General features: G+C 70.0%; 55 protein-coding genes (2 of these 55 running past the window's edge). 31 read left to right on the top strand and 24 right to left on the bottom strand.

What is annotated here, in order from left to right; translation table 11 throughout:
• From AC07VM_RS13095 to AC07VM_RS13080, 4 genes are all read right to left on the bottom strand, one after another.
• A protein-coding gene (locus tag AC07VM_RS13095) for a GTP-binding protein (RefSeq protein ID WP_494911611.1) crosses the window boundary here: on the bottom strand, positions 1–374 show its 5' portion. Its footprint begins 277 nt before the window's first position; the window shows 374 of its 651 coding nt (coding positions 1–374); it begins with the start codon at positions 372–374; its stop codon lies off the left edge, out of view.
• Positions 371–742, bottom strand: a complete 372-nt coding sequence (locus AC07VM_RS13090; RefSeq protein WP_267416944.1) for a roadblock/LC7 domain-containing protein — start codon at positions 740–742, stop codon at positions 371–373. Before AC07VM_RS13090 ends, AC07VM_RS13095 begins: the two co-directional genes overlap by 4 nt.
• A gap of 141 nt (positions 743–883) precedes the next feature.
• The gene (locus AC07VM_RS13085) at positions 884–1,417 is read right to left on the bottom strand and encodes a sigma factor-like helix-turn-helix DNA-binding protein (protein ID WP_494911610.1); all 534 of its coding nucleotides are present in this window, start codon (positions 1,415–1,417) and stop codon (positions 884–886) included.
• Positions 1,418–1,478: 61 nt separating this feature from the next.
• On the bottom strand, positions 1,479–1,739 hold the full coding sequence (locus tag AC07VM_RS13080; protein ID WP_494911609.1) for a sigma factor: 261 nt from the start codon (positions 1,737–1,739) through the stop codon (positions 1,479–1,481).
• Positions 1,740–1,833: 94 nt separating this feature from the next.
• Here AC07VM_RS13080 and AC07VM_RS13075 point away from each other — a divergent pair, with 94 nt between their 5' ends.
• Positions 1,834–2,619, top strand: a complete 786-nt coding sequence (locus tag AC07VM_RS13075) for an SDR family oxidoreductase (RefSeq protein ID WP_494911607.1) — start codon at positions 1,834–1,836, stop codon at positions 2,617–2,619.
• Between the two features lie 22 nt (positions 2,620–2,641).
• On the opposite strand, the gene AC07VM_RS13070 is transcribed toward AC07VM_RS13075, so the two are convergent.
• On the bottom strand, positions 2,642–3,310 hold the full coding sequence (locus tag AC07VM_RS13070) for a DNA alkylation repair protein (RefSeq protein WP_494911606.1): 669 nt from the start codon (positions 3,308–3,310) through the stop codon (positions 2,642–2,644).
• Positions 3,311–3,339: 29 nt separating this feature from the next.
• Positions 3,340–4,377 (bottom strand): FUSC family protein, encoded by a 1,038-nt coding sequence (locus AC07VM_RS13065; RefSeq protein WP_267416959.1) that lies wholly within the window; start codon positions 4,375–4,377, stop codon positions 3,340–3,342.
• Positions 4,378–4,492: 115 nt separating this feature from the next.
• Here AC07VM_RS13065 and AC07VM_RS13060 point away from each other — a divergent pair, with 115 nt between their 5' ends.
• The 9 genes from AC07VM_RS13060 (at position 4,493) to AC07VM_RS13020 (ending at position 14,272) form a co-directional block, all read left to right on the top strand.
• Positions 4,493–5,551 carry a hypothetical protein gene (locus AC07VM_RS13060; RefSeq protein WP_494911604.1) on the top strand — a complete coding sequence of 353 codons (1,059 nt, stop codon included), beginning with the start codon at positions 4,493–4,495 and terminating at the stop codon, positions 5,549–5,551.
• Between the two features lie 94 nt (positions 5,552–5,645).
• Positions 5,646–5,882: a hypothetical protein gene (locus AC07VM_RS13055; protein WP_267416961.1), complete on the top strand. Its 237-nt coding sequence runs from the start codon at positions 5,646–5,648 to the stop codon at positions 5,880–5,882.
• 56 nt (positions 5,883–5,938) lie between these two features.
• Complete coding sequence (locus AC07VM_RS13050; RefSeq protein WP_494911601.1) at positions 5,939–8,827, top strand: helix-turn-helix transcriptional regulator; 2,889 nt, start codon at positions 5,939–5,941, stop codon at positions 8,825–8,827.
• A 74-nt stretch (positions 8,828–8,901) separates the two neighbouring features.
• Positions 8,902–9,105: a cold-shock protein gene (locus AC07VM_RS13045; protein WP_017831237.1), complete on the top strand. Its 204-nt coding sequence runs from the start codon at positions 8,902–8,904 to the stop codon at positions 9,103–9,105.
• Between the two features lie 245 nt (positions 9,106–9,350).
• A complete protein-coding gene (locus AC07VM_RS13040) occupies positions 9,351–10,376 on the top strand; it encodes an iron-siderophore ABC transporter substrate-binding protein (RefSeq protein ID WP_494911598.1) in 1,026 nt (341 codons plus the stop codon).
• A 33-nt stretch (positions 10,377–10,409) separates the two neighbouring features.
• Positions 10,410–11,453, top strand: a complete 1,044-nt coding sequence (locus AC07VM_RS13035) for a FecCD family ABC transporter permease (RefSeq protein ID WP_494911596.1) — start codon at positions 10,410–10,412, stop codon at positions 11,451–11,453.
• On the top strand, positions 11,450–12,523 hold the full coding sequence (locus AC07VM_RS13030) for a FecCD family ABC transporter permease (RefSeq protein WP_494911594.1): 1,074 nt from the start codon (positions 11,450–11,452) through the stop codon (positions 12,521–12,523). The genes AC07VM_RS13035 and AC07VM_RS13030 overlap by 4 nt, the downstream gene beginning before the upstream one ends.
• Positions 12,520–13,320 carry an ABC transporter ATP-binding protein gene (locus AC07VM_RS13025; RefSeq protein ID WP_494911592.1) on the top strand — a complete coding sequence of 267 codons (801 nt, stop codon included), beginning with the start codon at positions 12,520–12,522 and terminating at the stop codon, positions 13,318–13,320. Before AC07VM_RS13030 ends, AC07VM_RS13025 begins: the two co-directional genes overlap by 4 nt.
• Positions 13,310–14,272 carry a siderophore-interacting protein gene (locus tag AC07VM_RS13020; protein ID WP_494911591.1) on the top strand — a complete coding sequence of 321 codons (963 nt, stop codon included), beginning with the start codon at positions 13,310–13,312 and terminating at the stop codon, positions 14,270–14,272. Before AC07VM_RS13025 ends, AC07VM_RS13020 begins: the two co-directional genes overlap by 11 nt.
• Here the strand turns inward: AC07VM_RS13020 and AC07VM_RS13015 are convergent.
• Complete coding sequence (locus AC07VM_RS13015; protein WP_494911589.1) at positions 14,239–15,213, bottom strand: aldo/keto reductase; 975 nt, start codon at positions 15,211–15,213, stop codon at positions 14,239–14,241. The two genes, AC07VM_RS13020 and AC07VM_RS13015, sit on opposite strands and share 34 nt — an antisense overlap.
• 116 nt (positions 15,214–15,329) lie before the next feature.
• Here AC07VM_RS13015 and AC07VM_RS13010 point away from each other — a divergent pair, with 116 nt between their 5' ends.
• The 4 genes from AC07VM_RS13010 to AC07VM_RS12995 all read left to right on the top strand — a co-directional run bounded on the left by AC07VM_RS13010 (position 15,330) and on the right by AC07VM_RS12995 (position 19,617).
• Positions 15,330–16,349 carry a hydroxyacid dehydrogenase gene (locus AC07VM_RS13010; RefSeq protein WP_494911588.1) on the top strand — a complete coding sequence of 340 codons (1,020 nt, stop codon included), beginning with the start codon at positions 15,330–15,332 and terminating at the stop codon, positions 16,347–16,349.
• 112 nt (positions 16,350–16,461) lie between these two features.
• The gene (locus tag AC07VM_RS13005) at positions 16,462–17,757 is read left to right on the top strand and encodes an ABC transporter substrate-binding protein (RefSeq protein WP_494911587.1); all 1,296 of its coding nucleotides are present in this window, start codon (positions 16,462–16,464) and stop codon (positions 17,755–17,757) included.
• 58 nt (positions 17,758–17,815) lie between these two features.
• Positions 17,816–18,754, top strand: coding sequence for a carbohydrate ABC transporter permease (locus tag AC07VM_RS13000; RefSeq protein ID WP_267416971.1), 939 nt, complete (start codon positions 17,816–17,818; stop codon positions 18,752–18,754).
• Positions 18,751–19,617 (top strand): carbohydrate ABC transporter permease, encoded by an 867-nt coding sequence (locus tag AC07VM_RS12995; protein WP_267416972.1) that lies wholly within the window; start codon positions 18,751–18,753, stop codon positions 19,615–19,617. The genes AC07VM_RS13000 and AC07VM_RS12995 overlap by 4 nt, the downstream gene beginning before the upstream one ends.
• A gap of 29 nt (positions 19,618–19,646) precedes the next feature.
• Here AC07VM_RS12995 and AC07VM_RS12990 read toward each other — a convergent pair whose 3' ends face one another.
• The gene (locus tag AC07VM_RS12990) at positions 19,647–20,684 is read right to left on the bottom strand and encodes a LacI family DNA-binding transcriptional regulator (protein WP_267416973.1); all 1,038 of its coding nucleotides are present in this window, start codon (positions 20,682–20,684) and stop codon (positions 19,647–19,649) included.
• Positions 20,685–20,806: 122 nt separating this feature from the next.
• Here AC07VM_RS12990 and AC07VM_RS12985 point away from each other — a divergent pair, with 122 nt between their 5' ends.
• Positions 20,807–22,252: an NAD-dependent succinate-semialdehyde dehydrogenase gene (locus AC07VM_RS12985; RefSeq protein ID WP_494911585.1), complete on the top strand. Its 1,446-nt coding sequence runs from the start codon at positions 20,807–20,809 to the stop codon at positions 22,250–22,252.
• A gap of 3 nt (positions 22,253–22,255) precedes the next feature.
• A complete protein-coding gene (locus AC07VM_RS12980) occupies positions 22,256–22,960 on the top strand; it encodes a ThuA domain-containing protein (RefSeq protein ID WP_494911584.1) in 705 nt (234 codons plus the stop codon).
• Between the two features lie 106 nt (positions 22,961–23,066).
• Here AC07VM_RS12980 and AC07VM_RS12975 read toward each other — a convergent pair whose 3' ends face one another.
• Complete coding sequence (locus AC07VM_RS12975; protein ID WP_494911582.1) at positions 23,067–23,909, bottom strand: alpha/beta fold hydrolase; 843 nt, start codon at positions 23,907–23,909, stop codon at positions 23,067–23,069.
• Positions 23,910–24,005: 96 nt separating this feature from the next.
• On the opposite strand from AC07VM_RS12975, the gene AC07VM_RS12970 reads away from it, so the two are divergent.
• On the top strand, positions 24,006–24,572 hold the full coding sequence (locus AC07VM_RS12970) for a TetR/AcrR family transcriptional regulator (protein WP_494911580.1): 567 nt from the start codon (positions 24,006–24,008) through the stop codon (positions 24,570–24,572).
• 101 nt (positions 24,573–24,673) lie between these two features.
• A complete protein-coding gene (locus tag AC07VM_RS12965; RefSeq protein ID WP_494911578.1) occupies positions 24,674–25,465 on the top strand; it encodes a TspO-related membrane protein in 792 nt (263 codons plus the stop codon).
• Between the two features lie 63 nt (positions 25,466–25,528).
• Here AC07VM_RS12965 and AC07VM_RS12960 read toward each other — a convergent pair whose 3' ends face one another.
• The 6 genes from AC07VM_RS12960 to AC07VM_RS12935 all read right to left on the bottom strand — a co-directional run bounded on the left by AC07VM_RS12960 (position 25,529) and on the right by AC07VM_RS12935 (position 33,486).
• Positions 25,529–26,200 carry a response regulator gene (locus AC07VM_RS12960; protein ID WP_267416981.1) on the bottom strand — a complete coding sequence of 224 codons (672 nt, stop codon included), beginning with the start codon at positions 26,198–26,200 and terminating at the stop codon, positions 25,529–25,531.
• On the bottom strand, positions 26,197–28,758 hold the full coding sequence (locus AC07VM_RS12955) for an ATP-binding protein (RefSeq protein ID WP_267416982.1): 2,562 nt from the start codon (positions 28,756–28,758) through the stop codon (positions 26,197–26,199). Before AC07VM_RS12955 ends, AC07VM_RS12960 begins: the two co-directional genes overlap by 4 nt.
• The gene (gene kdpC, locus AC07VM_RS12950) at positions 28,755–29,357 is read right to left on the bottom strand and encodes a potassium-transporting ATPase subunit KdpC (RefSeq protein WP_267416983.1); all 603 of its coding nucleotides are present in this window, start codon (positions 29,355–29,357) and stop codon (positions 28,755–28,757) included. Before kdpC ends, AC07VM_RS12955 begins: the two co-directional genes overlap by 4 nt.
• Positions 29,358–29,432: 75 nt before the next feature.
• Positions 29,433–31,715, bottom strand: coding sequence for a potassium-transporting ATPase subunit KdpB (gene kdpB / locus AC07VM_RS12945; RefSeq protein ID WP_267416984.1), 2,283 nt, complete (start codon positions 31,713–31,715; stop codon positions 29,433–29,435).
• 2 nt (positions 31,716–31,717) lie between these two features.
• Positions 31,718–33,397, bottom strand: a complete 1,680-nt coding sequence (gene kdpA, locus AC07VM_RS12940; RefSeq protein ID WP_494911575.1) for a potassium-transporting ATPase subunit KdpA — start codon at positions 33,395–33,397, stop codon at positions 31,718–31,720.
• Positions 33,397–33,486, bottom strand: coding sequence for a potassium-transporting ATPase subunit F (locus tag AC07VM_RS12935; protein ID WP_017201862.1), 90 nt, complete (start codon positions 33,484–33,486; stop codon positions 33,397–33,399). Before AC07VM_RS12935 ends, kdpA begins: the two co-directional genes overlap by 1 nt.
• A gap of 292 nt (positions 33,487–33,778) precedes the next feature.
• On the opposite strand from AC07VM_RS12935, the gene AC07VM_RS12930 reads away from it, so the two are divergent.
• From AC07VM_RS12930 to AC07VM_RS12915, 4 genes are all read left to right on the top strand, one after another.
• Positions 33,779–34,072: a hypothetical protein gene (locus AC07VM_RS12930; RefSeq protein ID WP_494911573.1), complete on the top strand. Its 294-nt coding sequence runs from the start codon at positions 33,779–33,781 to the stop codon at positions 34,070–34,072.
• Positions 34,072–35,718 (top strand): hypothetical protein, encoded by a 1,647-nt coding sequence (locus AC07VM_RS12925; protein WP_494911571.1) that lies wholly within the window; start codon positions 34,072–34,074, stop codon positions 35,716–35,718. Before AC07VM_RS12930 ends, AC07VM_RS12925 begins: the two co-directional genes overlap by 1 nt.
• 41 nt (positions 35,719–35,759) lie before the next feature.
• Positions 35,760–36,239 carry a hypothetical protein gene (locus AC07VM_RS12920; protein ID WP_494911570.1) on the top strand — a complete coding sequence of 160 codons (480 nt, stop codon included), beginning with the start codon at positions 35,760–35,762 and terminating at the stop codon, positions 36,237–36,239.
• Positions 36,240–36,339: 100 nt separating this feature from the next.
• Complete coding sequence (locus AC07VM_RS12915) at positions 36,340–37,485, top strand: SLC13 family permease (protein ID WP_494911719.1); 1,146 nt, start codon at positions 36,340–36,342, stop codon at positions 37,483–37,485.
• Positions 37,486–37,515: 30 nt separating this feature from the next.
• Here the strand turns inward: AC07VM_RS12915 and AC07VM_RS12910 are convergent, their stop codons facing one another.
• Positions 37,516–38,460 carry an alpha/beta fold hydrolase gene (locus AC07VM_RS12910; RefSeq protein ID WP_494911568.1) on the bottom strand — a complete coding sequence of 315 codons (945 nt, stop codon included), beginning with the start codon at positions 38,458–38,460 and terminating at the stop codon, positions 37,516–37,518.
• 149 nt (positions 38,461–38,609) lie between these two features.
• Between AC07VM_RS12910 and AC07VM_RS12905 the strand changes: the two genes are divergently transcribed.
• Positions 38,610–39,062 carry a hypothetical protein gene (locus AC07VM_RS12905; RefSeq protein ID WP_494911567.1) on the top strand — a complete coding sequence of 151 codons (453 nt, stop codon included), beginning with the start codon at positions 38,610–38,612 and terminating at the stop codon, positions 39,060–39,062.
• Positions 39,063–39,069: 7 nt separating this feature from the next.
• Here the strand turns inward: AC07VM_RS12905 and AC07VM_RS12900 are convergent, their stop codons facing one another.
• On the bottom strand, positions 39,070–39,675 hold the full coding sequence (locus tag AC07VM_RS12900) for an FMN-binding negative transcriptional regulator (protein ID WP_494911566.1): 606 nt from the start codon (positions 39,673–39,675) through the stop codon (positions 39,070–39,072).
• Positions 39,675–40,631, bottom strand: coding sequence for a DMT family transporter (locus tag AC07VM_RS12895; protein ID WP_494911564.1), 957 nt, complete (start codon positions 40,629–40,631; stop codon positions 39,675–39,677). The genes AC07VM_RS12900 and AC07VM_RS12895 overlap by 1 nt, the downstream gene beginning before the upstream one ends.
• Between AC07VM_RS12895 and AC07VM_RS12890 the strand changes: the two genes are divergently transcribed.
• Positions 40,630–42,036 carry an aminotransferase-like domain-containing protein gene (locus AC07VM_RS12890; protein WP_494911563.1) on the top strand — a complete coding sequence of 469 codons (1,407 nt, stop codon included), beginning with the start codon at positions 40,630–40,632 and terminating at the stop codon, positions 42,034–42,036. The two genes, AC07VM_RS12895 and AC07VM_RS12890, sit on opposite strands and share 2 nt — an antisense overlap.
• Positions 42,037–42,051: 15 nt before the next feature.
• On the opposite strand, the gene AC07VM_RS12885 is transcribed toward AC07VM_RS12890, so the two are convergent.
• Both AC07VM_RS12885 and AC07VM_RS12880 read right to left on the bottom strand, forming a co-directional pair.
• Positions 42,052–42,441 (bottom strand): hypothetical protein, encoded by a 390-nt coding sequence (locus tag AC07VM_RS12885; protein WP_494911562.1) that lies wholly within the window; start codon positions 42,439–42,441, stop codon positions 42,052–42,054.
• Between the two features lie 35 nt (positions 42,442–42,476).
• Complete coding sequence (locus tag AC07VM_RS12880) at positions 42,477–44,582, bottom strand: APC family permease (RefSeq protein ID WP_267416997.1); 2,106 nt, start codon at positions 44,580–44,582, stop codon at positions 42,477–42,479.
• A gap of 83 nt (positions 44,583–44,665) precedes the next feature.
• On the opposite strand from AC07VM_RS12880, the gene AC07VM_RS12875 reads away from it, so the two are divergent.
• Positions 44,666–45,763 (top strand): VanZ family protein, encoded by a 1,098-nt coding sequence (locus AC07VM_RS12875; protein WP_494911561.1) that lies wholly within the window; start codon positions 44,666–44,668, stop codon positions 45,761–45,763.
• On the opposite strand, the gene AC07VM_RS12870 is transcribed toward AC07VM_RS12875, so the two are convergent.
• The gene (locus AC07VM_RS12870; RefSeq protein WP_267416999.1) at positions 45,726–46,085 is read right to left on the bottom strand and encodes a nuclear transport factor 2 family protein; all 360 of its coding nucleotides are present in this window, start codon (positions 46,083–46,085) and stop codon (positions 45,726–45,728) included. The genes AC07VM_RS12875 and AC07VM_RS12870 overlap by 38 nt on opposite strands.
• 107 nt (positions 46,086–46,192) lie before the next feature.
• Between AC07VM_RS12870 and AC07VM_RS12865 the strand changes: the two genes are divergently transcribed.
• A complete protein-coding gene (locus AC07VM_RS12865; RefSeq protein ID WP_267417000.1) occupies positions 46,193–46,927 on the top strand; it encodes a GTP pyrophosphokinase in 735 nt (244 codons plus the stop codon).
• Between the two features lie 135 nt (positions 46,928–47,062).
• On the opposite strand, the gene AC07VM_RS12860 is transcribed toward AC07VM_RS12865, so the two are convergent.
• The 3 genes from AC07VM_RS12860 to AC07VM_RS12850 form a co-directional block, all read right to left on the bottom strand.
• Positions 47,063–48,436 (bottom strand): D-alanyl-D-alanine carboxypeptidase family protein, encoded by a 1,374-nt coding sequence (locus AC07VM_RS12860; protein WP_494911559.1) that lies wholly within the window; start codon positions 48,434–48,436, stop codon positions 47,063–47,065.
• 172 nt (positions 48,437–48,608) lie between these two features.
• The gene (locus AC07VM_RS12855; RefSeq protein ID WP_267417003.1) at positions 48,609–49,838 is read right to left on the bottom strand and encodes an amidohydrolase; all 1,230 of its coding nucleotides are present in this window, start codon (positions 49,836–49,838) and stop codon (positions 48,609–48,611) included.
• A gap of 53 nt (positions 49,839–49,891) precedes the next feature.
• Positions 49,892–50,539: a TetR/AcrR family transcriptional regulator gene (locus tag AC07VM_RS12850; protein WP_267417004.1), complete on the bottom strand. Its 648-nt coding sequence runs from the start codon at positions 50,537–50,539 to the stop codon at positions 49,892–49,894.
• A 157-nt stretch (positions 50,540–50,696) separates the two neighbouring features.
• Here AC07VM_RS12850 and AC07VM_RS12845 point away from each other — a divergent pair, with 157 nt between their 5' ends.
• From AC07VM_RS12845 to AC07VM_RS12825, 5 genes are all read left to right on the top strand, one after another.
• Positions 50,697–52,370: an ABC transporter substrate-binding protein gene (locus AC07VM_RS12845; protein ID WP_494911556.1), complete on the top strand. Its 1,674-nt coding sequence runs from the start codon at positions 50,697–50,699 to the stop codon at positions 52,368–52,370.
• 133 nt (positions 52,371–52,503) lie between these two features.
• Complete coding sequence (locus tag AC07VM_RS12840) at positions 52,504–53,328, top strand: ABC transporter ATP-binding protein (RefSeq protein WP_267417006.1); 825 nt, start codon at positions 52,504–52,506, stop codon at positions 53,326–53,328.
• The gene (locus AC07VM_RS12835; protein WP_494911554.1) at positions 53,325–54,131 is read left to right on the top strand and encodes an ABC transporter ATP-binding protein; all 807 of its coding nucleotides are present in this window, start codon (positions 53,325–53,327) and stop codon (positions 54,129–54,131) included. The genes AC07VM_RS12840 and AC07VM_RS12835 overlap by 4 nt, the downstream gene beginning before the upstream one ends.
• A complete protein-coding gene (locus AC07VM_RS12830) occupies positions 54,128–55,216 on the top strand; it encodes an ABC transporter permease (RefSeq protein WP_267417011.1) in 1,089 nt (362 codons plus the stop codon). The genes AC07VM_RS12835 and AC07VM_RS12830 overlap by 4 nt, the downstream gene beginning before the upstream one ends.
• Position 55,217: 1 nt before the next feature.
• On the top strand, positions 55,218–55,410 hold the 5' portion of the coding sequence (locus tag AC07VM_RS12825) for an ABC transporter permease (RefSeq protein ID WP_494911553.1). Its footprint extends 923 nt past the window's final position; 193 of the gene's 1,116 nt are visible here — the first part of the coding sequence; the start codon lies at positions 55,218–55,220; its stop codon lies beyond the right edge, outside the window.

The following is a 55,410-nucleotide window of genomic DNA, read 5'->3' as shown; positions in this document are numbered from 1 at the left end:
TCGGACGAGGACAGGGTTCGCCGCGCGTGCGCGAAGCGGTCCTGCCCCGGCACGCCGATGAGCGCCACCGAGATCTCGGGCGTGGGCTTCCACGCGCCGTAGTCGAGTCCGACCGTGGTGGTCGTCTTCTCTCCGTCGCCGTACTCCGCGGAGCCGGCCGAGATCGGGACGTCGGTGTCGACCGGCGGGACGTCGCTCAGTGCGCGGACCGCGGTGGTCTTCCCTGCGCCGACGGGCCCCGCGAAGACGAGACGGTAGCGGTTCGGCAGGTTCACGCGTCGCCAGCGCGCACGCCGCATCGTGCTCTCCGGCGAGGCGGCGTGCGCCCACGAGCGGCCCCCGAGGCCGACACTCGTGAGGGCCTCGTCCGTCAAGCGTTCAAGGCCGCCACATGGCGGTTCACGGCGGACCGGAGAAGAGCGAGGTTCGTCGCCTGACGGTCGGCCGCCAGGTAGAGGAACATCTCGTCGGTCACCATCTTGAGCAGGTGCAGCTGCGTGTCGAGCGTGAGAAGCATGTCCTCGAGACTCGCCTCGAGACCGAGCGCCTCGATCGTCCGCTTCTTGTTCTTCACGATCTCGCTGTTGTAGGCGCTCGCGACGTCGAGGTCGAAGTTCGGTCGCGTCGAGCTCGACGCGAGCGGCAGCCCGGATTCGAGATCGACGACGGACGCGCCGATGAACCCGTTGATGTCGTGCGCGATGTCGGCGATGAGAGCGTTCAGTTCGTCTTGCGTGGCCATGGTGGTGTCCCCCAGTTTCGAGTGCGGATGCCAGAGACCGCCCCTTGCGGTCACCCCCGGTGCATCGGCAACACATAAAGTGTATAACGTTACCGACTCGGGACGCGAGTCAGGATCCGGACACGCCGCGGCGCACGCGCCTCAGGAGATCGAGATCTCAGCCATCCGTGTCGGGTCGGCGAGGACGTGGAGAGAGAGGATCCGCCCGTCCTCGATCTCGAACGACATGAGCGAGACGAGTCTGCCCCCGAACATCGCGGCGACACCGGGCCGTCCGTCGATGAGCACGGGCGTCGAGTGCGCTGCGAGCCGCGCGGCGAGCACCGCCTGGGCGCCGATCTCCGCGGCGCCGGTGAGTGTCTGGGTGCTCGCGCCGTAGTCCGCGTGCAGGGTCGCATCCTCGTGCAGCAGCCCGAGGAGCGTGGTGAGATCCCCCTCCTGCGCGGCGTCGAGCCAGGCGTCGACAAGAGCGCGTCCACGGCGACGGTCGGCACTGTCGGGCACGGCGGCGTGACGCAGTCGGCGGCGTGCGCGCGAGGCCAGCTGTCGGGCGGCGTCGGACGACTTGCCGAGGGCATCGGCGACCTCGTCGAACGGCTGCCCGAAGACGTCGTGCAGCACGAACGCGATCCGCTCGGTCGGGGACAGGGTGTCCAGCACGACGAGCAGCGCCACGTTGACCCGATCCGACCGGTCGACGAGGTCGGCGAGGTCGGGCGCCGGGTCGATCGGCTCGTCACGCCAGGGTTCGATGTTCCAGGAGCGTTCGCGCAGGGAGCGGGGTGCCCGGAGGGATGTCGAGGCTGATCCGGGAGACGACCGTCGTGCACCAGGCGTCGAGATTCTCGATCCCGGCGGCATCGGCGCGCGCCAGTCGCAACCACGTCTCCTGCACCGCGTCGTCGGCCTCGGCGTTCGAACCGAGCATCCTCACCGCGATCGCGTGCAGTCGTGGGCGGGCCTGTTCGAACCGCTGCGCCAGTACGTCGTCGTTCATGTCACATCTCCTCATCGTCGCTCGTCATGATCTCGACGGACATGGCGGCCGATATGTGACAGGCCGCCGCGACACCACGAAAGGCAGACCCATCATGAGCACTCCCATTCTCGTCACGGGCGGCACCGGCAACATCGGTCGCCACACCGTTCCGCTCCTCCGAGCAGCAGGTGAGGAGGTCCGCATCCTGAGCCGGCATCCTCGGGTCCCGGCACCGGGCGTCGAGTACGTCACGGGCGACACGGTGGGGGCGATCGGGTTGGCGAGCGCGTTGGCCGGCGTCGAGACCGTGCTGCACCTCGCCGGCGGAGCGAAGGGGGACGACGTCGCGGCGCGGAATCTGGTCGCCGCCGCACGGGATGCGGGTGTGCGACACATCGTCCTCATCTCGGTCATCGGGGCGGACCGCATGCCGATCGGCTACTTCCGCATGAAGGCGGACGCGGAGCGCGTGCTCGAGGAGTCCGGCATCCCGTGGACGACTCTCCGGGTCGCGCAGCTGCATGACTTCGCGGCACCGATGGTGAAAGCGCTGTCGGCGATGCGCATCGCCCCGCGCGGCCTGCGATTCGAGACGGTCGGCGCGGAGGCCGTCGCCGCGCGTCTGGCGCAGCTGACGCTGGGTGCGCCGTCGGGCCGGGTGTCGGACCTCGCCGGTCCCGAGGTGCAGGAGATCGGCGACATGGTGAGGGCCTTCGATGCGGCGCGCGTCCGGAAGCGTCGGCAGCTGCCGATCCGCGTCCCCGGCGCGGTCGGCCGCGCCTATCGTGCGGGCGACAACCTCGCCGGTGATGCGGCCGTACGCGTGGGATCGACCTGGGCGGAATACCTTGCGGCCGCGCGCACGTCTCCGGCGGCGTCCTCCGTCGCGGCCGGCTGATCCGCGCGCCGGCACGAGCGGCTCAGCCCTCGCGTCGCCGCACGATCTCACCGATCCAGAGCGGGGCGAAGGGCGAGGTGCATCCGGGCGCCGTCGGATAGTCGGCGAGCACCTGCAGCCGTTCGCCGATCTCCAGCGCCCTCGTGCGGTACTCGGGATGATAGATGCCGATGTTGGCGAGGGTCTCGTTCATGGCCCACTGCAGGCGCGACGGTGCATCCTTCATGTCCCGCTCGATCAGATCGAGCAGGTGTCGCAGGTCCAAACCCTCGGGATCCTTCATCACCCGCACCGTCGTGAGCGACCAGGCGGCCGCCGCCACGGTCGGGTCGGCGTCGTCGAACCAGCGCACCCGCAGCTCTTCGCCGAGCGGGGTCTTCTTGGCGACGTAGTTGACGAACCAGTCGTTCACCTTCGGCGGGCGCGTCTCGCGCAGCATGGCGTCGAGCTCGTCGGCGGTGAAGTCCCGCGGACGGCAGATCAGCAGCGCGAGCAGTCGCGCGGAGGTCTCGCCGGTCGCCCACAGCTCCTGTGCGAGGGGCTGGTCGGTCTTGATCCGCTTGGCGAGCGCACGCATCCGGCTGAGGTTGATGCCGTGGTCGTCGCCGCGCTTCTCGTTGGCGGCGCGCATCTTCGGGTCTTCGAGCGCCGCGAGCTCGCCCAGCGCCTCCGGGACGGTCATGTCGGACATGCCTCCAGCGTAGGCCGGAAGGACGGCCATCACTCCTCGTCGAGCAGTTCGCCGCGGATGCGACGGAGGTCCTCCATGAGCGAGCCGATCAGGATCCAGTGCTGCGACGACGGCGGGCGGATGACGAGCGGCGCCGTGAGGGCGGGGATCGCCGAGGTCAGGGTGTCGGGTTCCGGCGATGCGGCCGCCTCCTGCACGGCCAGCCGCACATCGTGACCGGCTCGGCGCAGCTGCTCGGCGATCGCGGTGACCGCCGGTTCCTCCCCGAGGGTGTCGTCGTAGTGGTCGAAGTAGGCGCGGGTCATGCCGATCGTCTGCGTCACGATGGGGGAGAGCCGTTCGAGCAGCTCCCGCATCTCGCGCAGATCCTCACGATGGGTCGAGCGCCGCGGGTTCAGGGTCAGCGACTCCTCCCCGGCGGCGATGGCGGCGTCCGCGGCATCCTTCATCGGACGCAGCAGCCGCACCTCGAGCATCAGCTCCTGCAGCGCGGCCGGCGTCTGCGGTTCGGGGAGCGCGGCGGCGAGTCGTTCGAGGCTCGCCGCGAGCTCGCGCCCGAGCAGGCCCACATCCCGCCGGGCCGGCTCGACCAGCACCGGTGGCACGATGAGCGCGTTCACGACGATGCCGATCACGACGCCGATCAGCGTCTCGACGATGCGCGCGAACGCGTACTCGGGGCTGGAGGAACCCAGGGCCAGCACGAGCATCGCGGAGATCGCGACCTGGTTGCCGGTCCCGGGCGAGGCGCGGAAGATCCAGGCGACGAGCATCGCGACCACGATCGCCAGCAGCACGATCCAGCTCGGGGAGCCCAGCAGCAGCCCCAGGGCGACGGCGATCACGACGCCGGCGATCACCCCGATGCTGCGCTCGAGAGCCTTCGACAGCGACTGGTTGACGCTGGGCTGCACGACCAGGAGCGCGGCGATCGCGGCGAAGACGGGCAGCTGGGCGGGGAACACCCATCCGGCGATCAGCCACGCGGCGATCGTCGCCGCGGCCGACTTCACGACCTGCAGCAGCGGGGAGCGCTTGGTGGCGCGGATCGCGGCGGGGATGCGCATGGGGTCAACGCTAGTCGTGCGGATGGCGTCGCCGCGGACCGGTGTCCGTGCGCCGGACGGCCCCGAGCGCGCCAGGGGGTTCCCGCGCGTCCGGGGTGCGTGCTTGCATGAGCACATGGAGCGGGACGCGATGCTGCGCGACGAGACGAGGGCGGTCTGGGCGACCGTGATCTGCCTCGTGGTCGGCACGGTCGCCGGTGTGCTCCTCCTGGGCGGTGACCCGCGACCGCTCACCGGCGACGGCTCGCTCGCGATGCCGGCGGCGGTGGTCGCGGGAGTGATCGCGGCCGGCGCCTTCCTCACGAGCACGCTCCTGCACCGCCGCGGCGAGACGGCGCCGATGCCGCGCTGGCAGGCGGTGGTGTCCGACCTCTCGGCGTTCGCGCTGACCGTCGCCTTCGGAGCCGTCACCGTGATGGGCGTCCTCCTCGCCTCCGAGATCCTCGCCGTGGGGCTCCAGGGGCTGCGGCTCGCGGCGATCGGGGGCGGGCTGCTCACCGGGGTCGCCTCTGCCGTCGGCGGGCGGTTCGCGTTCGGCGCCGGCATCGGGCTGCGCACGGCCGACCTCGCCGCGCTCCTGTTCGGATTCCTCGTGATCGGCACGCTGTTCGCCATGGTCACCGCGGCCGACCCGCGCTGGTGGGAGGCCAACTTCTCGCAGCTCGGCTCCGGATGGGCCTTCAACGGCACGCTCGTCGTGGCCGGGCTGCTCGTGGCGACGGTCGGCTCCTACATCGGCCGGGACCTGCACCGGATGCGCGGCGACTCCGCTCTCGGACGCATCGCCGTCGTCGTCGCGCTGTGGGCGGCCACGGGCCTCGCGCTCGCGGCCGTCGGCCTGCTGCCGCTGCATCGCGTGCCGCTCCCGCACGACATCGCGGCGTTCGCGACCCTCGTGCTGTTCGTCGCCGCTGCGGGAGCGACCGTGGCGGCGATCCCGGGTGCTCCGCGGGCGCTGCTGATCACCTCGGTCGGCGTCGGCCTGCTCGTGGTCGTGGCCATCGTGCTGTGGCTGCCGTTCGGCCTCTACCCGGCGACGGCGCTGGAGGCGATCATCGTCGGACTCGGGCTGCTGTGGATGGCCACCCTGGTCCGCGTGCTCGCGATCCTCGCGCCGGAGCAGTCCCGCCCGTCGGCTCGTCGGACCCTGCGGCGCTCCCCGCGGCATCCCTAGTCGCCTCGGCCCGAAAGATAGGGCATCCGTCCGATGTCGTCCGGGGGCCTCAGAGCGGACTGTAGGGATACAGCGAACCGTCGAGGAGAACCCCATGTTCGAGCACCCGTACTTCACCCAGCAGATCGCCGCCCACGAGCAGCAGCAGATCGAGCGCGCCGCCGAGCGGCGCCGCTTCCTCGCCGAGCACGCCGATCGGATCGTGCCGCGTTCCGAGGGAGCGGTGCGGCGGATGCTGCGCCGGGTCCTCCGCGGATCGGGTCGGACGCGCGGCGCGGCGTCCGGCCGCGAGAGCTCCGGATGCGAGCCGATCGCGGCTCCCGCACGGTGAGCGACGCCCCCGCGGGGACCGCCCCGAATGTCGGTCGGGAGTGGGACGATGAATCCATGCCCCCATCCGCTCCGAGCGCCGCGATGGTCGGTCGCGAGGCCGAGCTCGTCGAGGTGCGCCGACTGTTCGCCGGGGTCCGCGACGGCGTCCCCGCGGCGCTGCTCGTCGAGGGCGAGGCCGGTATCGGCAAGTCGCGCCTGGTGCGGGAGTTCGCCGCCGAGATCGCGCAGACCGCCGACGTGCACACGGGCTGGTGCCTCGACCTCGGGGCTTCGCGCACGCCGTACGGTCCGCTCACCGGCATCCTCCGCTCGATCGTCACGCACATGGGCGTCGATCGGGTGCGCGAGTCGGTCGGGGTCGGGGCCGAGGCGCTCGGCATGCTGCTCCCCGAACTCGTCGACGCCCCGACCGATCGCGAGCGCACCAGCCCCGAGCGTCTCCGCGATGCCATCGCGTCCCTGATCGAGGCGGCCGCCGAACGCGCCCCGCAGGTGCTCGTGGTCGAAGACCTGCACTGGGCCGACGAGTCGACGCTCGCGATCCTCTCCTTCCTCCTCCGTGCCCTCGGGCGCGGCCGCGTGCTGCTCCTCATCACCTGTCGCACCGACGACGTGCGCCGCGGCGATGCCGTGAGCCGCTTCATCGGCGAGGCCACGCGGGCCCGCCTGCTCGAGCGCCTCACGCTCGCCCGCCTCGACGAAGACGCCGTGCGCGAGCTGGCCGAGCAGATCACCGGGCATCCGCTCTCGGAGACGGCCCTCGACCGTATGCAGGTGCGAGCCGAAGGCGTCCCCTTCTTCGTCGAGGAGATCGCGGGCTGCGCGAACGGGCCGCTCCCCGGCGGGCTCCGCGACCTGCTGCTGGCCCGCTTCGACCGGCTCGGCGACGACGCGCAGCACGTCGTGCAGGTCGTCTCCGGTGCGGAGCGCCCGCTGTCGCATCCGCTGATCACGCGCCTCACCGACCTGCCGGAGCAGCGCCTCGACGAGGCGATCCGCGAGGCGACCCGCAGCGGCATCCTCGTCGTGGTCGACGACGACTACCGCTTCCGGCACGCCCTCCTGCGCGAAGCCGTGCACGACGATCTGCTCCCCGGCGAACGGGCGCGCCTGCATCGCTCCTACGCCGAGACGCTCGAGGCGCAGTGCGCCGGACCGGACAGCGGCGATGCCGCCGCACTCGCCTACCACTGGCAGCTCGCGCAAGACGATCGGAAGGCCCTCATCGCCGCCGCCGATGCGATGCGCCACGCGAAGGCCAGATACGCGTTCGCCAGCGCGGCGCGCTTCGGGGAGCTGGTGCTGGAACTGTGGCCGCAGGTGCCCGACGCCGCGGAGGCGGCGGGCGTCGAGCGCCTCGATCTGCTCCTCGTGCTCGGCTCGATCCTGCGCAACGCGGGCGACGGTGAGCGTGCGCTCGCCGTGGCGAACGTCGCGCTCGCCGAGGTCGACCCGGAGACCGTCGATCCGCGACTGCACGCCCGGCTCCTGCGCAACAAGGCGCTGTACCTCGTCAACCTCGGGCGGCTGGGGGCGATACCGCTGCTGCAGCAGGCGCTGGCCATCGCCGAGGAGCGTGTCGGCGACGAGGTGTTCCGCGCCGAGCTGCTGAACCAGCTCGCGAGCCGCCGCATGATCGCGGGAGACCGGGAGGAGGCGATCCGCCTCGCCGACGAGGCCGAACGCGGTGCCGCGGGGGCGTCGTCCACGGATCAGCTCTCGATCGCGGCGAACGTCCGCGGCGGCTCTCTGGCGCACCTCGGCCGGGTCGAGGAGGGCGTGCGCGAGTACGAGCGGGCGCGCGAGCTCGCGACCGGGTCGAACGCCGAGATGCGCTACCGCGTGAACTACTCCGACCTGCTCACGCTGCTCGGCCGCTACCGCGAGGCCGTCGAGGTCGCCGAGGAAGGGCTGCGTCGGGCTCGCGAGCTGCGCGTCGAACGCACCTCGGGGTCGATCATGGCGCAGAACATGGTCGTGCCCCTCCTCGAACTCGGCGAGATCGCGCGGGTCGAGGAGATGCTGTCGCGCGATTTCGTGCAGGGGACGCTCCGGGTGTTCCGGATGTACATGAGCATGACCCGCGTGCGCGTGCTGGCCTGGCGCGGCCGCTCTGCGGAGGCGGCGGATCTGCTGCGCGACTGGCTGCCCGCGTTCCAGGAGACCGGCGTCTCCGAACGGCAGATCTGGTACGACCGGGTGATGATGACGGTCGCGGTGGCCGAGAGCGAGGGCGACCTCCGCGGCGCGCTCGACTCGATCCTCGAGATGCTGCAGGACGGGCAGCCGGCCCTGCTCCATCAGCGTCGACTGCTGCTGGAGGGCGGGGCGATCATCGCCGAGCTGCGTGCCGACGGGGCCGAGGTGGCGACGGACTCCGACGCGCTGCGCGCCGCCTGGCGCGCGCAGCCCGCGCAGCTGCAGGACGATGCGTGGTCGACGATCATCGACGCCCTGCTCGACCCGCGCCCCGAGGCGATCGACCGGGCGATGCGCTGCGCGGACGGCGACGACGTGCCGGTGACCTTCCGGGTCGTCCTGCGCCTCGAGCGGGCGCGGCTGCTGGTGCAACAGGGAGATCGCGCCGCGGCGTCGGCCCTGCTCGCCGAGGCGGCCGACGCGGCCGAGGTCCTCGGCAACGCACAGCTGCAGAGCGCGGTCGCGCGGTTCGCCACGGACGCCGGTCTCGGAGCCCGCTCATCGGGCGGAGACCCCTCCGGCACCGACCCGCTCACGGCACGGGAGCGCCAGGTGCTCGAACTCATCGCCGAGGGGCTGAGCAACCGGCAGATCGGGGAGCGGCTGTTCATCAGCGTGAAGACCGTGAGCGTCCACGTGTCGGCCGTCCTGCGGAAACTCGGGGTGAGCACGCGCACCGAGGCGGCGGTTCTGCAGAAGAATCCGACGTTCCGTGCTGGCCGTCAGCCTGCCGTGGTACCGTGACAGAGCGCGCGTGTCGGATGTTCCGATTCGGCGTAGGCCGTGTAAACGGCTAAGTCAACAGAAAGTAGAAACACATGGCCACTGGCACTGTGAAATGGTTCAACGCGGAAAAGGGCTTCGGCTTCATCGCTCCCGATGACGGCTCGGACGACCTCTTCGCCCACTACTCGGCTATCGCCGGCTCCGGTTTCAAGGAGCTCCGCGAGAACCAGAAGGTCGAATTCGACGCTGAGCGTGGCCCCAAGGGCATGCAGGCGGCGAACATCCGCGCTCTCTGAGCGCGCGCTGACTTCCTGAAGCCGGTCGGATCCTCACGGATCCGACCGGTTTTTTCGTGCGGTCGTATGGCCGTCGAACGCCGCGAGGGGCTCCGTCCAGGTGCTGTCTGCGGCGATCCGACCGGTTCGAAGGCAGGAGATCGGGAGTGAGGTTGCCCTAACCTCCGTGTTAGATTAGGCCAGGCTTACCAAAGGCTGGACGCTCTTCTCGCCCGAACCTCCTCCCCCGAACGAAGGGAACGCCTGTGCGCACCTCTCGAATCCTCGCCATCGGCGCGGCCGCCGCGCTCGCCGTCGGCCTCTCCGCCTGCGCGTCCTCCGCCCCGGAGTCGACCGCGTCCACCGGCGGCAACCCCGCGTCCGACGATGCCTTCCCCGTCACCGTCGAGCACATCTACGGCGAGACCACCATCACCGAGAAGCCCGAGAGGATCGCGACCGTCGCCTGGGCGAACCACGAGGTGCCGCTGGCCCTCGGCATCGTCCCGGTCGGCATGAGCAAGGCCGCCTGGGGAGACGACGACGGCAACGGCGTGCTGCCCTGGGTCGAGGACAAGCTCGACGAGCTGGGCGCCGAGACCCCGGTGCTGTTCGACGAGACCGACGGCATCGACTACGAGGCCGTCGCCGACACCCAGCCGGACGTGATCCTCGCCGCGTACTCCGGCCTCTCCCAGGAGGAGTACGACACGCTCTCCAAGATCGCGCCGGTCGTGGCGTTCCCCGAGGTCAAGTGGGGGACCTCGCTGGACGACATGATCGAGATGGACTCCCGGGCCCTCGGCCTCGAGAAGGAGGGCGAGGCGCTGATCGATCAGCTGCACGCCGACGCCGAGAAGGCGCTCGAGGCCCACAGCGTGCTGAAGGACAAGAAGGTCCTGTTCTCGTACATCGATCCGACCGACCTGAGCCAGATCGGCTACTACACGGCGATCGACACCCGCCCGGGCTACCTGCACGACCTCGGCCTGCCGTTCCCCTCGATCGTCGAGGAGAACAAGGACAGTGACGAGTTCTACCTGACGGTCAGCTCGGAAGAGGCGCAGAAGTTCGACGACGTCGACCTGTTCATCACCTACGGCGACGAGTCGATCATCCCGCTGCTGCAGGCCGACCCGCTGCTGTCGAAGATCCCGGCCATCGCCGAGGGCCGCATCGCGGTCCTCCCGGATGCCACGCCGATCGCGGCCTCCGCGAACCCGTCGCCGCTGTCGGTGCCGTGGGGTCTCGACGACTACTTCGCGATCCTGGCTGCACCGCTCGAGAAGTGATCCCCCGTCCGCAGCAGCGGAGTGGATGACTCAGTGACCTCAGCAACCGCCATCGCACCGGGAGCCGCCGACCTGCGGCGCCCGGTGCTGGTGCGCACCCTCTGGCTCGTCGTCGGCGTGGTGGTGCTGCTCGTCCTCAGCGTGCTCTCCGTCTCGTTCGGCGTGCGCGCGGTCTCGTTCGACGACATCGTCGCGGCCCTCGGCGGTCACACCGACACGATCGCCCAGGCCGCCATCGTCAAGCGCATCCCCCGCACGGTGCTCGCGCTCCTGGTCGGCGCCGCGCTCGCGCTCTCCGGGGCGACGATGCAGGCGGTGACGCGCAATCCGATCGCCGACCCCGGCATCCTCGGCGTCTCGAACGGCGCCTCGCTCGCCGTCGTCTGCGGCATCGCGTTCTTCGGCCTCACCGACCCGTACGGGCAGATGGCGTTCGCGATCGCCGGCGCCGGGCTCGCCGCGGTCTTCGTGTACACGGTCGGCTCGCTCGGACGCGGAGGCGCGACGCCCCTCAAGCTCGCGCTCGCCGGCGCGGCCACCTCGGCCGCCTTCGCCTCGCTCATCAGCGCGGTGATGCTGCCCCGCGTCGACCTCATGCAGACGTTCCAGTCCTGGCAGATCGGCGGCGTGGGCGGCGCGGAGTGGCCGCGCATCGCGCTCACGGCTCCGTTCCTCGCGCTCGGCGCGCTGATCTGCTTCCTCTGCGCCCGCGGCATGAACTCCCTGGCCCTCGGCGACGACATGGCGAAGGGGCTCGGCGAGCACGTGCTCCGCACCCGCATGGTGTCCGCGCTGGGCGCGGTGATCCTCGCCGGCGCCGCGACGGCCATCGCCGGACCCATCGGCTTCGTCGGCCTGATCATCCCGCACGTGTGCCGGATGCTCGTCGGCACCGATCACCGCTGGCTGCTGCCGTTCTCGGCCCTCGCCGGGGCCGCGCTGCTGACCGCGAGCGACATCGTCGGCCGCGTGATCGCCCCGTCGTCTGAGGAGATCCAGGTCGGCATCATCACCGCGATCATCGGCGCCCCGTTCTTCATCTGGATCGTCCGTCGGCAGAAGGTGCGTGAGCTGTGAGCACGACCGAGCACACCCTCGATCGGGTCGACGAGCCGGCCTCCGCGCGGCTCGCCCGGATCGTGTCCGGCCGCCGATCCCGCCATCGTCGTCACGCGATCGCCACGATCGTCCTCGGCGTCCTCGTGCTCGCGCTCTTCGCCGTGGCGCTCATGGTGGGCAACACCTTCTACACGCCCGACGAGGTGATCCGCGTGATCCTGGGCCAGACCGTGCCCGGCGCCTCCTTCACGGTGGGCGACCTGCGGCTACCGCGGGCGATCCTGGCGGTCCTCACCGGCATCGGCTTCGGGATGGCGGGTGTCTGCTTCCAGACGATGCTGCGCAACCCGCTCGCCTCGCCCGACATCATCGGCATCTCGAACGGCGCCGGGGCGGCGGCGGTCTTCGGCATCGTGGTGCTGTCCGTCAACGGCCCGGTCGTGTCGGTGCTCGCGCTCGGCGGCGCGATCCTCACCGCCTTCACGATCTACCTGCTCTCGATCAAGGGCGGCTTCGCCGGCACGCGACTGATCCTGATCGGCATCGGCGTCGCGGCGATGCTGCAGAGCGTCGTCTCCTACCTGCTCTCGCGCGCTCCGAACTGGGACATCCAGACCGCCATGCAGTGGCTGACCGGAAGCCTCAACAACGCGTCCTGGGAGCGCGTGCTGCCGATGGCGATCGCCGCGGCGATCATCGTGCCGCTGATGTTGTCGCAGGGTCGTGCGCTCGGGACGCTCCAGCTGGGAGACGACTCCGCGGCCGGCCTCGGCGTGCGCGTGAACACCACGCGCCTGCTGCTCATCCTCGGCGCGGTCGCGCTGCTCGCGTTCGCGACCGCGGCGACCGGACCGATCGCGTTCGTCGCATTCATGGCCGGGCCCATCGCCGCGCGCATCACCGGCCCCGGTGCCAACCTGCTCCTGCCGTCGGCATTCGTCGGCGCCGTGCTCGTGCTCGGTGGCGATCTGATCGGCCAGTTCGCGTTCGGCACCCGCTACCCCGTCGGTGTCATCACCGGCGTGGTCGGCGCGCCCTATCTGATCTACCTCCTCATCCGCACCAACCGTTCCGGGGGTTCGCTATGACCGTCTCGCACAGCCTGTCCGCTGACGGGGTGACGCTCGCGTACGGAGACCGCACCATCATCGACGGTCTCGACCTGCAGATCGCCCCGGGCCGGATCACGACCATCGTCGGCGCGAACGGATGCGGGAAGTCGACGCTGCTGCGCTCACTGGCCCGCCTGCTCTCGCCGACCGAGGGACAGATCGTCCTCGACGGCAAGTCCGTGCACGCGCGTCCCACCAAGGAGGTCGCGCGCATCCTCGGCCTGCTGCCGCAGTCGCCGGTCGCGCCCGAGGGCATCGCGGTCGCCGACCTGGTCGGGCGCGGCCGCCATCCGCATCAGAAGATGCTCGCGCGCTGGAGCACGCACGACTACGAGGTGGTGGCCGACGCCCTCGACGCGACCGGCATCTCCGACCTCGCCGACCGCAGTGTCGACGAGCTCTCGGGCGGTCAGCGGCAGCGCGTGTGGATCGCGATGGCCCTGGCGCAGGAGACCGACATCCTGCTGCTGGACGAGCCCACCACGTTCCTCGACGTCGCGCACCAGGTCGAGGTGCTCGACCTGCTCACCGACCTGAGCGTCTCGCGCGGCACCACGATCGTCATGGTGCTGCACGACCTGAACCTGGCCGCGCGCTACGCCGACGAGCTGGTCGCCATGAAGAACGGCAGGGTGCACGCGACGGGCGCACCGCAGGATGTCGTCACCGCCGAACTCGTCCACGAGGTCTTCGGCCTCGCCAATCAGATCACCAGCGACCCGGTCTCCGGGAAGCCGATGGTCACACCCATCGGGAGGCACCATGTCCGCTGAGACGACCACGACCGAGCGTCCGACCTACATCCTCACCCGCGCCGAGGTCCGCGCCGTCGTGCGCATCTCGCCGTCGTTCGTGCGGGTGACCTTCGGCGGCGACGAGCTGTTCGAGTTCGGAACTCCCGGCGAGGTGTTCGACAGCCGCATCAAGCTCGTCTTCCCCCCGGCCTCCGGCGTGCTGCCGGAGCTCGACCGCGCCTCCGACAACTGGTGGCAGGCGTTCCTGGCGGTGCCGGAGGAGGAGCGCGGCTCCATGCGCACCTACTCCGTGCGCGAGCTGCGCGTCGACCCGGAGACCGGGACCGAGGTCGACGTCGACTTCGTGCTGCACCTGGAGCCCGGACTGACCGGTCCCGCATCTCTGTGGGCCAGCCAGGCGGCGGTCGGCCAGGAGCTCTACCTGGTCGGGCCGCGGCGAGGTGTCGAGGCCGATGCGCACGGCGGGGCCGAGTACGTGCCGGGAACCGCGTCGTCGGTGGTGCTCGCGGGCGACGAGACGGCCGCTCCGGCGATCGCCCGGATCCTGGAGGACGCTCCTCGCGACCTGCGCGGTGTCGCGTTCATCGAGGTGCCGTCGCCGGCCGACATCCTGCGCATCGACGTGCCCTCGGGTGTCGAGGTGCACTGGCTGCCCCGCGACGCCGGCGAGCCGCACGGGCTGCGACTGATCCCGGCCGTGCTCGCCCACCTCGGGGATGCCGACGCCGCGGACGAGATCCGCGTGAAGGACATCGACGGCGAGGACCTCGTGTGGGAGACGCCGGAGTACTCGGGGCTCGGTGAGGACATCGCGGCGGCCGAGGCCCCGGCCGAACGCTACTTCTGGATCGCGGGGGAGAGCGGCGTGGTCACCACGCTGCGCCGGCATCTCGTCAAGGACCTGGGCATCGACCGCGGGCAGGTCGCCTTCATGGGCTACTGGCGCCGCGGTGTCGCCATGCGCGGCTGAGGGGGAGCGGAGGGTCGGTCTGCGGGCGGATCCTGCCAGCCCCGCGGGTCCGAGTCGAGCCCGCGCAGCGCGTCGAGCAGCTCATCGTCGACCGTCACCTCGAGGAGCTCCCTGGTGGCCCGCAGGTCGTCCACCGTGCGCATGCCGATGATCGTGCGGTCGATGCGAGGATCCTCGGTGGAGAACGCGAGGGCCGCGGCGATGAGCGGGACGCCGGCTGCGGTGCAGAGCGCGGCCGCCTGCTCCGCGGTCCGGCGCACGCTCGGTGCTGCGGGGCCGTAGGCGTAGCGCTCGGTGGGCGGCGGCCAGGCGGTGAGGAACCCGCCTCCGTAAGGGGAGGCGTTCGTGACGTGCACGCCGAGCGCGTGCGCGTGGTCGAGCAGACGATCGGCGCTGCGGTCGGCCAGCGTGTAGCGGTTGTGGGTGATGAGCGCCTCGAAGAGACCGGTGTCGAGATAGCGCCGCATGAGGTCGGAGGGCCCGCCCGCGACGCCGAGGGTTCCGATGATCCCCGCTTCGCGAGCCGCGACCAGCGCGGCGACCGGACCGTCGGCGGCGAAGGCCTGCTCCCAGCTGATGTTCTCGGGGTCGTGCAGGTAGACCACCGGGAGACGGTCGAACCCGAGGCGGGTCCGGCTCTCGTCGAGGGAACGCCGCACGCGGGCGCCGGAGAAGTCCCCGGTCGTCATGTCGCGGTCCGCCTTGGTCTGGATCGTGAAGCCGTCGGGGACGATGCCGTACTCCCGGATCGCCATGCCGATCCGCTCTTCGCTGGCTCCGAAGCCGTAGTTGTTCGCGGTGTCGAGCACGCGCACGGTCGGGTCCTCGAAGAGCTCGTGCACGAGGTCGATCGACTCGGCGAGGGGAACGTCGTCTCCGACGCTCGCCGGGTTCCACTGCACCCAGCTGCCGGAGCCGGCCGCGATCTTCGACGTCGTCACCGCGATCGTCTCCCTTCGTGTGCGTCACGTGATTCCGGATGCTGGTACATTCTCGGAATGCGGTTTCCGGCGGACTGATCGTAGCCCGCCGCCGCCGCATCCGACAAGGAGAATCGATGATCCTTCCCCCGAGCCAGGCGGAGAGCGCGCGCCCGCCCGCGCAGTTCGTGATGCGACGCGGTCTCGTGACCCAGCTGTTCGCTCCCGAGCAGTTCGCGGCTCTCGGCGCTCTGCTGGACTTCGGTGATCGCCCGGTGACGCAGACCCTGGACGATCCGCGCCTCGACAAGGTCCACACGCTCATCACCGGATGGGGCTGCCCGCGGATCGGGCCGGAGGAGCTGGACCGCATGCCGGCCCTCCGTGCGATCCACCACGCGGCGGGAACGGTCAAGGAGCATCTCGACCCCGAGGTCTGGCATCGCGGGATCCGGGTGACGACCGCGGCCGCGGCGAACGCCGTGCCCGTCGCGGAGTACACGCTCGCCATGATCCTTCTCGAGGGCAAGGGCGTCGCGGCGGCCGCGGCGGCCCACCGCCGGGATCCCGCACGTGACCTCTCGCCCCTGTTCGAGGGGATCGGCAATCATCGGCGCCGCATCGGCATCCTGGGCGCATCGAAGATCGGGCGGCGGGTGATCGCGCTGCTGCGCGGCTTCGACCTCGATGTCGCGGTGAGCGATCCGTATCTGCGTGAGGATGATCCGATCCGCGAGGGCGCCCGGGTGGTCGACCTCGACGAGCTCTTCGCGAGCAGTGACATCGTGAGCGTCCACGCGCCGCTGCTCCCCGAGACCGTCGGTCTCGTGAGTCGCCGACTGCTCGGGCTGATGACCGACGGAGCGACCCTGATCAACACCGCGCGGGGTCCGATCGTGGACCATGCGGCCCTCGTCGACGAGGTGCGGGCCGGGCGGCTGCGGGCCGTGCTCGACGTCACGGATCCGGAGCCGCTCCCCGCGGGGCATGTGCTCCTCGAGTCGCCGTCGGTGATCGTCACCCCGCACATCGCGGGCGCGCTGGGCAACGAGCTCCGCCGTCTGGGGGAGTCCGTCGTCGGCGAGGTGCAGAGGGTCTCCCGCGGTGAGGACGCGGCGCACGCCGTGTCGCTCGGCGAGCTCGCGGCGATGGCGTGAGCAGCGGCTTGACAGCCATGCGACGTATCCTTATTCTCTAGGGAAAGCGCATTCCGACATCGCTTTCCCTCCGTCTACCCGAAGACATTCCCCCCATCAAAGGAGATGCACCATGAGAAGGACCCTGTTGGCCGCCGGGGCGATCGTCGCCTCTGCCGCGCTGCTCGCCGGTTGCGGCGCCGGAACCGGAACCGAGAACGAGAGCAGCGGGCCCGTCACGCTGCAGATGTGGTCGTGGGACCCGTCGATGCCCGAGATCGCGAAGGTCTGGAACGAGTCGCACCCCGACATCCAGGTCGAGGTCACCGACCCCGCCGGCGGCAACGAACTCGTCAGCCGCATCCTCACCGCGCACAAGTCCGGTGACGCCGCCGACATCGTGAAGGTCGAGTACCAGGCGCTGCCGGCACTCGTCGCGAACGGGGTCGCCGCCGACATCACCGAGTACACGAAGGACGCGGCCGACAGCTTCACGCCCGCGGCCTTCGACCAGGTGTCGTTCGACGGCAAGGTCTTCGGCCTGCCCCAGGACTTCGCGCCGCTGGTGTTCTTCTACCGGCACGACATCTTCGAGCAGTACGGCCTCACGCCGCCCACCACGTGGGACGAGTACGCCGACGTCGCCCGCAAGCTGCACGAGGCCGACCCGAGCAAGTACCTCGGCACGTTCAGCTCGGCGGACCCGGGCTGGTTCACCGGTCTCACCCAGCAGGCGGGGGCGAACTGGTGGTCCGCCGAGGGCGACACCTGGAAGGTCGCGATCGACGACGCCGACTCGGTGAAGGTCGCCGACTACTGGCAGGGTCTGATCGACGAGGGCGTCATCAAGGGCGAGCCGTTCTGGTCGCCGCAGTGGAACAAGGAGATGGACGACGGCACGTACGCCGGATGGATCTCCGGTGCCTGGGCCCCCGCCCAGTTCGGCGGCATCGCCCCCAACACCAAGGGCAAGTGGACGATGACCGCGCTTCCGGACTGGAACGCGGGCGACGCCACCACGGGCATCTGGGGCGGGTCGGCGACGGCCGTCACCACCGACTCGAAGCACCCGAAGGAGGCGGCCGCGTTCATCGACTGGTTCAACACCAGCGACGAGGCGCTCGCTCTCCAGGTCGAGAAGATCAACATCTTCCCGGCGGCCATCAACGGGCAGAAGCTCGACGCCCTGCAGACGCCTCCCGCGTACATGCCGAACCAGCCCGACTACTACTCGACGGTCGCGAAGATCTCCGAGGGGGCGCGCACGTTCGACCTCTGGGGTCCGAACGCGACGGTCACGTTCGGCGCGTACAACGACGGCTTCGCCGCGGCCATCGAATCCGGCTCGTCCTTCTCCGACGTGTTGAAGAACATGCAGGAGACCACGGTCGCCGACATGGAGAAGCTCGGCTTCACCGTCGAGAAATAGCATTTCCCGGTGGGTGGGGCGCAGTCGCCCCGCCCACCGTCCCGAGAGAAGGACAGACGTGACCACCACCACCGCCCCGCGGCGATCGAGCCGGCGGACCGAGGAAGAACCGCGCGGCCGACGTCGACAGAGGACGAACGCCGGCTTCGCACTCGCGCTGCTGACGCCTGCTCTGATCCTGCTCGCCCTCTTCACCCTCGCCCCGGCGATCTACGCGCTCATCCTCAGCCTGATGCAGCGCCGGATCTCCGGTGGACTGCTGGGCGGGGACTCGACGCTCGAGTTCGTCGGGATCGAGAACTACGTCGCCGCCTTCCTCGACTCCGAGCTGTGGGCGGGCCTCGGACGCATGCTGATCGTCGCGGGCATCGGCGTGCCGGGCACCATCATCCTCGCCGCGCTCTTCGCGCTCTGCCTGGATGCGGACCGCACCCGCCTCATCGGCGTCTGGCGGATCCTCATCTTCCTGCCCTACGCGGTCCCCGGTGTGATCGCCTCCCTGCTCTGGGGCTTCCTCTACCTTCCGGCCACCAGTCCGATCGGCGGCGAGGTCATCGACTTCTTCGGGGGGACGGAGATCTTCTTCTCCGTCGCGAACATCGCCGTCTGGGGAGTGGTCGGCTTCAACATGGTGATCATGTACACGGCCTTGCGCGGGCTGCCGCAGGAGATGTACGAGGCCGCGAAGCTCGACGGTGCCGGCGAGCTCCAGATCGCGCTGCGCATCAAGCTGCCGCTGATCCGGCCGGCGATCGTGATGTGCTCGCTCTTCTCCGTGCTCGGCGCCCTGCAGCTGTTCAACGAGCCGACGACCCTGCGCCCGCTCGCGAACGCGATCTCGTCGACCTGGGTGCCCCTGATGAAGGTCTACACCGACGCCTTCGTCAACGACGACATCCACCGCGCCGCGGCCACCTCGCTGCTGCTCGTGGTGCTCACGGTCGGGGCATCCGTCCTCGTGAACCGTGTCGGAATCCTGATCGGAAAGAAGCGATGACCGCCGTCGTGTCCAGCCCTCGGCGTCGGAGCCGCACCAACCTCTTCTCCACGATCGTCCTGTTCGTCGGCGCGCTGTACTGCGTGCTGCCGGTGCTGTGGATCGTGATCGCGGCGACCAAGAGCAGCACGGAGCTGTTCTCCACGCCCACCGCGCTCCCGTCGTTCACCGGCGGCCTGTTCGAGAACATCGCCGAGCTGCTCGCCTACCGCGACGGCATCTTCGGGCGCTGGATGCTCAACTCCGCGCTCTACGCGGGCGGCGGCGGCATCGCCTCGACGCTCATCGCCGCAGCCGCGGGGTACGCCCTCGCCAAGTACCGGTTCCGGGGGAGCACGTCGATCTTCCGGATCATCGTCGCGGCCGTGCTGCTGCCCCAGATCATGCTCGCGATCCCGCAGTACCTGCTGCTGGCGCAGTTCGGCATGACCAACAACTACTTCTCGGTGATCCTGCCGCTGCTGGTGAGTCCGTACGCGATCTACCTGTGCAAGATCTACGCCGAGGCGTCGGTGCCGAACGAGATCATGGAGGCCGCGCGCATCGACGGGGCCACGGAATGGCGCATCTTCCTGTCGACGGGTCTGCGGCTGATGTCACCCGCCCTGGTGACCGTGTTCCTGCTGCAGTTCATCGCGATCTGGAACAACTTCCTGCTGCCGTTCATCATGCTGACGGACGACTCGAAGTTCCCGCTCACTCTCGGGCTCTACGCGATGCTCCGCGCCGGCGCCTCCCAGGCCGCGCTCTACTCGCTCGTGATCACGGGTGCGGCGATCGCGATCATCCCGGTCGTCGCCCTGTTCCTGTCGCTGCAGCGGTTCTGGCGTCTCGACCTCATGTCGGGCGGTGTCAAGGCATGACCCGCCGGCGCCGCACGTCGCCCTCGGACTCAGCGGGGCGGTGTGCTCGCGCGCACCACCGGGTGGGTGGGGATGACGCGTCGGCGCAGGTCCTCGGGCGCGGCCGTGGCGCGGTGGATCGCCTCGGCGGCCACCTCGTCGAGCGGCACGTGCACGCTCGTGAGGGGCGGCACGACATCGCGCAGCGTCGTGATGTCGTCGAACCCGGCGACGCCGATCCGCCCCGGGGTCTCGATGCCGCGCTCGCGGAGGCCGTTCAGTGCGCCCAGGGCGAGGACGTCGGTCACGGCGAACACGAGATCCGCCGACGCGAGGACGTCGTCGTCGAGCGTCGCCAGGAGTTCCCGCGCGCCGTCCCAGTGGAACCCGGGCCGCAGCACGCGCGACGGCGGGATCGCGATGCCGGCCTCCGCGAAGCCGGCCGTGAAGCCGTCGATCCGCTCCTGCATGGAACGCAGCGGCAGGTCGCTCCCCAGGAGCAGCGGCGAGCGGTAGCCACGCGCCACCATCTCGACCGCGAGGCGACGAGCGCCCTCGAAGTTGTCGAAGTACACGGTCTCGAACGGCATGTCGGTGCGGCTGATCAGCACCACGCGCCCGCCGGTCTCCTGGTAGCGCAGCAGCTCGGCCTCGACGGCCGGATCGGAACGCGAGTCGGTGTAGCCGGTGCCGGCGAGGATGATCGCGCGCGGCTGCTCGCCGCGGAGCTCGCGGACCAGCTCGAGCTCGCGCTCGGTGCGGCGCGAGCTGACGGCGAGGGAGACGCGCAGGTCGATCTCCTCCGCCGCGTTCATGATCGCCGCGGTCATCGCCGAGAAGTAGGCGTCCGCGATGCCGCCCGTGATGAGGGCGATCCGGTGCGATGCGCCCCGCGCCACGGCCTGCGCCGCGATGTTCGGCGCGTAGCCGAGCTGACGCGCCGCGCCGAGCACGCGTTCGCGGTATCCGTCGTCGACGCGCCGAGCCGAGCCGTTCACGACGCGCGACGCGGTCGACTGGGAGACGCCGGCCAGGCGTGCGACGTCCGAGAGGGTGGGCGGTCGTCCGCCACGCGCATCGAGAGTCATCGTGAAGAAGACTATCGCGAACCATGCAGGAATGCGCTTTCTGCTTCTATCAGGCTTACCATTGGTAACAATCAAGACATGTGGGACAGCGCATTCCCACCCAGAGGATCTGAGGTGCTTCCATGACGTCAACGGAATCCGGATACCCGGAGATCGAGCTTCTGGTGGACGGACGGCGCATCGGCGCCGCCGACCGTGAGACGGCCGCCGTGGAGAACCCGGCGACCAGGAAGGTGATCGGGCGGGTGCCGCTCGCGACGGCGGAGGACATCGCCGATGCGCTCGCCGGCGCCGGTCGTGCCGCCGAAGCGTGGCGGGACACCTCGCCGCACCACCGCGCCGCGATCCTCATGCGTGCGGCACAGCTGCTGCGCGACCGACGCGAGCCGATCGCCCGTGCCATGACGCTCGAGAACGGCAAGCCCTACGGCGACTCGCTCGGCGAGGTCGACTACACCGCCGACATCATCGACTCCCTGGCCACCGAGGCGCCCCGCGCCTACGGGGTCGTCCTCCCCACCGCCGGAGACGAGGGGCGCACCCTGGTCGTCACCGAGCCGGTGGGTCCGGTCGCCGCCTTCACGCCGTGGAACTATCCCCTCACGGTGCCGGGGCGCAAGGTCGCCGCCGCCCTCGCCGCCGGCTGCACGGTCGTCATCAAGCCCGCGGAGGAGACCCCCGCCAGCGCCGTCGCCCTCGCGGACGCCCTCGTCGACGCCGGTCTGCCCGACGGCGTGCTGAGCATGCTGTTCGGCGACCCGGCGCAGATCTCCGAGACGCTGATCGCCTCGCCCGTCATCCGCAAGGTCTCGTTCACGGGGTCGATCGGCGTGGGCAAGCACCTCGCCCGCCTGGCCGGAGACGCGGCGAAGCCCGTGATGCTCGAGCTCGGCGGACACGCACCGGTCCTGGTCTTCGACGACGTCGACGTGGAGGAGGTCGCGCGGCAGGCCCTCGGCGCCAAGCTCCACAACACGGGGCAGTCGTGCGGGTCTCCCGTGCGCTTCTACGTGCACGAGTCGGTCCACGCGCAGTTCGTCGCCCGCTTCGGCGAGCTCCTCGCGGCCGCACGCACCGGTGACGGCTTCGACGAGGCGACGGAGATGGGACCGCTCGCGAACTCGCGCCGCTACGACGCGATGGCCCCGTTCATCGAGGACGCGGTCGAGCGCGGGGCGACGGTCGTCGCCGGCGGTTCGGGAGACGACAGCGTCGGCTACTACTGGCCGGCCACGCTCCTCGCCGACGTCCCGGACGACGCCCTCGTGATGCACGATGAGCCCTTCGGACCGATCGCGGCCACGAGCGTGTTCACCGACGAGGACGAGGTGATCGCCCGGGCGAATGCCCTCCCGTACGGCCTCGCCGCCTACGTGTTCACGAAGGATGCCGACCGGGCGCTGCGTCTGCCGCGTCGCCTGGACGTCGGGATGGTGAGCGTCAACAAGTTCGGCGTCGGCGCCCGGGACACGTTCTTCGGCGGACGCAAGGAGAGCGGCTTCGGCTCGGAGGGCGGCCCCGAAGCCGTGCACGAGTACCTGGTCAAGAAGCTGATCTCGCAGGGCTAGATCATGGTCGATGCGCTCATCCTCACGGGGACCGGACGGTACGCCGATCCGTGGCACCCGTATCCGGAGACCAGTCCGCTGCTGGCCGAGCTCGTACGCGCCGCCGGCTTCTCCCCGCGGATCGAGACCGATGTCGACGGAGCCCTGCGTCGACTCGACGACGGCGTGCGGCTGCTCGTCGTCAACGCGGGCGACCCCGAGGGTCCGGATGCCGACGATCCGACCGATGCGCAGGCGCCGGGAATCGAGCGCGAGCAACCCGTCGCGTCCCTCGCGGAGGGGGATGCCGCCCTCGCGGCCGGGCTCGAACGCGGCATCGGCATCCTCGCGGTGCACTCGGCGGCGGCGAGCCTGCGGGACTACCCGAGCTACGAGCGCGCCCTCGGCGGACGATGGGTGCGCGGTCGGTCGTGGCATCCGGACTTCGGCGCGGCGCAGGTGCGGCTGGATCCGGAGCACCCGCTCGCCACCGGGCTGCATGACTTCGCCGTCGACGACGAGCGCTACACCGACCTCCGGCTGGATGCCGAGATCGACCGGCTGGCGTGGCACGAGCACGACGGCGTGCGGCACCCGCTCGTATGGACGCGCGAGCTCGGCCCGTCGAGGGTGGTCTACGACGCGCTCGGGCACGACTCGCGCTCGTATGCGTCGGCGGGTCATCGCGAGCTGCTCGCCCGCACCCTGCGGTGGCTGCGCGAGGTCTGACCCGACGCCGAAACGGAGACGATCCGCCCGCTCGTCGGCGTGTCATCGAGTGACATGCCGACGGCGAGGCGGATCGTCTCCGTTTCAGCCGGAGCGTCGAGCGGGACTACTTCGCCAGGAAGTCCTTCAGCGCCGCGTTGACCTCGTCGGCGTGGGTCCAGAGCAGGCCGTGCGGCGCGCCGTCGACCTCGACGTAGTCGGCCGCGGGCACGGCCTGGTGGAACCGGCGGGCGGTCGCGTCGATCGGGAGGATGTTGTCCTTCGTGCCGTGCAGGATCAGGGTGGGCTTCGCTGCGGCGGCCACGGCCTCGACGTCGGCGCGGAAGTCCTCGATCCAGGACGACACGACGGCGTAGGCGGCGACGGGGGCGCTGCCGATGGCGACGTTCCAGCTGCCGGTCACGGCCTCCTCGCTGATGCGCGATCCGAGGTTCTCGTCGAGGTTGTAGAAGTTCTTGTAGAAGTCGGTGAACCAGGCGAAGCGGTCGCCCTTCGCCGCGGCCTCGATTCCGTCGAAGACCTCCTGCGGCACGCCCTCGGGGTTGTCGTCGCGCTGCACCAGGAAGGGCTCGAGCGACGCGAGGAAGGCCAGCTTGGCGACGCGCTCGTGTCCGTAGCGGCTGACGTAGCGGGCGAGCTCCCCGGTGCCCATCGAGAAGCCGACGAGCACCACGTCACGCAGGTCGAGGGTCTCGAGCACCGTGTTCAGGTCGGCGGCGAAGGTGTCGTAGTCGTACCCGGCGTTCACCTTCGAGGACTGCCCGAAGCCGCGACGGTCGTAGGTGATGACGCGGTAGCCCTGGTCGAGCAGCTCGCGCGTCTGGCGCTCCCAGCTGTGGCCGTCGAGCGGGTAGCCGTGGATCAGGACGACGGGCTGGCCGGCTCCCTGGTCTTCGTAGTAGAGCTCGATCGGGGTGCTGTTCTCGTTGCCGACGGTGATGTAGCCCATGATCCTGATCCTTTCGGTCCCGGTGAGAACGATCGTTCTCGCTCGATATGACCAACATAGAGAACGTTCGTTCTCGTGTCAAGTAAACTTCTGGGTATGACCGAAGACGAGGCTCGCGAGCGCATCCTCACCGCCGCGGAGGAGCTCTACTACCGCAAGGGGTATGCGGCTGTCGGGATGGACGAGCTGCGCCAGTCCGCCGGCGTGTCGCTGCGCCGCCTGTACTCGCTCTTCCCCGCGAAGACCGACATCGTCGCCGCCGTGCTCGCGCGCAAGCACGCCGAGTGGGAGGCGGGGCTCTCCGCCGCGGTAGCCGAGGCCGGTGACGACCCCCGCGCCCGCCTCCTCGCGGTCTACGGCTACCTCGAGAACTGGTTCTGCGCCGACGACTTCCGGGGGTGCGCGTTCATCAACGCCTTCGGGGAGCTCGGCGGGACGAATCCGGATGTCGCCGAGATCGTCCGCGCGCACAAGGCGTCCTTCCAGGAGTACATGGCCGCGCTCGTCGCCGAGACCGGTGCACCCGATGCGCTCGCGGCGCAGCTGTCGATCCTCGCGGAGGGGGCGCAGAGCACGGCCGCGATCTCCGCGGATCCCACCGTGGCCGTCCAGGCGCGCGGGGCCGCCGAGGTCCTCATCGACGCGGCGTTCGCCCGGGTCTGAGCGTGATCCGCAGCTTTCGGATTGGCTAACCTGGTTAGCGAAAGTGTTTCGCGGTGTCAACCCCGGTGCGGTTCGGCCCCTGCGCCCGTAGCGTTCGGGACATGGAATCACGGACGAGGGGCATCGCCCGGCAGAGCCTGATCATCGCGGCGGCGTCGTTCATGCTGATCGCGGCGTCCGTCGGCGCCGGGGCTTTCGGCGGGGCGTCGGTCGACGACCTTCAGGATGGTGCGCTCTCCGCGCAGGGCTCCTACCTCGCTCCCGCCGGTCCCGCATTCTCGATCTGGTCGCTGATCTACCTCGGCCTGATCGCCTACACGGTGTGGCAGGCGTTCCCGGCGCAGCGACAGGATCCGCGGCAGCAGGCCGTGGGCGGATGGATCGCCGTGTCGATGGTGCTGAACGGCCTCTGGCTCGTGACAGCCCGGTATCTCTCCCTCTGGCTGACGGTGGTCGTGATCGCGCTGCTGCTGGCGCTGCTCGCGCGGGTCATCGTGGTGCTGGGGCGCTTCCCGGCGCGCAGCATCACCGACCGCGTGCTGACCGACGGAGCGAACGGCCTGCACTTCGGCTGGGTCACGATCGCGACCGTCGCCAACACGGCCGCCTGGCTGACGCAGATCGCTCCCGACGGCTGGGCGCAGCAGGCGGACGTCTGGGCCGTCGCCGTGCTCGTCGTGGTCCTGGTGATCGGCGCCGCCGCGGCGTGGGTGACCGGCCGCCTCGCCCCTGCCCTCGCGACGGCCTGGGGCCTGGTGTGGCTCGCGGTCGGTCGCCTCACGGGGCAGCCGGAGAGCACCCCCACCGCGATCGCCGCGATCGTCGTGGCCGTGGCGCTGGTGGCCGTGGCGGTCATCGCGTCGGTGCGCCGGCGGGCTCGCGTGCGGCGCTGACACCTCGCATCGGAAGGCGCGGGGAAACAGCGCCAGCGGGTGCCGTCCGGGGCATCCGACCGCTCAGAGCACGAGGCGGTAGCCCATCCCGGTCTCGGTGAGCAGATGCGCGGGAGCGCCCGGCTCCTGTTCGAGCTTCTTGCGCAGCTGTGACATGTACAGCCGCAGGTAGCCCGAGTCGGACACCTGCTCGCTGCCCCAGATCTCCTTGAGCAGGTCCTGCCGGGTGACCAGGGCGCCGGGGTGCCGCGACAGGTGCTCCAGCATCCGCCACTCCGTCGGGGTCAGATGCACGCGCGTGCCGCCACGGGTCACGGTCTTCGTGGCGAGGTCCACCACCACGTCGCCGAACGTCACGGCCGACTCCCCGTTCGCCGGCACGGATCGACGCGAGAGCGCCCGCAGCCGGGCGAGCAGCTCGTCGACCTGGAAGGGCTTCGTCACGAAGTCGTCGGCCCCCGCGTCCAGGGCCTCGACCTTGTCGGCGGATCCCGTGCGACCGGACACCACGATGATCGGCACGTTCGTCCATCCGCGCAGCGCCTGGATCACCTCGATGCCGTCGAGCCGCGGCATCCCGAGGTCGAGCATGATGAGGTCGGGATGCGTCTGCGCGGCCGCGGCGATCGCGGCGGCACCGTCGGCGGCCACCACGACCTCGTACCCGTGGGCGGCGAGGGTGATCCGCAGCGCCCGCACCATCTGCGGGTCGTCGTCGGCGATGAGGAGCTTCACTCCGTCCCCTCCGTGTCGGTGAGCCCTGCGCCGAGCGGCAGGGAGATGACCATGGTGAGTCCGCCGCCAGGGGTGTCCTCGGGTGTCAGGGTACCGCCCATGCCCTCGGTGAAACCGCGCGACAGGGCGAGTCCGAGACCGAGCCCCGTCGTGTTGTCGGTGTCGCCGAAGCGCTGGAACGGCTGGAAGATGCGGTCCCGCCGCTCGGGTGAGACGCCCTCCCCGCGGTCGATCACCCGGATCTCCGCGTGGTCGCCGAGCGCGCTCGTGGAGATGATCACCCGGCTGCCGTCCGGGGCATGGCGATGCGCGTTGGCGAGCACGTTGACCAGCACGCGCTGCAGCAGCACGGGGTCGGCGAACACGGGCGGCAGATCGGGGTCGAGGGCGAGTTCGACGTCGGCCGGTCCGAGTCCGAGCTCGTCGACCGCAGCGAGAACGGTGCCGGCTGCGTCCATCCGCGAGGCCGAGACGGCGAGCACTCCCGCCTGCACGCGGCTGACGTCGAGCAGGTCGGTGACCAGCGTCGACAGGGTCGCGAGGCTCTCGTCGGCCGTGGCGAGCAGCTCCTCGCGATCCGAGGCCGAGAGCTCGTGGGCGCCGCGCAGCCCGCCGATCGCCGCGACGGCCGAGGCCAGCGGGCGCCGGAGGTCGTGACTCACGGCCGAGAGCAGGGCGCTGCGCACCTGGTCGGTCTCGGCGAGAGCCTCGGCCTCGCTGGCGGTCGCCCGCAGGTCGGTGTGCTCGATCGCGGCGGACAGCTGCGCGACGATCGCGTCGAGCAGTCGCCGCTCGGGTCCGGCGAGCGCCTCGCCGTTGAGCTCGAGCACCGCGCGGGGGCCTCCGCCGGGGCCGATGCCGACCGGGATCGTGGTGGCCCGGCCGTCCGCCACCGGCTCCCCATCGCTCGCGAGCACCTCGCCGTCGGGCGCGAGCAGTCGCACACCACTGAGTCCGAACGCCTCCCGGGTGCGGCTCACCAGGGCGAGCACCGCGTTGTCGCCGCGCAGCACGTTGCCGGCGACGGCGGCGAGCAGCTCGGCCTCCGCGGCGGCGCGCTGGGCGATGCGGGCGCGCCGGGCTGCCTGGTCGACGATGAGGCTCACCAGGATCGCGATCACGACGTACAGCGTGAGGGCGAGCACGTGCAGCGGGTGGGCGATCGTGATGGTGAACAGCGGGGCGACGAACAGGAAGTCGAGCGTGATCCCCGACAGCACCGCGGCGAACACCGCCGGGCGGATGCCGCCGATGAGGGCGACCACGACGACGAGGAGCTGGTAGGCGAGCACCTCGGCCGTGATCGACTCCGGACTGCGGAACGTGAACATCACCCAGGACAGCAGCGGTCCGAAGACGAGCGCGACCGCGAAGCCGAGCACCTGACGTCGCCACCCGAGCGCGCCGCCCGTCATCCGCGGCAGGGCCAGCCGTCCGCCCGCGGCGGCGTGCGTCACGATGTGCACGTCGATGTCGCCGGAGCGGCGGATCACCTCCGAGCCGATGCCGGGTCCGGTGAGCGCGGCGGTGAGTCGACCGCGTCGGCTGACGCCGATCACGAGCTGGGTGGCGTCGGCTCCCTGCGCGAACTCGACCAGGGTGGCGGGGATGTCATCGCCGACGACCTGGTGGTAGGTGCCGCCGAGCGATTCCACGAGGGCGCGCTGCGCGGCGAGTGCTCCGGGTGTCTCGTCGCGCAGTCCGTCCTGCGCCGTGACGTGCACGGCGAGCAGCTCCCCGCCGGCGGAGCGAGCGGCGATCCTCGCACCTCGCCGCAGCAGGGTCTCGCCCTCCGGCCCGCCGGTGAGCGCGACGACGACCCGCTCCCTGGCCTGCCACGTGCCCTCGATGCCCTGCTCGGCGCGGTACGTGCGCAGGGCGCTGTCGACCTCGTCGGCGAGCCAGAGCAGAGCGAGCTCGCGCAGGGCGGTCAGGTTGCCGAGCCGGAAGTAGTTCGACAGCGCGGCGTCGATCCGCTCGGCCGGATACACGAGCCCGGCGGAGAGCCGATCGCGCAGGGACTGCGGAGCGAGGTCGACCACCTCGACCTCGTCCGCGGCCCGCACCACGGCATCCGGGATCGTCTCCTGCTGCGCGATGCCCGTGATCTTCTCGACCACGGCGTTGAGCGATTCGATGTGCTGCACGTTCACCGTGGTGATCACGTCGATGCCGGCATCGAGCAGGTCGTCGACGTCCTGCCAGCGCTTCCGGTGTCGCGAGCCGGGACTGTTGGTGTGTGCGAGCTCGTCGACGAGCGCGATCTCCGGGGCGCGGGCGAGCACGGCATCGAGGTCGAGCTCGGTGAGGGCGACGCCACGGTGGTCGTCGATGCGACGGGGGACCTCGGGCAGCCCGACGGTCTGCGCCAGGGTGGCCGCGCGCTCATGCGTCTCGACGATCGCGATGACGACGTCGTGGCCCTCCTCCCGCAGCCGACGTCCTTCGGCGAGCATCTCGAACGTCTTGCCCACGCCGGGAGCCGCGCCCAGCAGGACGCGAAGGCGTCCGCGGCGCGGCTGCTCGGGTGTCGAGCGATGCGTCCGATCTGCGCTCACGCGCCCTCCCCGTCATCCAGAGCGAGGTTGAGTTCGGCGACGTTGATGCGCTCTTCGCCGAGGAATCCCAGATCCCGCCCTTGAATCCTAGACTCCACGAGGCCGCGCACCTTCTGTTCCGAGAGGCCGCGCGCCTCGGCCACGCGCGGCACCTGGAGCAGGGCATAGGCGACGCTGATGTGCGGGTCGAGGCCCGAGCCGGAGGCGGTGACCGCATCGGCGGGGACCTCGGACGGATCGACGCCCTCGCGCTCCGCGATCGCGGCCTTGCGCTCGCTGATGGCGGCGACGAGGTCGGGGTTCTCGGGGCCGAGGTTGCTGCCGCTGGAGCCGGCGCCGTCGTAGCCGTCACCGGCTGCGGAGGGCCGTGACTGGAAGTACTCGGGCAGGGCATCGCCGTCGGCATCCGTGAAGGACTGGCCGATCAGCGCGCTGCCCCGGTCGCCGGGCAGGGGCGAGCCGTTCGCCTGTCCGGGGAGCGCGAGCTGACCGATCCCGGTGACGAGGAGCGTGTACCCGACGCCGAGCACGAGGGTGAGGACGAGCATCGCGCGGATGGCGACCCCGGTGGTGCGGAGGGTGATGCGAGAGGAGGACATGTGATGCCTTTCAGAGCTGACCGGTCGTTGAGCGAGCGAAGCGAGACGAAACGCAGAGACGAAACGCAGGCCCGGTCAGAAGCCCGGGATGAGGCTGACGACGAGGTCGATGAGCTTGATGCCGATGAACGGTGCGATCACACCGCCGAGGCCGTAGATGAGCAGGTTGCGCTGCAGGATCTGGGCGGCGCTCGCCGGGCGGTACTTCACACCGCGCAGGGCGAGTGGGATGAGGAAGACGATCACGATCGCGTTGAAGATGATCGCGCTGGTGACGGCGGATGCCGGGGAGTGCAGCTGCATGATGTTCAGCGCCGCGAGGCCGGGGAAGACCCCCATGAACATCGCCGGGATGATGGCGAAGTACTTCGCGATGTCGTTCGCGAGCGAGAACGTGGTGAGTGCTCCGCGCGTGATCAGCAGTTGCTTGCCGATGCGGACGATGTCGATCAGCTTGGTCGGATCCGAGTCGAGGTCGACCATGTTGCCGGCCTCCTTCGCGGCCGAGGTGCCGGTGTTCATCGCCACGCCGACGTCGGCCTGGGCGAGGGCCGGAGCATCGTTGGTGCCGTCGCCCGTCATCGCGACCAGGCGTCCGCCCTCCTGCTCGCGGCGGATGAGGGCCAGCTTGTCCTCCGGCGTCGCCTCGGCCAGGAAGTCGTCGACGCCGGCCTCCGCGGCGATGGCCTTCGCGGTCAGCGGGTTGTCGCCGGTGATCATGACCGTGCGGATGCCCATGCTGCGCAGCTCGTCGAAGCGCTCGCGCAGGCCGTCCTTCACGATGTCCTTGAGGTGCACGACGCCGAGGACGCGTCCGTCGACGGGGCGTCTCGTCTCGCTGCGCTCGCTCGACGACCGGGCCTCGGCCGACCGGGCACCGTCCGACAGCGCATCGTCCGACCGGGCATCGTCCGACCGGGCATCGGTCGTTGAGCGAGGAGCGGAGCGACGAGACGAAACGTCCGCACCGCGAACGGCGACGACGAGGGGAGTGCCGCCGCTGGAGGCGACGGAGTCCGTGCGGGCCGTCAGCTCCGCATCCTCCGCGTCGAGCCCGAGCCAGGCCCGCACCGCGGAGCCGGCGCCCTTGCGGATCTGCGTGCCGTCCGCCAGGTCGAGTCCGCTCATGCGGGTCTGCGCCGTGAACGGGACGACCACCGCATCCTCCGGGGCGATGACCCGGATGCCGTGCGCGGCGGCGAGCTCGACGATCGAGGCGCCCTCGGGGGTCGGATCCGCGAGCGACGACAGCGCCGCGACGCGCAGCAGCTCGTCGGCGTCGATGTCGGGGAGGGGCAGCACCTCGTGCGCGCGGCGGTTGCCGTAGGTGATGGTGCCGGTCTTGTCGAGCAGCAGCGTGGTGACGTCGCCGGCGGCCTCGACCGCGCGTCCGGACATCGCGAGCACGTTGCGCTGCACGAGCCGGTCCATGCCGGCGATGCCGATGGCCGACAGCAGGGCGCCGATGGTGGTCGGGATGAGGCAGACGAGCAGGGCGATCAGCACCGGGATGCTGACGGGCGATGCGGCGTACGACGCGATCGGGTTCAGCGCGAGCACGACGACCAGGAAGATGATCGAGAGGCTGGCGAGCAGGATGTTCAGGGCGATCTCGTTGGGCGTGCGCTGACGGCTGGCGCCTTCGACGAGCGCGATCATCCGGTCGACGAAGGTCTCGCCGGGCTTCGAGGTGATGCGCACGACGATCCGGTCGGACAGCACGCGGGTGCCGCCGGTCACGGCACTGCGATCGCCGCCGGATTCGCGGATCACCGGAGCGCTCTCGCCCGTGATGGCCGACTCGTCGACGGTCGCGATGCCCGAGACGATGTCGCCGTCGCCGGGGATCAGCTCGCCGGCGGTGACGATCACGACGTCGTCGCGCTGCAGCTCGGCCGAGGAGACCTGGGTGGTCGCGGCGTGCTCGGCGGCGGCATCCGCTCCCTGGTCGTAGGCGACCACCCGCCGGGCCATGGTGCTGGTGCGGGTCTTGCGCAGGCTTGCGGCCTGGGCTTTGCCGCGGCCCTCGGCCACCGACTCGGCGACGTTCGCGAACAGGACCGTGAGCCACAGCCACGCGGCGATGCCCCACGTGAACGGTGCAGGGACCGGCGTGCCGCCGGAGTCGGCGGGGCCGCCCAGGAACGGCTCGGCGATCGCGAGCACGGTGGTGAACGCGGCGCCGACCCAGACGAGGAGCATGACGGGGTTGCGGACCAGTGCCGCCGGGTTCAGCTTGCGCAGGGCCCCGGGGAGCGCCTGCACGAGCTGTGCCCAGCCGAAGGAGCGGGGGTGCTGCGCGGGCGGCTCGGTCGTCGAGTGATCGGCGGGAGTCGAGGCGTCGGTGATGAGGGTCATGGTCAGACGAGTCCTTCAGCGAGGGGGCCCAGTGCGAGCACGGGGAAGTAGGTGAGCGCCGTCACGACGACCGTCACGGTGAGGAGGAGGCCGACGAACTGCGGCCGGTGGGTGGGCAGTGTGCCGGTGGTGGCCGGAACGCGCTCCTGCGCCGCGAACGAGCCGGCCAGTGCCAGCACGAGCACGATGGGGAGGAAGCGTCCGAGGAGCATGGCGACGCCGAGCGCGGTGTTGAACCACGGGGTGTTCGCGGTGAGTCCGGCGAACGCCGAGCCGTTGTTGTTCGCGGCCGAGGTGAACGCGTAGAGCACCTCGCTCATGCCGTGCACGCCCGGGTTCAGGATGCTGGTGGACTCCACGTCCTCCCGGATGCCGGGGATCGCGAAGCTCAGGGCGGTGCCGCCGAGGACCAGAGCCGGGACGACGAGGATGTACAGGCTCGCGAGCTTGATCTCCCGCGGCCCGATCCGCTTGCCGAGGTACTCGGGTGTGCGTCCGACGAGCAGCCCGCCCACGAAGACGGCGATGATCGCGAGCACGAGCATCCCGTAGAGACCCGAGCCGACGCCGCCGGGGGCGACCTCGCCGAGCATCATGTTCAGCATCGGCATCATGCCGCCGAGTGCCGTGTAGGAGTCGTGCATCGAGTTGACCGCGCCGGTGGAGGTGAGCGTGCTGGCGCTGCCGAACAGCGTCGAGCTCAGGATGCCGAAGCGCACCTCCTTGCCCTCCATCGCCGCGCCGGCGAGCTCGGGGGCGGTGCCGCGGCCGGCCAGCTCGAGGGCCGAGAGCGCGAACGTCGAGATGAGGAAGAGCGTGCCCATGACGGCCGCGATCGCGTAACCCTGTCGGTGGTCGCCGATCATGCGGCCGAACGTGCGGGGGAGTGCGAACGGGATGACGAGGATCAGCAGCACCTGCACCAGGTTCGTGAAGCCGGTCGGGTTCTCGAAGGGGTGCGCGGAGTTGGCGTTGAAGAAGCCGCCGCCGTTGGTGCCGAGCAGCTTGATCGCCTCCTGTGAGGCGACCGGTCCCCCCGGGATCGTCTGCGTGCCGCCCGACACCGTGGTGACATCGGTGAAGCCCGCGAAGTTCTGGATCACGCCGCCGGCCAGGAGGGCCACGGCGCCGATCAGGGCGAGCGGGAGCAGGAGACGCCCGAGACCGCGGATGAGGTCGACCCAGAAGTTCCCGATCGTCGACGAGCCGCGGCGGGCGAGTCCGCGGATCAGCGCGATCGCGATCGTGAGACCGACGGCCGCCGACACGAAGTTCTGCACCGTGAGCCCGGCGAGCTGCACGGTGTAGCCCATGGTCTGCTCCGGCGAGTAGGACTGCCAGTTGGTGTTGGCCACGAACGAGGCTGCGGTGTTGAACGCCAGCCCCTCCGGCACGGCAGGGAGCCCGAGCGACTGGGGCAGGAACGCCTGGAGTCGCTGCAGTCCGTAGACGAGCAGGACGCCGACGACCGAGAAGGCGAGCACACTGCGGGCGTAGGCGCGCCAGGTCTGCTCGGAGGATGGGTCGACGCCGATGAGTCGGTAGACGCCGCGCTCGACCCGGAGGTCGCGCGCCGAGGTGTACACGTGGGCGATGTAGTCGCCCAGGGGGCGGTAGAGGAGTACGAGCACGACCACGACGGCCGTGATCTGCAGGATGCCGAACCAGACGGACGCGTCCATCAGAACCTCTCCGGTGCGACGAGCGCGACCACGAGATAGACGACGGCGGCGACGGCGAGGGCGGCGGCCAGGATCTCGAAGACGATCATGCGCGATCCACCCCCTTCGCGACCAGGGACACGAGGGCGAACAGCGCGAGAGTCAGCGCGATGTAGATGATGTCGAGCACGGAGTCGATACAACTCCCGCACAGCGCTCGCGGCTGCCATCCTCACGCTTCCCCTACGCCTCCGGAGCGGATGCATGCGGGTTGCTCACAGCGACGGTGCTCCCGTGGCCGCCGAGCGCACCCGCCGCCACTGCGAACAGATATATCGCGAATCGTCGCACCGTCCTCGAATGAGGACATAGAGTGTTCGTGCGGAGACCGGAGGTGCATCGATGACTGCTGTCGACCTGTTCTACGACGATCTCGACGCGTGCGCTGCCGACCTCACGGAAGCGGCGACGCAGCTCCAGTTCGACGCGTCCCGTCTCCGCGGCGATGATCCGGGCGTCGGGGCTCCCCTCGGCCGGTACCAGCTGAAGGCGGAGCTGAACCGCAGGATGGATCAGCTGCACGATGCGACCGCCGGACACGGCGATGCCGGGTCGGCACTCGGCGCGGCTCTCTTCGCGATCGCGTCGGAGTACTCGGAACTCGATGAGGAGCTTTCCGGGGAGGGGGCTCCGTGATGCTGACATCACCGAGGCGGGGGTATCCCCTCGAGCGCATCGCGGGTGACGTCGGCACGATGTCGGGGTGGGTCGATCAGCTCGAGATCGTCGCCGAACACCTGAGTGCGCTGCGGGGTGCGTCGGCGCGCGGAACCGGGCTGGCGGGGATGGGGCAGGCGGTCTCGGCGGCGCGCGCCGATTCTCTCGCGATCCTGTCGGTCATCGGCCCGCACGTCGCGGTCGCACAGGTGCTCTCCGCGGTGCTGTCCACGTATGCGTTGGCTCATGACGCGCACGCGCGCGCGGCGAACGCCCTGATCGAGGAGATCGAGGACGCGCATGCGGCCTGCGAGACCCTGACTGCGGCGTCGGACGCGGCGGGTCACGGAGCGCTCGCCGCAGCACGTGGTGATGATCCGGCCGCGTCGCAGCGGGCCGAGGGCATCGCGGCCGAACGGATCGCGGATCGCCGACGGGTCGAGGAGATGCTCGACGACCTCTGGGCGCGATACGAGTTCCACTTCGGGGCGTGGGACGAGGCCTACGACGCGGCCGTTCACGGTCTGCGGATCGAGCGGGGCGCGGTGCTCACTTTCGAGTCTCGACACCTCCTGGACGACCTGCTCGCGGCCGACGTCCCGGCGGACGTGCTGAGGCTGTGGCTCGCCCATCCGGAGCTGCAGGAGGAGCTGATCGCCGCGCAACCGGCGCTCCTCGGCGGGATGGACGGACTCCCCGCCGTCGCGCGGGTGCGGGCGAACCGGCTGTGTGCGTCCGGATGGATCGATGCGGCGCAGCAGGAGCTCGACCAGGAGCCGGAAGGTTCCGAGCGGGCGGTCTTCCTCACGAGGGAGATCGCCTACCTCGGGAAGGTGCTCAGCGGCGCCGTGCAGCTGTATCTCTACGACCGCGACTTCTCCCGCATCGTCGAGGTCGTCGGCGATCTGGCCACCCCGGTGGAGCGCGTGATCACCTACGTGCCCGGGACGTTCACGAGCCTGGCGGACTTCTACGCGGGGAACGTGCAGCAGGTCGCGACATCGATGATGAAGAACATCCCCGGCACGGCCGCATTCGTGTACAAGGACGGTGCGTTCCCCGGGGAGGATGCGGAGGCCGGCGGAGCGAACATGCTCCGGATCCGCGAGGCGAACGACCACGACCGTGCGGAAGAGGCCGGTCGGCAACTGGCACGGTTCGAGGCGGGCATGCGGGTGGATCCGTCCGTGGCGACGGCCGAGCAGGACGCGATCGGGTTCAGCTGGGGGTTGGCGGATGTGACGAGTTCCGAGGTGGCGGGCGCCGAGTTCGACAAGGTCCTCTCCCTGTCCGGCGCGGGGATGCCGCCGGAGTGGAGACCGGATCCCCACACCGTGTACGCCGACTTCTCCTACCGGGACGTCCTTCAGGAGGGCCAGCAGATGGGCATCGTGTGGAACCGCAACAATCCGCGCTCACACCCCGCCTTCGAACACGGCGACTACTACGTGGGGCCGGATGACGACGTCCTCGATCGGGCCGATGGTCGCAGCCTCGGCCGTCCGACGGTCAGCCTCCCGCCCGACTACTTCCGGGTGCTGACCGAGAACCACACCCTCATCGCGACGGATGATCCGGACAACAAGGGCGCGCTGCAAGACATGCGAAGGCTGGTCCAAGAGTGACGTGGTTGGTGAGGATGGCGACTGTCGGCACCCTGGCTCTCGTGCTGGCACTGGCTGGATGCGCGCAGCCGCAGACGCAGCATCCTGAGAAGGGAGAGAGCAGCGTGACCTGGGAAGAGGCGAAGGCGGCCGCGAAAGCCAAGACCTTGGAGATCGTGGCGCTCATTCCGAGCGAGGACGTCGTCAGCGTGGATCAGCATGAGACCGGATCATTGTTCAGCTGCGATGAGAGTCGACATGCCTGGACCGGAATCACCTATGTGACGCTGGTCTCCGGCGCCGACATCGAGGCCATCACAAGAAAAGTGGAGAAGCAGCTGGCGGATCTGCTTCGTGACCGAGGTGATTTCGAGGTGACGAATCGGCGGGACATCTTCGACGATTACGCCGTCACCGCGCAGTCGACGAGTACGGCCGAGGCCTACCTCCTCGGTGCGAGTGAGCCCGGGGCGATTGCAATCGATGCGTGGTCGGTGTGCTTCACGCTTCCGGAGGGCACGTACCCCGGCGGGAGCTTCTGATCCGTGCCTGCCGTCGGCATGACCGCGGCCGCGCTGGCGGCCGACCGAGCGGGTCTATGCTCGCGAGGTGAGTGCGCGACGGGTGCGGATCAGCGCGGGGATGGTGGTCGCCCTCGCGCTCGCGGCGCTGGCCGTCGTGACGGTCGCCACGGGCCTGCTGCCGCGGGCGGATGCGGGAGCCCTCGGGCTCCGGATAGCGCCGGTCCTGGGGTTCGTCGTGGCGATCACGATCGTCGCCGAACTCGCCCGCGACGCCGCGGTGTTCGACGTCGTCTCGCAGCGGCTCGCCCGGTGGGGTCGAGGCCGCGTGCTCGCGCTGTGGGCGCTCGTCGTGGTGCTCGCCGTGGTGAGCACCGTGTTCCTGTCCCTCGACACGACGGCTGTGATCGTCACCCCGGTCGTCGTGGTCCTCGCGCAGAGCATCGGCGTCTCACCCCTGCCGTTCGCCTTGGCGACCGTCTGGCTCGCCAACACGGCATCCCTCGCGCTCCCGGTGTCGAACCTCACCAACCTGCTCGCCGCCCCCGCGATCGGCGACGGACCCGGAGCCTTCATCGCGCTGAGCTGGGCACCGACGCTCGTCGGCATCCTCGTCCCCGTCGCGATCCTGACGATCCTGCACCGGCGCACGGTGTTCGGCGCCTACGAGACACCGGTGCCGCGGCGGCCCGCCGATCCGACGCTGTTCTGGAGCGCCGCCGGCATCCTCCTCGTGCTCATGCCGCTGCTCGCCCTCACGCACGATGTGTGGATCCCGGCCACGGCGGCCGCCCTCGCACTGATGATCCTGTTCGCGGTGCGGCGACGGCGGGCCCTGCGCCTCTCGCTCGTCCCGTGGCAGGCGCTCGCGCTCGCCGCGTCGCTGTTCGTGCTGGTCGAGGCCGCGCATGCGCAGGGCCTCCTCGACTTCCTGACCTCGCCCACCGCGAACGGCGACTCTGCCGGCGACCTCTTCCGGCTGGCCGCGCTCGGGGCCGTGAGCGCCAACGCGATCAACAACCTCCCGGCATACCTCGTGCTCGAGCCGGCCGCGGGCGACCCCGTCGCGCTCATGGCCCTGCTGATCGGCGTGAACATCGCCCCGCTCGTCACCCCGTGGGCCTCGCTCGCGACGCTGCTCTGGCACCACCGGATCGTGGCCCTCGGGGTCACGATCCGGTGGAGTCGCTTCATGCTCTGGGGAGTGGTGGCCGCCGTCCCGACCGTGCTCGCCGCCGTGCTCGTCCTGATGCTCGTCTCGGGCTAGCGCTCGGAGCACGGGCAGCCGGTCAGTCGGTCAGTCGGTCGCGAGCGAATCCAGGAAGGCGCGCGTCTGGGCTGCCAGCTCGGGCGACTGCGTGTGGTGGAGGTAGTGACCGCCGTCGATCCTGACGACCTCGCCGCGGTCGACGCTCACGGCCTGGACCTCGTGCAGCTCCAGCCATCCGGGAACCTCGGCATCCTCGTCCGCCACGAACAGCAGCACGGGAAGGTCGGCGGGGAACGTCCGTCCGCTGACCGCGGCGAAGTTGGCGGGGGCGTTGTCCATCTCGTCCAGCAGGGTCGGGGCGGCCGCGTTCCTCGCGCTGAGCACCTGCATCTGCTCCTTCGTCTCGTCGTCGTCGGGCAGCCCCTCGTAGGTGTCGCCGGCGATCCCGCTCAGCACGCGGGTCAGGCCGAGAGTCGAGAGAGTGCTGATGACCGAGGTCGGGATCGGCTCGTCCCATCCGGGCTGGTCGGGCACGCTGCTGTCGATGCCCACGAAGGCCGAGACCTCGTCGGCGTAGGCGGCCGTGTAGGTGAGGGCGTAGATGCCCGAGATCGAGTGCCCCATCAGCACGTACCGGTCGACGCCGAGCTCCTGCAGCGCCGCGTGCACCTCGCGGGTGATGTTGTCGGCGGTGCGCGTGACGTCGGTCTGGTCGCTGAGTCCGGTGCCGAACGGCTCCACCGCGACGACCCGGTACGTATCCTGCAGCTCCGCGATCAGCGGCTGGAAGTCGAGAGCCGGCGCTGCCGTGCCGAGGCCGGGGAGGAGCACGATGGTCTCGTCGCCGTCACCCGCCACCACGACGTTCATGGACTTCCCGTCGACGGTCACGGATTCGCCGTAGGGGGTGAAGACGGAGGCTTCGACCTTCGTGGCGATCACGTTGCCGATCGCGGTCGCCGCTATGGCGAGGACAGGGACCGCCACGATGGCTCCGACGGTGATGAGGGCGACTTTCCAAGGCTTGCGCATGGTGCTCTTTCTGGATCACGGATCCGGGTTCCCGCATCCGTGATCCAGTCCACTTCACTCCTGCGTTCGCGGGAAGTGTCGCCCCGTCATCGTCTGCGGTGACTTGTGTCATGGACGCGGACGGCCGACCGGACTGACAGGATGGCGGCATGGGTGTTCTCTACGACTACTTCTCCGCGCCGAACGACGAGGAGGCCGCGAAGGTCCTCACGGTCGAAGGAGGTCCCGGTGCGCCGGACTCCGGGTACGACGCCGTGGCCCTCAAGGGCATCGACCCCGTCGTGCAGCTCGGCACGCTCGAGTCGCTGCTGACCGCGACCCCGTATGACGATGTGATCGACGACCCGCGCAGCGGCAGCATGCTCGCGGCGGGCGAGGACTACGAGCAGTTCGTGGTCACGCTCACCGGCTCCCTGGTGGCCGCGCTCGCGGCGGCCGACGACGCGGGTCTCGCGCAGGTGGCGGCGCCCTGGTCGCAGACCGACGAGTTCGGCGGGCACGTGTCTCCGGAGGAGCTGACGCCGGCGCTGAGAGACCTGGCCGCGCTCGCGCGCCGCGCCGAGTCGTCGGGCGCACTCGTCTACTGCTGGGTCTGCGTGTAGCTGCCCGTCACTCCGGTCCTCGCACGCGTCGCATCTCCGCCGCGAGCGCTCCATTGGTCTCCGTGAACCGCGTGGCGATGTTCTCGCGCACCTCCGGCGTCTTGTTCTGGCTGAGCTTGGCGCGCGCATCGAAACGGGTGACGCGCATCTGCAGGCCGACCGTGCCCTTCGCCGCGCGGCGGGTACCCTCCTCGTCCTCCGACAGGCTGCGGCCGTGCGGCTGCCGACTCTCGAAGTGGTCGGTCAGCCGGGCGAGCATGGCGTAGTTCTCCTCCTCGCTGAGGATCTCGGGGATGCCGTACAGGTGAGCGGTCACGTGATTCCACGTCGGCACCAGGTCGCCGGGCGCGTACAGGCTCGATGACACGTAGTCGTGCGGCCCCTGGATGATCACGAGCACCTCGTGCCGGCCGAGCTCGTGGAGCTGCTCGTCCGGTCGCCCGAAGTGACTGGCGATCACGATGTCGTCCTCGTCCTCGAGCAGCAGGGCGGGGTAGTGCGAGGCGACGAGTCCGCCGCTCGCGGGGGACACGAACGTCGCCCAGGGATTTCCGCGGATGAGGCGCTTGACCTCTTCCGGGTCGGTCATCAGGTAGCGGGGTGTGTGGCGCATCAGGACTCCTTCTTCTCGGTGGACGATCGGTTCGTTCGGCGGCGGTCGATCAGGCGGGTGCGCACGGCGAGTGCGGCGCAGGCGATCACGGCGAGTCCGCCGACAGCGGTGGCCCAGCCGATCGGCTCGTGCAGCAGCAGGGCGGCCCAGGCGATGCTCATCACGGGCTGGACGAGCTGGATCTGACTCACCTGTGCCATCGGTCCGATCGCGAGCCCGCGGTACCAGGCGAAGAAGCCGAGGAACATGCTCACCGCGGCGAGGTAGGCGAACGCGAGCCACTGCACCGGCGTCGCGGTGGGTGGCTGCTGCACGGCCGACGCCACGGTCAGCACGGTCATCAGGGGAGCGGCGACGATCAGCGCCCACGACACCGTCTGCCAGGATCCGAGTTCGCGTGCGAGCAGGCCGCCCTCCGCGTAGCCGATCGCCGCGGCGGCGACGGCACCGAACAGCAGCAGGTCGGCACCGGTGAGCGATCCGAGTCCACCGTTCTGCAGCGCGGCGAACACCACGGCGGCGACCGCTCCGAGGATCGCGAAGACCCAGAACGAGCGGGCCGGGCGTTCCCGGGTGCGGAGCACCACGGCGACCGCGGTGGCGGCGGGAAGCAGCCCGATCACGACCGCGCCGTGACTGGCCGGTGTCGCGGTCATGGCGAACGAGGTCAGCAGCGGGAAGCCGATCACGACCCCGCCGGCGACGACGGCGAGACGCCCCCACTGCGCCTTCGTGGGTGGGCTCTGACGGGTCGCGGCCAGGGCGATGCCCGCGAGGAGGGCTGCGACGACCGCGCGCCCCGACCCGATGAACAGCGGTGAGAGCCCGCCGATCGCGATGCGCGTGAACGGGAGGGTGAAGGAGAAGGCGGCGACACCGAGGAGCCCCCACCAGAGTCCCGCACGGGTTGATAGCACTGGTCGCGTCGAGGCGATAACGCTACTCTGTTCTTTCATGAGTCAGGATAGCAGTGACCGGATCGTCGCCGGGGTCCGTGCGTGGATCGCCACCGCATCCCCGGGCGCGCGGGTCCCGTCGAATCGCGCGCTCATGGCGGAGTACGGGGCGAGCCCGGTGACCGTGCAGAAGGCGATGCAGCAGCTCGTCCGGCTCGGGCTGGTCGAGTCGCGGCCCGGCGCGGGGACGTTCGTCCGTGCCGTCCCCACCGCTCGCGCGGTCGACTACGGCTGGCAGACCGCCGCGCTCGGCACCGCGCCCGCCGGACTCGCCGGCCTGTCGTCGACACAGCGCACCGTCGCACCCGACGCGATCGGACTGCACTCGGGCTATCCCGCGGTCGACCTGTTGCCGGAGCGTCTCGTGCGCCAGGCGCTCGTGCGCGCCGCACGCACCGATGCGGCGCTGACCCGCTCTCCGGCCGCCGGGCTGCCCGAACTCCAGGCGTGGTTCGCGGGTGAGCTCGCAGCCGCTGCTCCCGCCGGCGTCACCCCGGCCTCGGCGCGGGATGCCCTGATCATCTCCGGGAGTCAGAGCGGGCTGAGCTCGATCTTCCGCGCGGTCGTGGGCGTCGGCCAGCCGCTGCTGATCGAGTCGCCGACGTACTGGGGCGCGATGCTCGCGGCCGCACAGGCCGGGGTGGTCCTGGTGCCGATCCCGTCGGGCCCGCATGGACCGGACCCGGACGATGTCGAGCGCGCGTTCGTCCAGACCGGGGCTCGGGCCTTCTACGCGCAGCCGACGTTCGCCAATCCGACGGGCGCGCAGTGGCCGATCGCGACGGGCCAGGCCGTGCTCGAGACCGTGCGTCGTCACGGCGCCTTCCTGATCGAGGACGACTGGGCGCACGACCTCGGGATCGACGCCGACCCGCGTCCGATCGCCGCCTTCGACGACGACGGTCACGTCGTCTACCTGCGCTCCCTCACCAAGAGCGCCTCGCCCGCCCTGCGCGTCGCGGCCGTGATCGCCCGAGGCCCGGCCCGAGACAGGATCCTCGCCGACCGCGCGGCCGAGTCCATGTACGTGAGCGGGCTGCTGCAGGCCGCCGCGCTAGACGTGGTCACCCAGCCCGCCTGGCGCACGCACCTGCGCGGGTTCCGCGAGCATCTGCGGGTGCGTCGCGACCTGCTGATCTCGAGCCTCGCCACGCATGCTCCCGCGGCACACGTGGAGGGCGTCCCAGTGGGCGGCCTGAATCTGTGGGTGCGGCTGCCCGAGGGGACGGACGTCCTGCAGGTCGTCCGTGCGTGCGAGGTGCGCGGACTGATCATCGCGCCGGGGTCCGAGTGGTTCCCGGCGGAGCCCTCCGGCTCCTATGTGCGTCTCAACTACGCGAACGCCGACCCCGGCCGGTTCGCGGAGGCGGCCGGCATCCTCGGTGCCGTGCTCGACGGCGTCTGACGGCGCTCCGCCACGTCAGGCGAAGGCGCTTCCGAGGAGCAGGAGTATCGCCGTCGCCCCGACGATGTAGATGAGGAACATGATCGTGGAAGCGATCGTGACGCCGGCGAAGAACCGGTAGAGACGGTCCTTGCGGTCGATGCCGTCGAACGACCTCACCCATGCCGTGAAGACGATGACGAACACGGTGATGACGCCGAGGGCGATGCCGAACCCGGTGCTGAATCCCCAGATCTGCGGGAAGAGGAAGGGGAGAATTCCGGTGCGTGTGGTGGCGCCGATCGTGGCCAACACCAGCCCGACCACGTTGACGGCCGTGAGGGGCCACAGCCACCGGTACTTCGGGCGCGCGCGCTCCGTTGCACCGTGCGCGTCGTGCGGAGCAGGAGAGGGCTGCGGGCTCATCGGTCCAGCGTACGGGCCCGACCTGCCGGATCCGACTACTCCTGCGGCGGGCCGGCCGGCCGGTGGGCCCGCCGACCGTTCACGACCACGGGCCGTCCGGCACGCTCCTGGCCGGGCAGCGGGCGGGAGCGACGGCCGTAGATGAGCTCTGACGAGTCGAGCAGCCACGGCACGAGCGTGATCGACACCCCGTGCACGAGCATGAGCTGGTTGGCGAGGCGGCGGGCACGACGGTTGTGCAGGAACGACTCCCACCAGTGGCCGACGATGTACTGCGGCAGATAGACCGTCACGACCGAGGAGCCGTGCTTCTGCCGATACTGCTTGATGAACTGGGTCACGGGCTGCGCGAACGAGCGGTACGGCGACTCGACGATCACGAGCGGGATCGGCACGAGGTGGTCGGCCCACTCGCGCTGCACCTTCGCGGCGTCGTCGGCCGAGACGGCCACGTGCACGGCGAGTGTCTTGTCGTGCTTCGCGGCGATGGCGTAGTCGATGGCCTTCATCACGGGCTTCTGCAGGTGGTTCACCAGCACGATCGCCACGTCGCCGGACGCACCGAACTTGGTGGTGTCGTCGATCGCGATCTCGTGCTCGACGTCCCGGTAGTACCGCTTCACCCCCAGCATCAGGAACGCGAGGATCGGGATCGCGAAGAACACCAGATAGGCGCCGTGCGTGAACTTGGTGATCGTCACGATCACGAGCACGAGCACGGTCATCACGGCACCGGCCGAGTTGATGATGAGCCCGATCTTGGCCGAGCGGCGATCGGCCGCCGAGGCGCCGTCGATCCCCGAGCCCGCCGTGTCCTCCGCCGGTCCTCGCAGCACGCGCCGCCAGTGCCGCACCATGCCGATCTGCCCGAGCGAGAACGACACGAAGACACCGATGATGTACAGCTGGATCAGGGTGGTGAGACGGGCCTGGAAGACGATGAGCACCGCGATCGCGGCGATGCCGAGCAGGATCATGCCGTTCGAGAACACGAGGCGATCGCCGCGGGTGTTGAGCGACTTCGGGGCGTAGCCGTCGCGGGCGAGCACGGCGCCCAGCAGGGGGAAGCCGTTGAACGCGGTGTTCGCGGCGAGCAGCAGCACGCACGCGGTCGCAGCCTGCACGATGAAGAACGCGATGCTCCCCCCGCCGAACGTCGCCGCGGCGATCTGCGCCATGAGGCTCGGCTGCGGGGTGGTGCAGTCGAACCCGATCAGGTCGCAGGGGTTCTCGGCGTAGTGCACGCCGGTGATCAGCGCGAGGGCGGTGAGTCCGGCGAACAGGCAGATCGCGATCGATCCCATCAGCACCAGGGTCGACTGGGCGTTGCGCACCTTGGGTGCGCGGAAGGCGGGCACGCCGTTCGATACGGCCTCGACGCCGGTGAGGGCCGAGCATCCGCTCGAGAACGCGCGCAGGATCAGGAGGATCACGGCCGCCTGGCCGAGGCTCTCGGCCTGCACCGTGAAGTCGTGGCTCGAGGCGACGGGCGCATCGCCGAGGAAGGTGCGGATCAGGCCGGTCACGATCATGATGCCGACCGACCCGATGAACACGTAGGTCGGGATCGCGAAGACCAGGGAGGCCTCACGCACCCCGCGGAGGTTCACGACGATGATGAGGATCACGAAGCCGACCGCGAGTTCGACGCGGAAGGGGTCGAGGCCGGGGACCGCCGAGATGATGTTGTCGACACCGGAGGCGACCGACACGGCCACGGTCAGCACGTAGTCGACCAGGAGCGCGGCGGCGACGATCACACCCGGGATCTCGCCGAGGTTCTTCGACGCGACCTCGTAGTCCCCACCGCCCGACGGGTACGCCTTGATGAGCTGCCGGTAGCTGAGCACGACCACGATCAGCAGCACCACGACCGCGATGGCGACGAGCGGCGTGAACGACAGGAACGTGAGTCCGCCGATCAGCAGGATCATCACGAGTTCCTGCGGGGCGTAGGCCACGGAGCTCAGCGCATCCGACGCGAAGATCGGCAGAGCCATCCGCTTCGGGAGCAGCTGGTCGTCGACCTGCTGGCTCGTCAGCGGTTCTCCGATGAGGATGCGCTTGGCGAGCGGCGGAGCGTCCGCGCCCTCCCTGTTTTCGTCTGACACGTCCGGCGACACTACGCCTCCTGATGGCATCCTCATGCGATCCTCACGGAATCCCTACGCGTGGATGCGCCGTCCTCACGAAATCCTTACGGGCAAAGCTACACTGGCACGCTGTGGAAGATCAGGTGCTGCTCGGGTTCATCGCCATCGCGATCGGAGTGGCTTTCGGCATCCTCCTCTTCGTGCCGTTCGTGGCGATCAGCTACCGCCGGCGTGGGCGCCTCGGCCTCGGACGAACGCTGCTCTGGCTGGCGGCGCTGATCTACTTCTGGGCGATCTGGACGTACACCCTGCTTCCCCTGCCCGACCCCGACACGATCCGCTGCGTCGGGGCGATCACCGATCCGATGTCCGTGGTGCGCGACGTGCGGACGGCGCTCGCGGCCCCGGGGAATCCGCTGCGGCATCCGGCACTGCTCCAGCTGGTGTTCAACGTGCTGCTGTTCCTGCCGCTCGGGTTCTTCATCCGGGTGCTGGCCGGCCGCGGCATCCTGGTCGCGTTCGCCGCCGGGTTCGGTCTGTCGCTGCTGGTGGAGACGACGCAGCTGACCGGCGTGTGGGGGATCTATCCCTGCGCGTACCGCTTCTTCGACGTGGGCGACCTCATGACGAACACGCTCGGCGCGGTCATCGGCTGCATCCTCGCGCTGGTCGTCCCGCGGTCGCTGCGCGGTGCCCAGGCGAGTCCCGACGCCGACCGTCCGCGGCCGGTCACCCGCGGACGCCGGGCGCTCGCGATGCTGTGCGACGCGCTGGCCTACGGATTCCTCAGCGTGGGAGTCGGCGTCACGGTCCAGGTCTGGCTGGAGTACGTGGTCGACGACCGTGCGGCCGTGCTCGACGGCGGTCTCGCGTCCGCGGCGGGAACCATCGTCCCCTCGGGCGTCTTCCTGCTGCTGATCCTGGTCGGCGGACGCTCGGTCGGCGACATCGCGGTGCAGCTCCGGTACGCCGGGTCGCGTCTGCCCGCACCGTTCGCGCGCCTCCTCCGCTGGGCGGGCGGCATCGGCGGGATCAGCGCCCTCACGCTGCTCGGGGGATGGTTCGACGTCGCCTCGTCGGTCCTGATCCTCGTCGCGATCGTGCTGCTGTTCACCACCCGCTACGGGCGCGGGCTCCCCGGCATCCTCTCCGGCCAGCACCTCTCCGATGCCCGGGCGGACGCGGCTGCGGTCACGCCTCGTGCGGGCGGGGCAGGTACCACTCCGTGAACTCCGTCGCGCGACCGTCGGGTGCGAGCCGGATGATCCAGAGGTTGAGGTAGTCCCGCTCCGCCGGATACTCGGTGCGACCCTGGACCACCACGAAGCCGTCGACCTCGTGGAGGATCTCCCACGCGAACGTCCAGGTGCCCGGTTCGTCGAGGTCGTCGAGCCAGCCGGCGACGATCGCCTCTCGCCCGACGCGCGGCTCGGAGTCGGGACTCGTGAGGTAGCGGGCGTCGTGGCTGAACAGCGCCCCGATCCGCTCCGGGTCGTTCGACTGCCACGCCTCGATGTACGCCCTGGTCCAGTTCTCGCCTGCTGTCGTCATGTGCTCCGTTCTAGAGCGCCTCGGCAGCGGCGTCAACCCGTTCGTGAACCGTAGGGACAGGGAGGATCCACAGCGGTTTCCGATCACGAACCCGTAACGTCGAGGGCATGACGACCGTTCACGTCACCGAGGACACGATCAACCAGGCCCGCGAGCTGCGCGACGAGCTGCAGCGGTTCCTGCGCGAGTACGAGTTCGGGATGCGGGAGGTCGAGACGAAGATCTCGATCCTGCGCGACGAGTTCACGCACGACCACGCCTACAACCCGATCGAGCACGTGAAGAGCCGGCTCAAGTCGCCGGACAGCATCGTCGAGAAGATCGCCCGCAAGGGCATCGAGGAGCCCGACTTCGATCGCATCCGCACCGAGATCACCGACATCGCGGGCGTCCGGGTCACCTGCAGCTTCGTCGCCGACGTGTACCGCCTGTTCGACCTGCTCACCGCGCAGGACGACATCACGGTGCGCACGGTCAAGGACTACATCGCGCACCCGAAGGCCAACGGCTACAAGAGCCTGCACGCGATCATCGAGGTGCCCGTGTTCCTCTCCACCGGTGCCCTGTCGGTGCCCGTCGAGGTGCAATTCCGCACGATAGCGATGGACTTCTGGGCGAGCCTCGAGCACAAGATCTATTACAAGTTCTCGAACCAGGTGCCCTCGCACCTCGTCGACAGCCTGTCCGATGCCGCGGATGCCGCCGCCGAGCTCGACAGCCGCATGGAACGCCTGCACCGCGAGGCGCACGGCATCCCGCTGCGCCAGCTCGCGCCTCCGCCTCCTCCCGCGCCGCCGGCGATCCCGGACGCCCCCACCGATCCGCGGGTCGTCGGGGTCTAGACGGCGCGAGACCGCGCGAGATCCCGCCTCCCCCTCCACCCCTGCCGAGACATCGGAGCAGAGGGCGCGGCAGCGGGGGTGTCGACCGCAGCCGGGTGTCTCAGGAGTCAGCGCGCGAGGAGCGGCCCGAGCCCCTCAGCCTTCGGTGTCCGTCGTCGAACCGAGCTCGGAGGGGTGGGTGAGCCGCCACCACTCGGACGGCGGGTCGATGCTCCCCTCGATCACGACCGGAGCGGTGACCGTGTTCGGGCCGGCGGTCCAGCTGACGCTCCCCACGACCGTTCCATCCCGATACGTCGGCGGGGCCTTGATATCCATCGACACGACGATCGGCGTGTCCGACCACGTGAAGATCGTCGCGGTCTCTCCGATGACCAGCCGGGCGGAGGACCCCCACGGGGTCGAGATCGTGCCGACCTCCTCCCCGGATGTCGCGACGGGCACCTCATGGAAGCCGGCACGGACGCTGTCCAAGGTGGCGATCACGCCGTCGTTCACGGACTCCCGGGAAGATCCTCCGAGGACGACACCGGTCACCGCCAGCGGAGCGGAGGCACCCACGTCGAGCGTGGCGGTGTACAGCAGGCTGTACGTGCCCTCGCCCAGGGTGCCGGTCTTCAACCCCGTGATCCCGGCGGTGCCGAGGAGACCATTGGTGTTGTAGAGCTGGCCGGCGCCGGGAAGTGAGATCGACGGGATCGAGACGATCCGAGCGATCGCCGGATGCGCGGCGGCGAGCTTCCCGATCGCCAGGAGATCGGCAGCGGTGCTCGTGTTGCGAGGGCTGATGCCGGTCGGCTCGGTGATCGTGGTGCCGGTCAGCCCGTGGGCGGAGAGCCAGGTGCGCGTCGCGCCGAGGAACGCGTTCTGAGATCCGAAGATCCGGGATGACAGCGCTTCGGCGTAGTTGCTCGCGGAGGGGATCAGCATGGCGGCCAGCGCATCGTGCAGCGACATCGAGGTGCCCGTGGGCATGGGGGCGATGGTCGCGCCCTGCACGTAGTACCGGTCGTAGAGGTCGTGATCGGACTTCGTGAACGTGATCGTGGGTCCGGGGTCGTCGGCGGAGGCGAGCGGGACGGCGTCGAGGATGACCAGCGCGGTGATGAGCTTGGTGATGCTCGCGATGGGGAGGGGGTCGCCGGTGCCGCTCGTCGACCAGACTCCGCTCGCCTCCTCGCCGAGGTACGTGTCCGCGCCGGAGATGCTGATCGCGGAGGCTGCCACGGGGACGTCGGCGAGGGACGCGGCATCGACGGCCGGGGCCTGCGGCACCCGCGTGGACACGGCCGGGGGATTCACGGGAGCGGTGAGAGCCCACCCGACATATGCCCCGCACGCGGCCAGGACCAAGAAGATGCAGGCGGCGGCGATGAGGAGTCCCCGACGCCGGCGTGTCCGGCGCACCTCCGGGTCGATTCGCTCACGACGGGAGGGGAACTCCTGCTCGCGCGTCATCAGCTCCGCGAAGTCGGACAGCCCGTCCGTCGATTGATCCGGCGCCTTCAAGGACAAGGCCTCTCACCGATCGCGCCTGGCGTGAGCAACGAGTACCTCCGATGAAGGTTCACCGCTGCCTCGTGGCAGGGACCGCCCGGGGGACGATGCCTCATCATCTCGAACAGCCGACGCGTGCGGTATCGGCCATTCGGGGGACACGCTCGCGAGCGCCGTCCGACCTCTAGCCGAGGAACTCCCGCGCGGCGGCCGAGAGCGCGGTGACGCCGACCTCGATGGTCGGGTGGATCTCCGGCGCGAAGAACGGCGAGTGGTTGGTCGGGATCTCCTGCTCCAGGCGACCCGCCGCCGCGGCCTCGGCGAAGCGGGTCGGGTCGACGCCGCCCCAGAACCAGAACACCAGGGGAGCGCCGGCGTCACGGGCGAACCACGACACGTCCTCACTCCCGGTGAACATGCCGGGGTCGATGACGGATGCTTCGCCGAGGGCCCGCTGCAGCGCCGCGGTCACCCGGGTCGTGGCATCCTCATCGTTGATGGTGGCGGGGAGGGTGTGGTCGGTGCGGATCTCGGGCTCGCGCTCCGCGCCGGACGCCGTCGCCTCGGCGCGCACGATGCGCTCGACGCTCGCGAGCACCTTCTCGCGCGCCTCCTCGTTCGGGTAGCGCAGGCTCAGCTCGAGCTTCGCCTCCGCGGGGATGATGTTGTTCTTGAGCCCCGCGTGGATCGAGCCGACCGTGACGACGGCCACGCCCTGCGGGTCGATCTCGCGCGAGGCGATGGTCTGCAGGCGCATCACGGTCGCCGCGGCCATGACGACCGGGTCGATCGTGGCGTGCGGGCGGGAGCCGTGACCGCCGCGTCCGTGCAGGGTGACGGTGAGCCCGTCGGAGGCCGCCATCTGCGTGCCGCTGCGCACCCCGATGATGCCGGCGGGCAGGGGGGTGACGTGCTGGCCGAGCACCACGTCGGGCTTCGGGTAGCGGTCGAGGATGCCGTCGTCGAGCATCGCGCGCGCACCGGCGCCGTACTCCTCCGCGGGCTGGATCAGCACGACCAGGGTGCCCGACCATTGGGAGCGCTCGGCGACGAGCTTCTCCACCGCGCCGATCATCGCCGTGACGTGCATGTCGTGGCCGCAGGCGTGCATGACGGGGACGGTCGTGCCCGCGGGGTCGACGCCCTTCGCGGTGCTCGCGTACGACAGACCCGTCTGCTCCTCGACGGGGAGCGCGTCCATGTCGGCGCGCACCCAGACGACGGGCCCGTCGCCGGACTCCGTCGACGGGTTGCGCAGCACACCGACCACGCCGGTCACCCCGACGCCCTCTTCGACCTCGAGGCCGAGGTCGCGCAGATGCTGGGCGGCGATGCCCGCGGTGCGCGTCTCCTGGAACGAGAGCTCGGGGTGCTGATGCAGGTCGATGTAGAGCGCTTCGAGGTCGATCGTCATGGCCCGAGCCTAGCCCGGCGCCCTCTCGTTGCCGAGGCCTCTCCGCCCGCGGATCAGGCCGGATGCACGTAGGTCGACAGCGTCGGCCCGGGGCGCAGCACCGCGTTCACGATCGCCTGGATCGCGAACTCGCTCGCCCCGCCGAGCTCGATGGTGTCGGGGTGCAGGAGCCATTGCATCTGCAACCCGTCCATCACGGCGAGGATCGCGGCGGCGGCGTCGGCGATCGTGTCCGGATCGGACACGCCCTCCTGCACGCAGAGCTCGTGGAACGCGGCCGAGACCTCGCGACGCAGCGTCGTGTAGCGGTCCTCGAAGAAGCCCCTGGCGGGGTGGTCGTCCGTCACCGACTCGGCGGACAGCACGGTGTACGCCTGGACGATGCCCGGACGCTTCTCGTTCGCGAACGCCGTGCGCACGAGGTGCAGGAACAGCTCGGGGCCGTCGGGGATGTGCTTCTTGGCGAGACCGGCGACGTCGGACTGGTCGCGGTACGCGAGCACCTCGAGGAGCAGCTTCTGCTTGGAGCCGAAGTGGTGGAGGACCCCGGCGTGGGTGATGCCCACCTGCTCCGCGACATCCGCCAGCGTGCCGTTGGTGGATCCCTTGTTGCCGAAGATCTCGACGGCCGCCTTGAGGATCTGCTCCCGCTTGGCGAGGGTCGCCGGGCGCACGCGTACGGTCTGGTCGCTGTCTGCCACCGCGGCCTCCTCTCCATGTCGGTCTGTGGTTGCGATCTAACTTACTACTCGGTAACCTCACGAGAGCTTACTTTCTCGACAGTAAGCAAATCACGACGGCCGGCGGGCTCCCGTCCACCGGCGACACAGCACAATGACCCGTGCCCTAGGAGAAGCAATGAAGCTCAGAAAGTCTCTGATCGCCGCGACTGCGATCACCGCCCTCGGTATCTCGGCACTGGCCGGATGCTCCGCCGGAGGAGGGAACGACGACAGCGCCGGCAACGGCGCCGGCACCGCCTCCCTCACGATCGCGAAGCCCGACGGCGCCATCACCACGGAGTCCAACAACCCGTACGTCGGCGACTCCTCCGCCTCGAAGTACGGCTACGGCAAGGTGATCTTCGAGACCCTCGGACTCGTGAACCAGACCGGCGACCGCGGCGTCACCCCGTGGCTCGCCGAGAGCATCGAGTGGAACGACGACTACACCGTCCTCACCGTCGTGCCGCGCAAGGACGTCACGTGGAGCGACGGCAAGCCCTTCACCGCCGACGACATCGTCTACTCGTACGAGCTCGTCTCGACCCCCGCGCTCGACACTGCGGGCCTCCAGTTCGAGGGCGCCGAGATCGACGGCGACGCGGTCGTGCTGACCTTCGCCGAGTCGAAGTACGTCAACCAGGCCCGCGTGCTGCACGTCCCGATCGTCCCCAAGCACATCTGGGAGAACCTCGACGACCCGGCCACCGACCCCGTCAAGGGCGACGACCTGGTCGGCACCGGCCCCTACGTCCTGTCGAACTGGTCGACCGAGTCGGTCACGCTCGAGGCCCGCGACGACTACTGGGGCGGCGACCTCGCCGTGCCCGAGCTGCACTACGTCTCCTACGGTGACAACACCGCGCTGACCACGGCCCTCGCCAACGGCGACGCGGACTGGGCGCAGGCGTTCATCCCGCAGATCGAGGAGCAGTTCCTCTCGGCCGACCCCGAGCACAACAAGTTCTGGGCAGCCCCGACCACCGGCTCCGCGACGCTGTTCATGAACCTGCAGCAGAAGCCGTTCGACGACCCGGCCTTCCGTCAGGCGCTCGCCTGGGTGATCGACCGCGACGCCTACGTCGACATCGCCCGCGAAGGCGCCAGCGAGGCGGTCTGGTCGGTGACCGGTCTGTCCTCCATCCTCGAGGACGAGATCCAGCCCGAGTTCAAGGGCGAGGACTACTCGGTCGACGCCGAGAAGGCCCGCGACCTGCTCGAGACCGCCGGCTACACCTGGAAGGACGACGCGCTGATCGACCCCGACGGCGCGCCCGTCTCCTTCACCCTCTCCGTCCCCTCCGGATGGAGCGACTGGAACACCGCGCAGGAGCTGATCGCGGAGGACGTGACCGAGGCCATCGGTGCCGAGGTCAAGATCGACATGCCGGACTGGGGTGGCTGGGCCGACCCCCGCGACAACGGCACCTTCTCGGCGATCATCCACTGGCTCGAGGACAGCGGCACGGCCTACGGCCTCTACACCTCGACCATGGACCCGCGCTGGATCTCGCCCGAGGGCAAGGCCGGCTTCAACTTCGGTCGCTTCGACGACCCGGAGGCGACGGAGGCCCTGAACTCGTACGCGAACGCCTCCTCGGACGACGAGCGCACCGCGGCACTCGACACGCTGCAGACGATCTTCTCGGAAGAGGTTCCGGCGATCCCGCTCGGCGCGCACCCGCTGCTGGGCGAGTTCAACACGCGCAACTACGTCGGATGGCCCTCGGACAAGGACCCGTACGCCTCTGCTGACCCGACTCAGCAGAACATCGTGCAGATCCTGACGAAGCTGAAGCCCGCCGAGTAAGCCGCCCGCTCCTGCGGCGCGTTTCGTCTCGCTTCGCTCGCTCGACGACCGGACACCCCCGCCGGTCGTCGAGCGAGGAGCGAGGGGCGAGACGAAACGCGCCGCGAGGACGCCCCACACGAAAGACATCCCCATGCCAGACCCCCTGCTCAGCGTGCGCGACTTCTCGGTCGTGTACGACGTCGATCCGCCCGTCGAGGCGGTGAAGAACGTGACCCTCGAACTGCAGCGCGGTGAGATCCTCGGTCTCGCCGGTGAGAGCGGCTGCGGCAAGACGACGCTCGCCTACGGCGTGCAGCGTCTGCTGCGCGCACCCGCCGTCATCACGAACGGCAGCGTGACCTTCCACGACGTCACCGGCGTCGACATCGACATCAACGCGCTCGACGTGGATGCGATGCAGCGCTTCCGCTGGGACAAGGTGTCGATGGTGTTCCAGGGGGCGATGAACGCCCTGAACCCGGTCGCGACGATCGGCTCGCAGCTGGAGGACGTCTTCGAGATCCACCGTCCCGACATGAACCGCAGGCAGCGGCGTGCCGAGGCCGAGGAGCTGCTCGAGATCGTCAAGGTCGGACGCCAGCGCGTGCGCTCCTTCCCGCACGAGCTCTCCGGCGGAATGCGGCAGCGCGTCATGATCGCGATGGCCCTGGCGCTGCGCCCGCAGCTCATGGTGATGGACGAGCCGACCACGGCGCTCGACGTGCTGGTGCAGCGCGAGATCCTGAAGCAGATCTCGCAGCTGCGGCACGAGTTCGGCTTCTCGGTGATCTTCATCACCCACGACCTCCCTCTCCTCCTGGAGATCAGCGACCGGATCGCGATCATGCGCGAGGGCGAGATCATCGAGCTCGCCAGCGCCGAGCACATCTGGACGCAGCCCGAGCACGAGTACACGAAGACGCTGCTGTCCTCGTTCCCCCGCCTGACCGGGGAGAGAGGGGTGCTGGTGCGATGACCACCCTCGAATTCCGCAACGTCACGAAGGCGTACAACGTCCGCGGGGCCGGCCAGATCAAGGCCCTCGACGACGTGAGCTTCACCCTGACCTCGGGTCAGACGATCGGCCTGGTCGGGCAGTCCGGCAGCGGCAAGTCCACGATCGCGAAGATCCTCACCCAGCTCGAGGCCCCGACCAGCGGCGAGGTGCTGCTCGACGGCAAGCCCATCCCGCGTCGCGGCAAGGGCCTGCGCAAGTACCGTCAGCAGCTGCGCATGGTGTTCCAGGACCCGTTCGCCTCGCTCAACCCGTACCACTCGATCCGGTACCACGTGGAGCGCCCGATCCGTCTCGACAACGTGGTGCCCAAGAAGGAGACCGAGGATGAGGTCCGGCGGCTCCTCGAGCGCGTGCGCCTGGATGCGGATGCCGTGATCGACCGTCGCCCGCACGAGCTGTCCGGTGGGCAGCGGCAGCGTGTCGCGATCGCGCGCGCCCTGGCCTCGCGTCCCTCGCTCCTCGTCGCCGACGAGCCGGTCTCGATGCTCGACGTCTCGATCCGCCTCGGCGTTCTGAACCTGCTCGCCGACCTGCAGCGCGAGGAGGGGCTCGGCGTGCTCTACATCACCCACGACCTCGCCACCGCCCGTCACTTCAGCGACGAGATCATGGTCCTCAACCAGGGCCGCGTCGTGGAGTACGGCGCCGCCGACGACGTCATCCTCAACCCGCAGGACCCGTACACACGAGAGCTGCGAGCCGCTTCCCCCGACCCGGACAAGCACTTCGCGTCGGCGACTCCGACGGGAGGTGCCCTGTGAGCACCGCGTTCCCCCAGCTCGACGACAACGACCTCGTCGCCCGCGACGCGCTCGAGGTCGGCACCACCGCGACCACCGCCGAACGCGGGCGCCGGAAGTTCCCGTGGCGCTTCTTCGCCGGCCGCGCGGGCTTCTACCTGTTCACGCTGTGGGCGGCCATCACGATCAACTTCTTCCTGCCGCGCCTCATGAAGGGCGACGCGGTCAGCTCGTATCTCGCGCGCAACCGCAACGTCAGCCCCGAGGCGGCCGATGCCCTGCGCATCCTGCTCGGCATCGACACCGACAAGTCGCTCTGGCAGCAGTACATCGAGTACTGGGGGATGCTGCTGCGCGGCGACCTCGGCATCTCGACGCTGCACGGCCTGCGCCCGGTCGCCGAGGTGCTCGCCTCGGCGCTGCCCTGGACGCTCGGACTCGTCGGCATCGCGACCATCATCTCGTTCGCGATCGGCACGGTCGCCGGCGCCATCGTCGGCTGGAAGCGCGGCAGCAAGCTCGACGCGATCATCCCCGTGACGACCTTCTTCAACACGATCCCGTACTTCTGGCTCGGCCTCATCGCGATCGCGATCTTCTCGTCGACCCTGAAGTGGTTCCCCTCCTCGCACGCCTACGACAAGGGGCAGTCCCCGGAGTGGAGCTTCGACTTCATCGGCCAGGTGATCATGCACGGCACCCTGCCGGCGCTGACCATCGTGGTCGCCTCGCTCGGCGGCTGGGTCCTCGGCATGCGCAACATGATGCTCACCGTCCTCGACGACGACTACATCACGGTCGCGCAGGCCAAGGGCATGCCCAACAAGCGGGTGCTGTGGGGCTACGCCGCCCGCAACGCGGTGCTGCCGCAGATCCAGAGCTTCGCGCTGTCGATCGGCTTCATCGTCGGCGGCACGATCGTGATGGAGATGGTGTTCAGCTACCCGGGCGTCGGAAAGCTCCTGCTCGACGCGACCAACGCCAAGGACTTCGCCCTGATGCAGGGCGTGTTCCTGGTGATCACGCTGTCCGTGCTCGTGGCCAACATCCTCGCCGATGTGGTCTACGCCTACCTCGATCCGCGCACGCGCCAGATGGAGTCCTGACATGACTGTTCCCACCACCGCAGCGAGCACCGCTCCCGACGGATCGGCCGTCGTCTCCGGCATGCCCGAGACCGCGACCCTGCGCACGTCGCCGGCCGGCGAGCCGCCGCGCAAGACCTTCTGGTCGCAGCTCGGCCAGGCGTTCGCGATGTTCCGCAACCCCAAGTCGGTCGCGGGCCTCATCATCCTCGGCG

This window comes from Microbacterium sp. GW821-FHT01D02, assembly GCF_059422585.1.
The sequence above is the reverse complement of the archived record's forward strand: the minus strand, read 5'-3'. Positions and strand labels throughout refer to the sequence as shown.

What these genes read in the sequence shown, in the direction of transcription:
- AC07VM_RS13090 (WP_267416944.1), bottom strand. Translation starts at nt 742, where the DNA reads ATGGCCACGCAAGACGAACTGAACGCTCTCATCGCCGACATCGCGCAC.
- AC07VM_RS13080 (WP_494911609.1), bottom strand. Translation starts at nt 1,739, where the DNA reads ATGAACGACGACGTACTGGCGCAGCGGTTCGAACAGGCCCGCCCACGA.
- AC07VM_RS13075 (WP_494911607.1), top strand. Translation starts at nt 1,834, where the DNA reads ATGAGCACTCCCATTCTCGTCACGGGCGGCACCGGCAACATCGGTCGC.
- AC07VM_RS13070 (WP_494911606.1), bottom strand. Translation starts at nt 3,310, where the DNA reads ATGTCCGACATGACCGTCCCGGAGGCGCTGGGCGAGCTCGCGGCGCTC.
- AC07VM_RS13065 (WP_267416959.1), bottom strand. Translation starts at nt 4,377, where the DNA reads ATGCGCATCCCCGCCGCGATCCGCGCCACCAAGCGCTCCCCGCTGCTG.
- AC07VM_RS13060 (WP_494911604.1), top strand. Translation starts at nt 4,493, where the DNA reads ATGGAGCGGGACGCGATGCTGCGCGACGAGACGAGGGCGGTCTGGGCG.
- AC07VM_RS13055 (WP_267416961.1), top strand. Translation starts at nt 5,646, where the DNA reads ATGTTCGAGCACCCGTACTTCACCCAGCAGATCGCCGCCCACGAGCAG.
- AC07VM_RS13050 (WP_494911601.1), top strand. Translation starts at nt 5,939, where the DNA reads ATGCCCCCATCCGCTCCGAGCGCCGCGATGGTCGGTCGCGAGGCCGAG.
- AC07VM_RS13045 (WP_017831237.1), top strand. Translation starts at nt 8,902, where the DNA reads ATGGCCACTGGCACTGTGAAATGGTTCAACGCGGAAAAGGGCTTCGGC.
- AC07VM_RS13025 (WP_494911592.1), top strand. Translation starts at nt 12,520, where the DNA reads ATGACCGTCTCGCACAGCCTGTCCGCTGACGGGGTGACGCTCGCGTAC.
- AC07VM_RS13020 (WP_494911591.1), top strand. Translation starts at nt 13,310, where the DNA reads ATGTCCGCTGAGACGACCACGACCGAGCGTCCGACCTACATCCTCACC.
- AC07VM_RS13010 (WP_494911588.1), top strand. Translation starts at nt 15,330, where the DNA reads ATGATCCTTCCCCCGAGCCAGGCGGAGAGCGCGCGCCCGCCCGCGCAG.
- AC07VM_RS13005 (WP_494911587.1), top strand. Translation starts at nt 16,462, where the DNA reads ATGAGAAGGACCCTGTTGGCCGCCGGGGCGATCGTCGCCTCTGCCGCG.
- AC07VM_RS12995 (WP_267416972.1), top strand. Translation starts at nt 18,751, where the DNA reads ATGACCGCCGTCGTGTCCAGCCCTCGGCGTCGGAGCCGCACCAACCTC.
- AC07VM_RS12990 (WP_267416973.1), bottom strand. Translation starts at nt 20,684, where the DNA reads ATGACTCTCGATGCGCGTGGCGGACGACCGCCCACCCTCTCGGACGTC.
- AC07VM_RS12985 (WP_494911585.1), top strand. Translation starts at nt 20,807, where the DNA reads ATGACGTCAACGGAATCCGGATACCCGGAGATCGAGCTTCTGGTGGAC.
- AC07VM_RS12980 (WP_494911584.1), top strand. Translation starts at nt 22,256, where the DNA reads ATGGTCGATGCGCTCATCCTCACGGGGACCGGACGGTACGCCGATCCG.
- AC07VM_RS12975 (WP_494911582.1), bottom strand. Translation starts at nt 23,909, where the DNA reads ATGGGCTACATCACCGTCGGCAACGAGAACAGCACCCCGATCGAGCTC.
- AC07VM_RS12970 (WP_494911580.1), top strand. Translation starts at nt 24,006, where the DNA reads ATGACCGAAGACGAGGCTCGCGAGCGCATCCTCACCGCCGCGGAGGAG.
- AC07VM_RS12965 (WP_494911578.1), top strand. Translation starts at nt 24,674, where the DNA reads ATGGAATCACGGACGAGGGGCATCGCCCGGCAGAGCCTGATCATCGCG.
- kdpC (WP_267416983.1), bottom strand. Translation starts at nt 29,357, where the DNA reads ATGTCCTCCTCTCGCATCACCCTCCGCACCACCGGGGTCGCCATCCGC.
- kdpB (WP_267416984.1), bottom strand. Translation starts at nt 31,715, where the DNA reads ATGACCCTCATCACCGACGCCTCGACTCCCGCCGATCACTCGACGACC.
- kdpA (WP_494911575.1), bottom strand. Translation starts at nt 33,397, where the DNA reads ATGGACGCGTCCGTCTGGTTCGGCATCCTGCAGATCACGGCCGTCGTG.
- AC07VM_RS12935 (WP_017201862.1), bottom strand. Translation starts at nt 33,486, where the DNA reads ATGATCGTCTTCGAGATCCTGGCCGCCGCCCTCGCCGTCGCCGCCGTC.
- AC07VM_RS12930 (WP_494911573.1), top strand. Translation starts at nt 33,779, where the DNA reads ATGACTGCTGTCGACCTGTTCTACGACGATCTCGACGCGTGCGCTGCC.
- AC07VM_RS12925 (WP_494911571.1), top strand. Translation starts at nt 34,072, where the DNA reads ATGCTGACATCACCGAGGCGGGGGTATCCCCTCGAGCGCATCGCGGGT.
- AC07VM_RS12915 (WP_494911719.1), top strand. Translation starts at nt 36,340, where the DNA reads ATGGTGGTCGCCCTCGCGCTCGCGGCGCTGGCCGTCGTGACGGTCGCC.
- AC07VM_RS12910 (WP_494911568.1), bottom strand. Translation starts at nt 38,460, where the DNA reads ATGCGCAAGCCTTGGAAAGTCGCCCTCATCACCGTCGGAGCCATCGTG.
- AC07VM_RS12905 (WP_494911567.1), top strand. Translation starts at nt 38,610, where the DNA reads ATGGGTGTTCTCTACGACTACTTCTCCGCGCCGAACGACGAGGAGGCC.
- AC07VM_RS12900 (WP_494911566.1), bottom strand. Translation starts at nt 39,675, where the DNA reads ATGCGCCACACACCCCGCTACCTGATGACCGACCCGGAAGAGGTCAAG.
- AC07VM_RS12890 (WP_494911563.1), top strand. Translation starts at nt 40,630, where the DNA reads ATGAGTCAGGATAGCAGTGACCGGATCGTCGCCGGGGTCCGTGCGTGG.
- AC07VM_RS12895 (WP_494911564.1), bottom strand. Translation starts at nt 40,631, where the DNA reads ATGAAAGAACAGAGTAGCGTTATCGCCTCGACGCGACCAGTGCTATCA.
- AC07VM_RS12885 (WP_494911562.1), bottom strand. Translation starts at nt 42,441, where the DNA reads ATGAGCCCGCAGCCCTCTCCTGCTCCGCACGACGCGCACGGTGCAACG.
- AC07VM_RS12880 (WP_267416997.1), bottom strand. Translation starts at nt 44,582, where the DNA reads ATGCCATCAGGAGGCGTAGTGTCGCCGGACGTGTCAGACGAAAACAGG.
- AC07VM_RS12870 (WP_267416999.1), bottom strand. Translation starts at nt 46,085, where the DNA reads ATGACGACAGCAGGCGAGAACTGGACCAGGGCGTACATCGAGGCGTGG.
- AC07VM_RS12865 (WP_267417000.1), top strand. Translation starts at nt 46,193, where the DNA reads ATGACGACCGTTCACGTCACCGAGGACACGATCAACCAGGCCCGCGAG.
- AC07VM_RS12855 (WP_267417003.1), bottom strand. Translation starts at nt 49,838, where the DNA reads ATGACGATCGACCTCGAAGCGCTCTACATCGACCTGCATCAGCACCCC.
- AC07VM_RS12845 (WP_494911556.1), top strand. Translation starts at nt 50,697, where the DNA reads ATGAAGCTCAGAAAGTCTCTGATCGCCGCGACTGCGATCACCGCCCTC.
- AC07VM_RS12840 (WP_267417006.1), top strand. Translation starts at nt 52,504, where the DNA reads ATGCCAGACCCCCTGCTCAGCGTGCGCGACTTCTCGGTCGTGTACGAC.
- AC07VM_RS12835 (WP_494911554.1), top strand. Translation starts at nt 53,325, where the DNA reads ATGACCACCCTCGAATTCCGCAACGTCACGAAGGCGTACAACGTCCGC.